The following is a 57,671-nucleotide window of genomic DNA, read 5'->3' as shown; positions in this document are numbered from 1 at the left end:
CAAGATAACGATGGTTTTTCTAAAGTATTGAAAGACGGAGTTAGACAATGGGTTGCTGCTGTAGCAGGTGATGGTACAGGAACAGCAATTGACATTGAAAATCCTCTTATTAGATATTTAGGAGGAACAAACGGACAATTAAATAAAACGATTGATGGTTATGAATATGATTATGCAAGTGCAACACAAGTGTTACCATCAGATGCAACAAATGCTGCATTTATTTCTCCAATAAACGTACACCCTACTATTGCTGCAACAATTTATGCAGGACACGGAGATGTAAAAAAATCTATAGATAGAGGAGCTAATTGGACTGCACTTGGTACAGGTTTAACACATACAGAATTTTTAGATGTTTCTCTTAACAATGCTTCAGTTAGAATATTTGCCATTGGTGAAGTTGCAGAAGTTTCAACATTAAAAAGAAGTGTAGATGACGGAGCAACTTGGTCTACAATAGCAAGCCCAAGCGGAGTAACTATAAACAGTGTATATGGTGTACCTAACACAAATACAGTATATGCAACAGTTAAAAGTTATAGTGCAGGAAACAAAGTCTACAAGAGTTTAAATAACGGAACCACGTGGACAAACATAAGTGGTGATTTGCCAAATATTATTACATTTAAAATAATATTAGATCCTAACAAAACCAACGAAACTATTTATTTAGCAACGGAAATTGGTGTTTATTTTACAGATAACTCATCTACTAATTGGGCTAAATTAGGAACAGGTTTACCAAACGTAAGAATAAGCGATATTGAAATAAGTGCAAATAATGGTAACGTATATGTAGGTACTTTTGGTAGAGGTATGTGGGTGTATAATGATCAAAAATATTTTGATAATATAGATGACTCTAAATGGTTTACAACAAATAACTGGGAAGGTAAAAATTTACCTACTAATGGAGACGATGTTTTAATAAAAGCAGGCGAACAAGTAGTTTTAGATTCTGAAGGTGCAGTTGCAAACTCTGTAGAAATTGCAAATACTGGTTATTTAGATATTTATAAAAATGCTGATTTAACCATTGAAAATAATTTTGATTCTGCAAATAATGGTTTATTTGTGTATTCTGATGCAGCTGATAGTGGAACTTTAATTGTAAAAGGAAATAGCACTGGTAACATTACCTATGTAAGAGGTGGTTTATTAGCTACTCAATGGAGCCTTATTACGCCTCCTGTATCAGGACAAAAAGTAAAAGATTTTGCTTTAAATACTGCTAATGATATTAGAACAAACTCAGATTCTCCTGCTAAATATGCAATTGCAAAATATAATGATTCAAATGCAACTGGTGCTAAATGGGAATATTTTGATGTAAACGTTGGTACTGCTGTAGAATTTGATAAAGGTAATGGATACTCTATTTCTAGAGGAACTGAAGGATCACTTAATTTTAATGGTACCTTAGAAACAAATACTTTAAACGTATCTGCTGCACATGGCAAATGGGTGGCAGTTGGTAACCCTTACACAGCATATTACCCTGCTAATAAAGGTGGTTCTGGAGATTTTGTACAAGATAATATGGCTAAACTAGCTATAGATGCTCCTGCAGTTTATGTTTGGGAAAATAGCCAAGCTAAATATGTTGCTCACTCGGCAGAATCTACCACAACTAAAGTATTAGCTCCGGGTCAAGGATTTTTTATAAAAATGAAGCCGTCTGGAACTGATGAAATGGTTGTTTTTAACAACACCAAAATAGGAACTAAAACAGCTCTTACAGGAGATCATACTTTTAATAAAAGTGCTACAACAACACCTTATATTAAATTATATGTTGCTAAAGGAAACTTAAAAGTAAATACAGATGTTGTGTTTTCTGAAAACGCAACTGTAGGTTTTGATGCTAGTAAAGATATTATCAATTTTAATTCTTCAGAATTTGATTTAACAACTAAGTTGTTAGACAACTCTACAGATACAGATTATACTATTCAGGCAATTCCTAATAACAATTATGAAAACCAAACAATTTCATTAAACCTAAAAGGAAAAGCTAATGAAAAAATTACTTTTTCTGCATTAAATAGTAATTTACCAGAAGGAATGAAGGTTTTCTTAGAAGATAAAGAAACTGGTAGCTCTTATGAGTTAAGCAATACAGAAAACTACACGTTAACATTAAGTACTGATGCTAGTGGTTTTGGACGTTTTTACGTACATTTCTCTACACAAGCATTAAGTGTAATTTCTAATGATGTAACGAAAATTCAGATTTATAATCAGAATAATTTCTTACAAATAAAAGGAGCAAACACTAGAGCTTTAAAAATTGATTTATTTGATATTAATGGTAAAGTTATATTAAATCAAAACCAATCTACAGACAAATACAGTCCTATTAATTTAAATGGTTTTTCTAAAGGAGTGTACCTAGTAAAAGTTACTACCGACGGAAAATCTGTTTCTAAAAAAATAATTATAGACTAACCTCTCAATAATAAACTCATGAATATTAAAAGTGAAAATAAAATAGATAGAAAAGAAGCTTTAAAAAAGATAGGGAAATATGGCAAGTATGCAGCTTTAACAGCTCTAGGTACTTACCTGATTTTAAGTCCTCAAAAAGCACAAGCCTCATCAGCAGCTCCAGAAGATCTTGGAGTAGGATTTTAACACATTCTTAAAACTCGATACTATTTCTAGTATCGAGTTTTTTATTTTAATTCAAACCCAAAAATGAATTTACAGCTTGCAAACTTGTAAAAACTACAATAAAATTATACATCAAAATAAGATTACACGTACCTTTAGGCTATCAATAAAATAATAGATTCATTTTATTTATAATTCTATTTTATACCTAAACAGTTAATGCATACAAAACTTCTTATTTTTAAAACCGTTGCAACCTATTTAAGTTTTACAAAAGCTGCTGAGCAATTATTTATATCGCAGCCTGCTATTTCTAAGTCTATTAGAAATTTAGAAGAAGCCTATAAAACTACCTTGTTTTTAAGAAAAAGAAACTCCATAGAATTAACTAATGAAGGGAAGGCATTTTTAATCTACACCAATAAAATTTTAGAAATTTATGCAGAAATGGAAAATCAATTTTTGCATAAAAATGAAAACCATCCAGATTTAATAAATTTTGGTGTGAGTACCACTTTGGCAAATTATATTATGCCAAAAGTAATTGCAAAATTTAGAACACAATTCCCTAATACTAAGTTTGAAATAACTGCAGGAAATTCTGACGATATTGAAGAACTTATTTTAAACCAGACACTAAATTTCGGAATTATAGAAGGTAAAAACACCAATCGTAAACTACAATTTAGTAAGTTCATGAAAGATGAAATTGTTTTAGTTACAAATGCTAAAAACAACACTTTTAAGAAAGGAATTATTAGTTTAGAAGTCTTACAAGAAATTCCGTTTATTATGCGAGAACTAGGTTCTGGAACCAAAGAAATAGTTGTAGAACATTTAAACAAACACCACATTAAAAAACTAAATACTGTGGTAACACTAAACAGTACAGAGGCTATTAAAAATTACCTTTTAAATTCTGATAATTTTGCTTTTATTTCTATTCATGCTATTTCTGAAGAACTAACAAATAACAAGCTTAAAATAATTGACGTAAAAGACTTATCTATTGAGAGATGGTTTTATTTTGTTTCTAGAACAGGGTATCAATCTAACCTAATGAGTTACTTTGAAAAATACACTTTAAACAACTATAACTTTTAGTTATCTTAAACAATAAATTAGTTTGCTAAATAGTTATTCTTAGTCCCTAGTTTTGTATCGATAAATAAATCTCGATATGAAAACGACATTCCCTAAAATTATCTTTTTCTTAATTATAGTTTTTGCACTATTTAGCCCAATGAATAGCCCAACGGCTTTATTACTTGGTTTTGTATTTGCCATCATTTTTAAAAACCCTTTTAAATCTAAAAGCTATAAAGCCATTCATATTCTTTTAAAAGTAGCAGTAGTAGGTTTGGGGTTTGGAATGCTTCTTAAAGAAACATTAGCTACAAGTAAGCAAGCATTCAGTCTTACCTTTTTCTCTATTTTTTTAACAGTAAGTATGGGGTTACTACTTACAAAACTATTAAAGTTAGATAAAAAATTAGGTCATTTAATTACCTCCGGAACTTCTATTTGTGGCGGAAGTGCAATTGCAGCCATTTCTCCAGTCATTAAAGCAAATAGCAAAACGATAAGTGTTGCTTTAGGTCTTGTTTTTTTATTAAACTCTATAGCCTTGTTTGTTTTCCCTGCAATAGGACATTTTTTGCAGTTATCTCAAGAACAATTTGGAATGTGGTGTGCTATTGCCATACACGACACTAGTTCTGTTGTAGGTGCTGCTTTAAGTTATGGAGATGAAGCGCTAAGAATTGCTACAACTGTAAAACTATCTCGAACACTTTGGATAATTCCTTTAGCTATTTTATCTATGTTTATATTTAAAACAAAAGGAGAGAAAATTTCAATTCCTTATTTTATTTTACTTTTTGTAGTCGCTATTTTTATAAATAGTTATCATTTAATTCCGACAGTAATTACCTCTGAAATTGTTTTTTACTCTAAAAGAACCTTGGTTGTAACCTTGTTTCTTGTAGGTTCTACAATTTCTATAAAAGACCTAAAATCAACAGGAATAAAACCGATTGTATTAGCTGTAAGCTTGTGGATATTTATCTCTATTTTTTCACTAATATACATCACACATTAAAAGTGATAAAATAAAAAAAGATTGTCTAAAAAGATATTTTTTGTCAATCTGAATTTATTTCAGATTCTTATGAAGATTGAACTTCAATAAGTTGAAATACTGAAACGAGTTCAGTATGACAAGATTTAATCTTTTTTAGACAACCTCTTTATTTAGTAAAATATACTATTTAATCATTTAACATGTTTAAATCTGCTATTCCTGTTACTTCTGTAGAAAGCTCACCTAACCACCCCATATTTGCTAGGATTCCTGTTTGAACTTTAATAAAATCGATTCCTGTTAAATTTACAGTATTTCCATCCTTATCTATTGCATCCGAAATATCTAATTTATCGCCTCCTGGAGTATTATCTGCATAACCATATTCAAAAGCGTTACTTTTAATCCAGCTAGGATTACTCATGTCAATATTATCATCTGTTAAAAGAGTCCCTGTAATTGTATAAGAATCTTCTGTAATAAATTCTGGATAAAATTTTGTTGATATCACACCATTATCCCCTTCACTATCTATCCAAGTTACAACTTCTGAATCTTCGTTAGGTCTAGAATAAGTTACACTATAATTTTTTATAGTCCCTTCGAAAGCATCTGCACTACCTTTAATTTCATACCAAGTATCATCTGCAATTCCATTTGCATTTTCATCTTGCATTACCCAAACAACACCGGGTTCTGCAAAACCAGAAAATGCATTTCCATACATCATTATATCAGCAGCATCTTCTGTATTTATAACGGTATGATCAAAAGTATAAGAAACAGCACCTCCCCATGCTCCTAAAGTAACCATTCCTTTTTTACCTTCTAGAGTTTTAGCTCCTTCTTCTGTACCTATTGAAGTATTAATTTTTTGCCCTGGAGCAGGTAAATAATCAATTAAAGTAGTAACATACAAATTACTTTCTTCTGTAATAGGACGAATTACAGCTGCTACTGAAATAACATATTCATGTGTAAATTCTCCTGCATCATTAGACGCAGTGTAAGACAAAACATAATCTCCAGAAGTTTCTGGAACAAAATCATAGGTAGATAAAGTAGAAACAATACTGTCTCCTAAATACCATTCTTCTAAATATTCTGTTTCATTAATTTTTGTAGCAGAAAAATTAATTGTTTCTCCCATTAACATTTCTACACTATTACTTTCTTCTGATAATTCAATTTCTGGTAAAACACTATAAAGGTCTAGTTCTGATGTACAAGATGTTGCCATTATTGCTAAAAAGCAAGGAATAATAAACGCTACACGTAGTTTTAAAGTTTGGATAATTTTCTTCATGTTTTTAATTTAAAATTTGATATTTGGGTTATAATTATTACTAGTTAAATACTACTTTGTTAGGAATATCTCCTGTTTCTACAGACCACTTAAAAGCACCTTCAGATGAAAAACAATACAATGTTCCTGGTGTTACATAATCTTTAGCGTCTGTAATTAGAATGTCTTTCGTTTCTGGATTTATCGTAATTCCATAAGGAATTTTTATAAGATCTTTGTCTTCATCGGAAATAAAAGAATCTGTAAGTATGGTTTCTGTTTTTGTATCTAACCTGTTATAAGAAATGGTGTTTTCTCCTGTTACATAACTAAATTCTGTACTGTAGATATACATAATATCATCAAAAATGGTCATATTACTAACAGCCAAATCAAACGATTCTGTCACCTCATCTATCTCAGTATCTATCACAAAAAGTTTAGAAGGCGTTTCATAATAATCTCCTCTAGAAGAAACATAAATATCTCCTTCACTATCAATTTGCATACGATGAAGATTGATTTCTACCTCTATTCGTTTTGTTTCTTCGAAACTTACAATATCAACCACAGAAACCGTAGATTCATAATTTGGCGGACTATAACCTCCTGAATTTGCCACATAAATTTTATCATTATGTATTACCAATTCTTCGGGCTGCCTACCTACATTAACAGAACGCGTAACACTAAGACTTGTAGTATCAATTTCCATAATTTTTCCGTTTGCAGCGTCCGGATCCCCAATAACACCTAAGTAAGTTGTTAAATACGCTTTTCCGTTGTAAAACTTTATGTACCTGCAATTATCAACATTTATTTGTTTAATTTTTTTTCGAGTATTTACATCTAAAACTTCTACTTTATTAGACGCATTTACAACCACATATAATTTAGAACCATAAATTCCCATATCATTTCCAACATCACCCAAACCACCAACTTCTTCTGGATTTGCTGTTCTAAAAACTTCTTTTTCGTAAATTCCAGTTTCAAAATCCATATAATCTAAAGCTGCTTTATTCATAGACATGTTTCCTTCATTCAATAAATAAAACCCTTTTAAATCAGCTATAGGTTCTGTAGGAATTTCTGGAGTTATGGAGTCATCAAAATTCTCATTGCTGCTACATGCATTGAAAAAAAACACAACAGCTAAAGCTGATGCAATCTGTACACTTAATCTTCTTTTGTTCATAATAAAAAATTTAAAGTAAAACGATAGGATCTCCCTGGCATTGGGAAGTTTTTTACTACCGCATATTGTTGATTAAATACATTGTTTACTGCTACTAAAACTTTTAATTTCTTTTGATTAAACAAAAGTGTTTTACCTAAACTTAAATCATGTGTAAACCACGGATCTAAATAATTAGAACTGATGTTTGCCTTTTGGCTATATCTCTCTCCTGTATAAATAAAACTGTAATTAAATTCTATTTTTCGGTAATCTATCATAGCACTGATACTACCGCTATGAACAGGTATATACGGAATTTGATCTCCGTAATTACTCGCGCCAGCAGTAACGTCTATAGATTCTTGGTACGTATAACTTAAGTTTGTAGTGTATTTAAATTTCTCACCTAGACTCCCACTCGATTTTATATTTGTTTCTATTCCGGTTGTTTCTACTTTGCCTAAATTAAACATAGACCAACGGAATAAATTAGCGCCAGGAATCGCAACAATTTTGTTTTCTATCCAAATTTTATACACATCTGTTTGTACATCAAATGCTGTTTTTTTAAAGTCCGTTTGATAAGAAAACCCCAAATTTACCTGAGTAGCATCTTCCGGGTCTAAAAAAGTATTTCCGATAAACGTATAATACAAATCATTAAAAGTGGGTTGTCTAAAAATCTCCTTATAAAAACTTCTTATCCTAAATTTATTAGATTCAAAAGGTTGCCAATTCAGCATAATTGTAGGTGAATATTTTTGTAAATCTTCTGCAGCTTCATAATACAGAACCGTTTCATCTACGGTTGTACTTAATAAACTTGCTTGAATGTGGATTTTATCAAAATTAAAATCAGCAGCTAAAGCTGATAAAAGCGTGATTCTTTTAGGATATGAAAATCTGTACAAATTCGCATCCATCGTATTCTTTTGTAAGTCTGTTGCCAAGGATAATTTCCAAAAAGGTAAAACCTGAAACGTATTTACCATCGATAGATAATATTCTTCTTGTGTATATCTATTATCTAGCTCACCATCCACTTTTATAATTTCTGGATCTACGTAACGAGAATAATTATGCGCATACTTACCTCTTAACACAAAAAAATAAGAGTCGTTTACATGCTTTGTATATGCACCTTGTAGAAAATTATTTTGATCCCATAAACGTTGCGGACGCTTAAAACGATTGGCAACGATAGCTCCTGGCAATCCACGTTCAGAATCATAGTGATATAATTTCACGTTCCAATTATTCTTAATTCCATTCGAACCATGTAAAGACGCTTCTGCCCTAAAAGATTCGATATCGGCATTATTACGTGTTGCTATTGTATCATAACTTCCGTTTGTATATCTAAACTTATACTTTCCGTTGGCATTGAGATATTCTGTACTAAGGCGAGCACTTAAATGCTCATTAATTTTGAAATCTAAGTTTACAGAAGGATTAACCAGTCCAAAAGAACCCGTTTTTAAACTGACGTTGGTATTGCTATTTTTCCCTTCAGAAAATTGAGGAGTTTTAGACTTTAAATAAATACTATTGGAAGAAGCATACGATTTAGCAGATTGATCTAAATCTGAACGCTGTCCTTGATACAATGAAACAGCTTCCATGTTTTGCACAGAATATTTACCTAAATCTATTTGTCCGTTTTGTGCGTTTCCAAGCTGAACACCATCATAAAAAACTCCGGTATGTTGTGAGCCCATTCCTCTCACATTTATGGTTTTTATTCCTCCAATTCCGCCATAATCTTTTAATTGAACTCCGCTAAAAAAACGAATAGCATCTGCAACACTAGCATTACTTAAACGACTTAAAGTTTTCCCCGTTAAAGTCTGAACAGTAACTGGAGAAAAATGTATTTTAAGCTTCTCTTTATTCGTTATTAAAAAGATTTCCTTAAGCTGAACTGCTTTTGTAGAATCTATTTTTTGGGCATGCAAAAAACTTGAATTAAAAAATCCAATGCTCAATAAAATAACCCCAAAAGAATGTAAAAAAGAATTCCTCATACTTGAATTTCACGTACGAGGATAGAATAAGAGAAGTACTACGTATCTAAAATAATAGATAGGCAGATTCCTAATTCTAGCTTCAATCCTCGAAAGCTTAATGAATTATTAAAAAAATGGCAGGTCTTCTGACTTACTCCTTCCACCCGGTCTTCCCATTCTTTCGAAAAGTGACTATTCGGATTTCAATTTTAGAGCTTACAGCTGCGGGACAGTTCTAGGTTTACACTAGATTCCCATTTTAATATCAAGTTTTTAAACTTGATAACCATTCTTAGTTAAAAAATAAAGTACAAATTTATCTACTTTTCAGGAATAAACAACACGCTTTTATTGTTTATTTCTAAACAACCTCACTATTCCTTAAAACCTAAAAAAAGCACAAATAATTTGAATAAAAAGCATCAATAATGCTACTTTGTTGAAGTAAAAAAAATGACTAATTAGAAAGGCAGAAAATACCCTTTAGAGAATAAAATACTTAAATATAAACTATGATAAAGATCAATAGTTTCAAAATTTAAAAGCCGTATAAATATCTTATAGAAAAAAAACAACTCCAAATAAAATAACTTAATGACTGAAAACACTGTCCCCCAACAATATTAAAATACTCAAAAATTATAATAAATGAAGCTGTAATAAACTCATATATAAAATGGTATCTAAAAAACCACTGTACTTTTCTTTCAATTTATTTTTTGGTTTTCTAAAAAAATAAAAATCTTTAGAGAAACCTGATTACTACTTTTAAAACAAGGTTTCTAAAAAAAGCCTCACGGATTTCCGTAAGGCTCTCAATTAGAACTCTTTCCTTTTCAATAGTTTCTTTTCTAAATACTATTCAAATATATTCCAATAAAACATATAAATTTTACGGGTTTCCGTAAATAGCAGTTTTATATTAAAAAAAGAATTACACTAACCCAAAATCTTTAGCAATAGCAACCAAATGCGTTGGATTACTTGCATTAAAATGTTCCTTTAAAAATTTTAACCTTTTTTCTATAGCACTTATACTAGAGGGAAAACACCCTTTTTTTCTCAGGCTTTTACTTATTTCTTCTTGCAGTGATCCCATAGAAAGTGATGCTATTAAAAAAATATCAAAATCAGTAATCTCTAGAGCTTGCTTTGGATGAACCGTAGTATTTAATTCTGGCGAAATATAAAACTGATTTGTAGTATAAATTCTATGCATAGCATTCCTTAATTCTTTTAATCCGTTTCTATTCTTCCAAACATAGCCATCTATCTTTAGATTCTTATACAAGTGCTGAATTTTATAAGGCTTATCTTCAACAGAGAAAACAATAATCTTTAAATCTGAAAATTCTTTCCTAATTTTATGTATTAACTCTTCTCCTGACTTTAATTCTTGCGGAGTTCCATCATTTTTAAAAGACAAATCAGAAATAATGAGATGGTAAGGAGCATTGTTTAAATAAGCGTTTTTAATTTTAAAATACGCATCATCACAATACGAAACAAAATCTATATCTTTTATTCCTATTTCCTCTAAAGCTATTTTAATTCCGCTATTAATAACATCTAGATCTTCTGCGACCAAAACCTTTTGAAACATTTTTTACTTTTTAAAATGAAAAGTTTTCTTTAAACTCCTCACTAATTCAATATCAAATTTAATTTTTCATTTTATAGTTTTTATACGGGTTTCCATATTTATAAGTACTTTTTTTTTAAGAAAAAGTTAACTATTATAATGAGGACTGTAAACATTCGTTTTTTTCTACGACAGAATTTAAAATAAAAATAATGAGATCTTTACAATTTATTCTATTCCTTTCACTCATTTTTAATAGCTGTATTGAAGATGATATTATCGCAGATAATCAACCAGAAATATTAAGTTTTAACAACTCCATTACAGAACTTGGTATAAAAAACACGCATCTATACAACACAAAATACACTAATAATATAGGAGAAATAACAACTCCTCAAATTAATTGGAACAGCAGCAATGCTAACATTGTATCTGTTTCTAACACCGGCTTACTTACAGCACTATCCATAGGAACATCCGTAATTACAGCTTCTGTAACAACTGAAAGTGGAAGTATTATTACAAACGAAAACAATATAGAAGTTATAGCTGTTGATAAAAAACTAACAATAGATAATGTTATTGAAGAGATAATTATCTCTAAAACACACCAATACACTTCAACTTTTACAAATGAACTTGGAGAGATAGAAGATTTAAAAGTATCTTGGAATAGCTCTCACCCCTCTATTATTACGGTTTCTAACGAAGGCTTAATTACAGCTATTAGTGAAGGTACAGCAACCGTTACAGCAAGTACCACAACAGCAGACGGAAAAACAATTAACACGGAAGATACAGTAGCGGTAGTAACTATAGACGAACGTATAAGTATTAATAACCCAATAGAAGAGTTAAACATAAGCAATACCCACCAATACACCACAACATACACTAACAGTAGTGGAGAAACAGAGAACACTGCTATTACTTGGCAAAGTTCTAACACAAACGTATTAACAGTTTCTAATACCGGCTTAATAACCGCAATTGCACCGGGAGAAGCTGTAATTACAGTAACAGTAAACTCTTCTAATAACACGCTTACAACCCAAGATTCAGTAATTGTTATTGGCAACACCACTCAAGAAAAAACAGGAACTTTAAAAACATCAAGTAGTTATGAACTTAGAGGTGATTTTACTTTAAAAGAAATACCAAACACAAATGATTTAGAGTTAACAATTGACGAAAACTACAAAGCATCAGACAGACTACCTGGTTTATACTTATACTTTACCAATAATATAAATACAGTAGCAAATGCTAAAGAAATACAAAAAGTTACTGTGTTTGAAGGAGCCCACACATATATTATAAAAAATACAGGTATTAATGATTTTACACATTTATTATATTGGTGTAAACCATTTGGTGTAGACGTAGGAAATGGAGAAACTAAATAAAAGAAACATGAAAAAACATACAATTACATTCGTTTTAATAGTATTAGCAAGTAACATTAGTTTTGCACAATGGACTAAAGGAAAAGGAAATGGATATTACAAACTTGCAGGGTGGCAATTACAGTATGATGAGCATTATACAGATACAGGAGCTAAAGACCCTAATAGAACTAGAACTTTGTTTAACACTAGTATCTATGCAGAATATGGGTTAAGTAATAAATTTGATGTTATTGCATACGTACCATTTTTTGCTAGCTCTTCTCAGAATAATCAAATTTCAGGTACTACAGGAGGAACTATTAGCCAAGGGGAAACAGTAAATTCTTTTGGAGATGTAGATTTAGGTATTAGGTATGGTTTATACAAGAAAGGAAATTGGGCTGCTGATATAAAACTAACATTAGGCTTACCAACAGGTGATAATAATGGTGGTAGCGATGGTAGTTTTCAAAATGGAGATGGAGAATTTAATCAAATTCTATCATCATCTCTTGGTTACTCTACATCTTATAAAGACAAACCTATTTACTTAAAATCTTATTTAGGTTACAACAATAGAAGTGAAGGTTTTTCTGATGAATTTAGGACTGGCTTAGAAGCAGGAATCAATTTAATAAACAATAAACTTTGGCTAATTACAAGGTTAAATGTTGTAAAATCTTTTAAAAATGGATCATTAAATGCTACCAATAGTAATGGAAGTATTTTTGCAAACGATATTGAATACAGTAGTTTTGGTTTTGAAACAGCTTACTATATTACTAAAAAACTAGGTATTTCACTAGGCTTCGACTCTGCTTTTTCTGGTAAAATAATAGCCGCAAGCCCTTCTTTCTCTGGAGGAATATTCTTAGATATAAAATAATTTTACATTATAAAGAGTAATTAAAAAAAGCCAAAATATGTATTTATTTTGGTTTTCTTATTTTTAAGCATTAATCCCTTTAAATTTAGTGCAAACAAAAAAGAGGAATCATTTCTGATTCCTCTTTGCTTAGTAGCGGGAACTGGACTCGAACCAGTGACCTTCGGGTTATGAGCCCGACGAGCTACCTACTGCTCTATCCCGCGATATTGTTTCAGAAATAACAACTTAGCTTTTAACTTTCGAATCATAAAATCGACCCGTTATTTCCGGCGGCAAATATACAACTTAATTAGAGAATTGTGCTCTTTTTAAATAAAAAATATAAATATATTTTTTATTTATCCATTTTCAACAAAAAATCAACCTTCAAAAATAAAAATTAAAGTAAAAAAAAAGAGTAATCATTGCTGATTACTCTTTGCTAGTAGCGGGAACTGGACTCGAACCAGTGACCTTCGGGTTATGAGCCCGACGAGCTACCTACTGCTCTATCCCGCGATATTGTTTCAGAAATAACAACTTAGCTTTCAACTTTCGAATCATAAAATCGACCGTTATTTCCGACTGCAAATATACATCTTTATTAAATAACTGACCAAACTTTTTTTTACTTTTTTAAAACATTTTTTAATACACTAAATTCTAATCAAATATAAAAAGGAATTATCTTTGCACTATGACGCATAAAGCAGGTTTTGTAAATATTATCGGAAATCCTAACGTAGGTAAATCAACATTAATGAATGCCCTAGTAGGTGAAAAGCTGTCTATCATAACAGCAAAGGCACAAACAACGAGGCATAGAATCTTAGGAATTGTAAATGAAGACGACTTTCAGATTGTCTTTTCCGATACTCCGGGTATTCTAAAACCTGCCTACGAGTTGCAGTCTTCTATGATGGATTTTGTAAAATCTGCCTTTGAAGATGCAGATGTACTTATCTATATGGTAGAAGTTGGTGAAAAAGAATTAAAAAATGAAGCTTTCTTTAAAAGAATCATCCATAGTGAAATTCCTGTAATCTTATTATTGAATAAAATAGATAAGTCTTCTCAGGAAGAAGTGGAAGAAAAAATTGAATATTGGAAAAATAAAGTTCCGAATGCTGAAGTGTTTGTAATTTCTGCATTAGAGAAATTTAATGTTCCTGCGGTTTTCGATAAAATAAAAGAATTATTACCAGAAGGTCCTGCTTTTTATCCGAAGGATCAATTAACAGATAAACCTGAACGTTTTTTTGTAAATGAAAAAATTAGAGAGAAAATTCTAATGCATTATAAAAAAGAGATTCCGTATTCTGTAGAGGTAGAAACTGAAGAATTTATAGAGGAAGAAAATATTGTGAGAATTCGTTCTATTATTATGGTAGAAAGAGAAACTCAAAAAGGAATTATCATTGGTCATAAAGGATCTGCACTAAAACGTGTTGGTGCAGAAGCTAGAAAAGATTTAGAAAAATTCTTTGAGAAAAAAGTTTTTATAGAACTATATGTAAAGGTTAATAAAAACTGGCGTAGCGATAAAACGCAACTAAAACGTTTTGGCTATAATCAAGGTTAAATAAGAAAGAACTCTATAAAACCTATTCTTAAAATATCATTCCCGTTAATGTTGCTTGTAACAGATAAAAACGGGAATGAAGTTAATATTTATTGCTCAATAATAGTGATTAACAGATTGTGCAATTCTTTCATTTGATTTTTTCCAGTCTCTTTACCTATACTTCCTAAAAAGTATAATAACAACCATATTAAAGGTAGCGCAACCAATATAGCAATAGGAAACACCAAACTCTCTCCTAAACGATATTGCACATAAGCGAACACTCCTACTCCTAAAAACAAGGTAGCTACCACAAAATGGACAAACATAAAAAGTGTCCACACTTGTGGTTTTGGCCCAAATAGTCCTTTTAAGGTAGAAGAGTTCTTATCTACTTTTACAATTTCGAAATGCAATTGTGGCGACCAAAAATGACTTTTTCTCACAGGAATATCAATAAACACATGTTTATCTGCAACATTACTCCTATATATACAAGCATCACTTTTTAGATACGTTGTAATTCTTTCTAGCAATTCTTCAGGATTCTCTTTTAAATCAATAGAAAATCTAGGCCTTAAAAAAAAATCACTATTCCTTTTTTCTTGAATACTCATTAAATTGATATTATTTTTTAAATGTAATTAAAAATTCCATTTTGATAACAATTCAAGCAAAAATCAATAGAAAAACAAGATAAACTTCGTTAGATTTTTTCAGTATTTTAAAGACTTTATTTTTTACATCTTTCTTACAAGCTTAAATTGTATCTTTGCAAAAATTTTCAATAGAGATGAACAGTATTGTTGCCATTGTAGGAAGACCAAATGTAGGAAAGTCAACGCTTTTTAATAGACTGGTACAAAGAAGAGAAGCCATTGTAGATTCTGTAAGCGGAGTTACAAGAGATAGACATTATGGGAAATCTGACTGGAATGGTAAAGAATTTTCAGTAATTGACACTGGTGGATACATTACTGGTTCTGATGATATCTTTGAAGGTGAAATTAGAAAACAAGTAAATCTTGCCATTGATGAAGCAGATTTAATTGTTTTTGTAGTAAATGTAGAAGACGGAATTACACCTATGGATGCGGAGGTTGCTAAACTTTTACGCAAGGTTAAAAAACCAATTTTTACGGTAGTTAATAAAGTTGATAACGCAATGCGTGAACCTGATGCTATAGAGTTTTACAACTTAGGCTTAGGAGAATACTTTACAATTGCTTCTATTAACGGAAGTGGAACTGGAGAATTATTAGATGCATTAGCAGAAAAAATGCCAGAACCAGAAGCAGTAGATTTAGAAGAAGTAGCATTACCAAGGTTTGCTGTAGTTGGGAGACCAAACGCAGGTAAATCATCATTTATAAACGCTTTAATTGGGCAAGATAGAAATATTGTAACTGATATTGCGGGTACAACAAGAGATTCTATTGACACGAAATACAATCGTTTTGGTTTCGATTTTAACTTAGTAGATACTGCTGGTATTCGTAAAAAATCTCGTGTTAAAGAAGATTTAGAATTTTATTCTGTAATGCGTGCTGTACGGACTATTGAATATTCTGATGTTATTGTTTTAGTGGTAGATGCAACTCGTGGTTTTGAAGGTCAGGATCAAAATATATTTTGGTTGGCAGAAAAGAACAGAAAAGGAGTTGTAATCTTAATTAATAAATGGGATTTAATAGAGAAGGAAACCAATACCATGCGAGATTTTGAAGCAATGGTAAGAAAACAAATTGAACCATTTACAGATGTGCCAATTGTATTTATTTCTGCTTTAACTAAACAACGTTTGTTTAAAGCGATTGAAACTGCAGTAGAAGTTTTTCAAAAAAGAAAGACTAAAATACAAACGAGTAAGTTTAATGAAACCATGTTAGATATCATTAAAACTTCTCCGCCTCCTGCAATAAAAGGAAAGTTTGTAAAAATTAAATACTGTATGCAATTGCCTACGCAAACACCGCAATTTGTATTTTTCTGTAACTTACCACAATATGTTAGAGATTCTTACAGACGTTTTCTTGAAAACAAATTAAGAGATATTTACGATTTTTCTGGAGTACCAATTACTATTTATTTTAGACAGAAATAAACCTATTCTGTAACTTTTGTTACTTTTATACGTCTAAGACAATAGTAATATTGTAATTATATATTCTATCTATAAGGCATGAAAATTATTGAATCGAAGTTAGTAGCTGAAACGGATTTACCATTACAACTAAACGTATCTTTTAACAAGATTTTTGACTTGTTTAAAAAGTATGCGGATATAGAGTATGCAAAACATCCATATCATAGTTCTGCTAAAAAAATGGTGCAATTAATTAACAAGCATCCAGAATTAAATGATGGTTTTTCTGATTACTCTTTATTAGATAAGTATAAAGAACAGATAGATTTATTACTAAACCCCTTATTTCCAGAACCTTTATTATTAAACGAAATAAAAGCAGCAAGTATCCCTTTCTCTTTTACTTCTTTTAAATTTACAAATCGTTTTGAAAATATTTTAAAAAATGCAGGTGAAAACTACGAATTAAATGTTCGTAATTTTGAAGAAGATAGTATGTACATTATGGCATGTACATTTATTTTAAGCTTTGTACATGGTTTTAATGTTGATTTAAAAAGACCCTTCTATTTTGATATTCCAGATAATACAACTGGAACAATGAAATATTATAGAACCACCTTTAATGGAGATTTTTCGGATATTACAGCTACAGAAAACGCACCTAAACTAACAGAAAAAGACTTTAAAGAATTACTGAACAACTTCGATAATATAGCCTTATGGAAAGAGAAATTCCCTCCAAATAGTTATATTTTTAAAGGATTCGGACTTATTAGTTTGTTTGATGTTACTTCAGAAGAAATGCTGTCTTCTATTAAAGCAAACTTATTAGAAGGCGGACAAGATTTAATTCCGAAGCTTCAAAGTAACTTAAGAGATTTTTACAGTATTAGAGATTTAAAATTAGGGTATTCTATTTTTGATAACGTAAATACCAAAATTTGTGAAACGCAGGTTAATAAATCCAATAGTTTAATTTTAAACCATGGAATAGAAATAAATTGCGACTCTGGCTACTTTTGCAACACCATTATGCAAAAAGTTTTTAAAGATCATGAAACTTATATCATTTCTGATGTAGCAGATTATGGCGTAAAAACAGGCAACAACCTTTTTTCTAAGAATCTTCAAGAAAACAACATTCAGAGTATCATATTAATTCCTATTAAAGCAACAAATAATGGAGATTTGGCTTTATTAGAAATTGCTTCACCAAGAGCCTATGATTTAAACTCTGTAAATATCAATAAATTAAAAGATATTATTCCTGTTTTTGAAGCTGCTGTTAAAAGAACTTCAGAAGAGCGTCAAAATATCTTAGAAGCTACCATTCAAGAAAATTATACATCCATTCACAGTTCTGTAAAATGGCGTTTTTATGAAGCCGCAGAAAAATACCATACTGCTCGTCAAACCAATACCAACGCAAAATTAGATGAAATTGTATTTAATGATGTGTATCCGTTGTTTGGACAAAGTGATATAAAAGGATCTTCTGTTGCTAGAAATAAAGCAATTCAAGAAGATTTAACCACGCAATTAACCTTAGCAATTACAGTTTTAAAAGATGCTTGTAAAACAGAAAAACTCCCTATTTATAATGAGTTAATGTTTAGGGTTACTTCTTATTTAAATGATGTAAAAGAAGGTTTAAACGCAGGTGATGAAATAAGTATTTTAGACTTTTTAAATAGAGAAATTTACCCTGTTTTTAATCATATCAACAAAATTAGCACAGAACTTTCTCAGAAAGTGAGTGTTTATATGAAACGTTTAGATAAAAATCTAAATGTAGTGTATGAAAAAAGGAAAGAATACGAGAATAGCGTTACACTTTTAAATGATAAACTAGCACAGTTCTTAGACAACAAACAAAAGCAAGCCCAAGAAATGTTTCCTCATTATTTTGAGCGATACAAAACAGATGGTGTAGAGTACAACATGTACATTGGACAGGCTATTACAAAAAAGAAAAAGTTTGATGATCTGTATTTGTACAACCTTCGTTTATGGCAGTTACAGACGACTTATGAAATGGAAAACTTAGCATTTTATGAGCGTAAAAACATGCAACATGATTTACAAGTTGCTTCCTTAATTCTAGTACATAGCAATGCAATGGCTATTAAATTTAGAATGGATGAAAAGCAATTTGATGTAGATGGAGCTTACAATATTAGATACGAAATTATTAAAAAGAGAATTGACAAAGCAAACATAAAAGGAACAAATGAACGTTTAACAGTTCCTGGAAAAATTGCCATTGTATATTCTCAAGATAAAGACGCTATAGAGTACATCAAATACATTAATTACTTGCAATCTAAAAATCAATTAGGAAAAATTGAATTTTTAGAATTGGAAGATTTACAAGGTGCTTCTGGTTTAAAAGCATTGCGTGTGGAAGTTAAATATCAAGAACATTTTGATGAAAACAAAACCATCACTTTTAACGATTTGATAAAAGAAATTGAGGCCTAAATAGCCGTATCTAAACTATAAAAAGAAATTACAAAAGCCAAGACACTTACTATAATGCCAATCATAAAAACGGTATATGTAATTCTTAATATTTTATATTTCCTATTTAAAACGAGTCCAAGAAAATACAAATCTTTGGTTAAAGAGCTATACAAATAATCTCTGTCTTGCATCATTTCTTGAATTCCCCACTCAAAATCAGGTAATTTCATTTGATGAAAATTTCCAAAAAATAGTAAATTCACCTTTTTATTAGCCACATCTTCCTTTGTAAACTTTCCTTCAGTAACATTAGGTCTTGTAGCCAAAATAGATAATATAATAGAGGCTACTGTAAAAAATATAAATATAATTGTTGGTATTATTAAAAAGCTATTTGAAGGTTTATCTAATTTTGGGAGTAAAGTAGATAAGGCCAAAGAAACAATAATGGCATTTACAGAAAGTAAAATATTTGCTTTTGTATCTGCAATATTACTTAATGTCATATGATTTTTTAAAGCCACTCTAAACATGGTTTCTACACCTCTTTCTGGAACTTCAACTTTATTTTTCTTCAACTTTAACGTTTCTTTCTTCTGATTAAACTTCGCTAAATTTTCTTTTATTTTATGTTGATTTTTCAACAACTTAGCTACATTCTTATTTTTTCCTTTACTCCAATTTTTTAAAGCATAATCTGTATGATATTTATGCTCCTTTGTTAAAAAATTAATATTTAGTGCAATCCATTCAGTATCTAAAAATTTCTTATTTTCTATACTTTCCCATTCTTTTCTTAACAACTCCAACTTGTCTATAAAGCTTTTACTTCCTAGATGCGCACAATCTGCATCCATTATAATCTGCTCTAATTGATTATCAGGTTGATTCCCCATTTTAGTCGCTAAAATCAATTTAGAGATTACCGCTATTCTTCCAGCATCAACATTATTTTCATTTAAAAAATTGGTCGCTATTTTTACACTTTCAGATTCATGTTTTTTTGCATCTTTTATAAATCCGGTATCATGAAACAAAGCTGCAAGCTGTAAATTTTCTTTAGAAATTGCATCTATATTTAAATTTTCTGCAAGTTCTGTTGTATAAGCAACCACATCTTGTGTATGTGTTATATTATGATATACATAAACAGCATCTAACTCCTTATTTAATAAATTAAAAACATATTTTTCTGCATCTAAAACTAATGTGTTCATTGTAAAATTATTTTATATATAAATAGGAAGAAATGATCATTTGCTCTACCACTTTATCAATATTGGTCGTAAATTTATGTTTTGCTTTCAACAGCTTACAAATTAACAATTATTTGTAATGTAACAAGTGTTTTTACGTCTAAAAAAACTATTAACATTATAGTACTAATTTAAAAAGAAAAGAAACAAATATGCTTACTTGGAAAGAAATTATCAACTTTAGTGTAAAAGGAAATCCAACTCCAGATAAAAGAGTTGAAAAGTCCGAAAAAGAATGGAGGGCTCAATTAACTGCAGAACAATTTAGAATTACAAGACAAAAAGGTACAGAAAGACCACATACAGGAGCTTTGTGTAGTATTTATGATGAAGGCCGATACAACTGTGTTTGTTGCAATACTCCTTTATTTGATTCTACCATAAAATTCGATTCTAGTTCTGGTTGGCCAAGTTTTACGCAACCTATTAAAGAAAATGCCATTAAATATCATAAAGATGTTTCTTTTGGTATGGTTCGGGTTGAAGTGATGTGCAATACTTGCGATGGTCATTTAGGTCACGTTTTTCCTGATGGACCGGAACCAAGCGGATTGCGTTATTGTATTAACTCTGAATCGATGGTTATTGATAAAAAATAATTTAATTTTAAAAACAGTCTAATGTCATTCCGAACGAGGAACGAGGAGGAATCTTATTATTTATTTAGAGATTACCTCGTCATTCTTCCTCGTAATGACAAAGAAAACATAAATGAATAAAAATTTACAAGTTGCTACTTTAGGAGGTGGCTGTTTTTGGTGTACAGAAGCTGTATTTCAAGAAGTAAAAGGTGTAGAAGAAGTAGTTTCTGGTTATGCAGGTGGCAATGTTCCTGGAGAACCAACTTACAGAGAAATTTGCTCTGGCTTAACAGGTCATGCAGAAGTAATTCAAATAACGTACGATGCAAATGTAATTTCGTATGAAGATGTTTTAGTCATTTTTATGACAACGCACGATCCTACAACCTTAAATCAACAAGGAGCAGATAGAGGAACTCAATATAGGTCTGTGGTTTTTTATCATGATGAAAATCAACAAAAAATTGCTTCAGAAGTTTTAAAACAGATTCAAGATTATTATAATGATAAGATAGTAACTGAGTTAAGTGCTTTACCTATTTTTTATAAAGCAACAGAAGAACATCAAAATTATTATAGAGAAAATACACAACAAGGGTATTGTAGTTTTGTTATTGAGCCAAAATTAGCTAAATTGAGAAAATTACATGCAGATAAATTAAACTAATAAAATAGGTTTTAGGTTGTGGCTAATCTAAAATCTATTTATAATCCACAAAAAAATGACTGAGATTTTACTATACGGCGCAGATTGGTGTCCAGATTGCAGAAGAGCAAAAACGTATTTAAAAGAAAACAACATAGAGTTTACTTTTGTGGATGTAGATTTAGATAAGGAAGCAACTGCAAAAGTAGAAGCTATTAACAACGGAAAACGTATTATTCCTACACTTATAATTAGAGGAAAATCATACACAAACCCTAACAACGTAGAATTAGCTTCAGTTTTAGGAATCAACGAAGTTGGTAACGTTCAGTTATTTGGTGCAGATTGGTGTCCAGATTGTAGAAGAGCAAAAAGCTTTTTAACAGATAATGGTATCAATTTCGATTTTGTGGATGTAGACAAATACAATTGGGCAACTAAAAAAGTAGAAGAAATTAACAACGGAAAACGCATTATTCCTACCGTTTTAATTGATGATGTTCCTTATACAAACCCAGATAACGTAAAATTAACTAAGCTTCTTTCTATCAATGTAGAAAAAGAACATAAAGTTTTTGACACCATTATTATTGGTGGTGGTGCTGCAGGTTTAACAACATCTATTTATGCGCAAAGAGATCGCTTTGATACGTTAATTTTAGAAAAATCCACCATAGGTGGAAATGCCTTTTTAACAGAAAAAATTGAAAACTATCCTGGTTTTACTTCTATTTCTGGTCCTAAATTAATGGAAAAGATGGAAGATCAAGCCAAGACATACGGCGCTGTTATTAAAACAGGTGAAGAAGTTATTGGTATAGAGAAAAAGGATAATTTATTTTCGATAGAGACAAAAGGAACTACCTATTTAGGTAAATCGGTTGTTTTATCAACAGGTTCTACGTATAGAAAATTAGGCATCCCAAATGAAGAAGAATTAATTGGATCTGGAATCCATTTTTGTGCAACTTGTGATGGTGCTTTTTATAGAGACAAAGATATTATTGTAATTGGTGGTGGAAATTCTGCTTTAGAAGAAGGTATCTTTTTAGCTGGTTTTTGTAAAAGCGTAAAAATAGTAAACCGATCAGAAAACTTTTCTGCATCTGAAACCTATGTAGAAAAACTAAAGAGTATTGATAATATTTCTACCTATATGAATAAAACTTCTTTAGAATTTATTTCTGATGAAAAAGAATTATTTAAAGCTTTAAAAGTAAAAGACAATGCTACCAACGAAGAATCTTTATTAGAAGCAGATGGTGTATTTATTTTTATTGGATTGATTCCAAATACACAATCTTTTAAAGGAATTGTAGATTTAGACAAAAGAGGTTTTATACAAACCACAGCATTAGCACAAACTTCTGTTGATGGAATTTTTGCTGCCGGAGATTGTAGAGAAGGTGCAATTGCTCAAGTAGCCGCTGCCACCGGAGAAGGCGTTTTAGCAAGTTACGGAATTAGAAGTTTTTTAAAATAAAATGATTAAATTATTTGGCACAGAAAGCTGCCATAAAACCCAATATTATAAAACATTTTTAGAAACGCGTAATTTAAATTACGCGTTTTTAGATGTTAAAAAGAATGAACTTTTTGCAGAAGAATTACGTAACTTGTATGAAAATAGAAAATTAAACTTTCCTACAATTACTATTAATGATAAAAAATTAAGAAATCCTTCTGATAAAGATTTGATTAAATGGATTGACACATTATGATGAAACTAAATATAAAAGACACTTTTACTTCAGAACTGCCTTCAGATTCTAATTTAGAAAACTCAAGAAGACAAGTAGAAAACGCTGCTTTTTCTTATGCAAATCCAAAGAAAACAGCAAAACCAGAAGTACTACACGTTTCACAAGAAATGGCTACTGAATTGGGTATTTCTGAGGAAGAAACAAAATCAGAATTCTTTAAAAATATTGTTACTGGAAACGAGATTTATCCGAATACAAAACCCTTTGCAATGTGTTATGGCGGACATCAATTTGGCAATTGGGCAGGACAATTAGGCGACGGAAGAGCTATTAATTTATTTGAAGTTGAACATCAAAGTAAGAACTGGAAAGTACAGTTAAAGGGTGCTGGGGAAACTCCGTATTCTAGAACTGCAGATGGTTTGGCGGTTTTACGTTCATCCGTAAGAGAATATTTATGTGCAGAAGCTATGTTTTATTTAAACGTACCAACCACAAGGTCTTTGTCTTTAAGTTTGTCTGGTGATACTGTTTTACGTGATGTTTTATACGATGGAAATCCAGCGTATGAAAAAGGTGCCATTGTTTCTAGAATTTCGCCAAGTTTTTTACGTTTTGGAAGCTTCGAGATTTTTGCAGCTAGAAAAGACACAGAGAATTTAACGAAGTTAGTTGATTACACTATCAAACATCATTTTCCGCATTTAGGAGCTCCATCAAAAGAAAGTTATATCAACTTTTTTAAGGAAGTTTCTGAGCGTACTTTAAAAATGATTATCGATTGGCAACGTGTTGGTTTTGTACACGGAGTAATGAATACGGACAACATGTCTATCTTAGGTTTAACCATAGATTTTGGTCCTTATGGTTGGTTAGAAGGCTTTGATTTTGGCTGGACACCAAATACAACCGACAGTCAACACAAACGTTACCGTTACGGAAATCAACCAAATATTGGTTTGTGGAACTTGTATCAACTAGCAAATGCTTTGTATCCGATCATTGAAGAAGTAGATCCTTTAAATGCAATTTTAGAGCAATATAAAATCGATTTTGAAGTACAATCTTTACAGATGATGAAATCGAAGTTAGGTTTGGTTTCTTCGGATGATGACGATTTAAATTTGATACAAGAATTAGAAGATAATTTACAATTGGTAGAAACAGACATGACTATTTTCTTTAGAAATTTAAGTCGTTTTGTTGATGAAACAACTGCCTTTAAATTAATCGAAGCTGCTTTTTATGATGTAGAAAATATTTCTGACGAAGTAAAAAATAGATGGAATACTTGGTTTAAAAAATATGCTAATAGACTGGCTATAGAACGAATTTCATCAGAAGAAAGAAAAGAACAAATGAATTTGGTAAATCCTAAATATGTGCTTAGAAACTATATGTCTCAAATGGCAATTGACGAAGCAGATAATGGAAATTACACTTTAATTGATGAATTGTTTCAACTATTAAAAAAACCATATGCAGAACAACCAAAAAGCGAAAAATGGTTTGCAAAAAGACCAGAATGGGCACGGAATAAAGTAGGTTGCTCTATGTTATCTTGTAGCTCATAAAACTATATACAATTAAGACCTCACAGGTTTTAAAAACCTGTGAGGTCTCTTAAAATAATACAAATATGAAATTAGGATTAGGAACCGCCGCTTTAGGAAGACCACAATACATTAATGTTCGTACAGAAAATTGTGACAACTCCAACTTAGCAGCCTTTAGAAAACAAAGTTTTGCAGTTTTAGAAGAAGCGTATAATTTAGGAATTCGTTATTTTGATACTGCTCCTGGTTATGGTTTGGCAGAAGAATTAGTCTTAGAATGGGTGCAAACGAAAAACGACAACACTATTGAAATCGCCACAAAATGGGGTTATACCTATACCGCCAATTTTGACGCGAACGCAACGGTTCATGAAGTAAAGGAACATAGTTTGTCTAAATTAAATGAGCAATGGATTTTTTCTAAACAACTCCTGCCCTATTTGAAAGTGTATCAAATTCATTCTGCAACTTTAGAAACTGGGGTTTTAGAAAACAAGGACGTTTTAGAGCGATTGGCTTTCTTAAAAAAAGAACACAATCTAAAAATAGGATTGACCACCACAGGAACCAACCAGGTTGAAGTAATTAAAAAAGCACTGAATGTTTTGGTTGATGGAAAACAAGTATTTGATTTATTTCAGGTGACTTATAATTTTTTAGACCAAAGTTTACAAGAAGTTTTAGAAGAATTAGTTCATCAAAATAAATCGATTGTCATTAAAGAGGCTTTGGCAAATGGAAGAGTTTTTAAGAATGAAAGCTATCCTCATTACGCTAAAATGTATGCAACTTTAGAAAACTTAGCTAAAAAACACCAAGTTGGTGTTGATGCTATTTCTCTAAAATATTGCGAGCAAACAATTCCGGAAAGTATTGTTTTAAGCGGAGCAAGTTCAACAGAACAACTAAAAGAAAATCTAAAACTGAATTCTTTTACCTTGTCTGCTGATGAAATTGAAACACTAGACGCTTTAAAAGTTGCTCCTGAACCATATTGGACAGAACGCAAGCAATTGGCATGGAATTAACCAAAGTTGCTTTTGGTGGTGGTTGTCATTGGTGTACAGAAGCTGTTTTTCAAACCTTAATTGGTGTAGAAAAAGTGGAACAAGGTTGGGTTGCATCGACTGAAAATAATAATACATTTTCTGAAGCAGTTATTGTGTATTTTAATACTGATAAAATCAATTTAAAAACATTGATTGAAATTCATTTATTAACGCATAAAAGTACGAGTGATCATTCCATGAGAACAAAATACCGTTCTGCGGTTTATTATTTTTCCAATCAACAAAAAGAAGATAGCTTAAAAATAATTGAAGAATTACAAATCAGTTTTAAAGATAAAATTATTACAAAAGTATTAACGTTTAAAGAGTTTAAACCGAATACTGCTGAATTTCAAAATTATTACCAATCAAATCCTGATAAACCTTTTTGTCAGAATTACATCAACCCTAAGTTGACATTTTTATTACAGCAATTCTCGGAAAAGATAGACAAACGTAAAGTTGCTCATCTTATTTCGACTACCTAAAAAACAGAAGCATGAACACTATTAGATTAGAAATTGAAAATAAAAAAGGCTTAAAATTACAAGCATATTTAGAATTACCTGCAAATGAAAAACCGAATCAATTTGCCATTTTTGCACATTGTTTTTCTTGCAACAGTAATTTTAATGCCGTAAAAAATATCAGTCGTTCTTTGTCTAATCATGGTTTTGGCGTTTTACGTTTCGATTTTACAGGACTAGGAAGAAGTGAAGGCGAATTTGCTGAAAGTCACTTTTCTGCCAACGTAGAAGATTTGTTAGCGGTAAATGCTTTTTTAGAAAAAAACTACAAAGCACCATCATTATTAGTTGGTCATTCTTTGGGTGGAGCGGCAGTTATTGTAGCGGCTTCAAAATTAGAAAACATAAAAGCGGTTGCCACTGTTGGCGCTCCTGCAACTGTTGGGCATGTAACTCACTTATTTTCTCATGGAACAGCAGAAATTCCAGAAAAAGGAGATATCGAAGTAAAAATTGGAGGTCGTCCTTTTAAAATAAATCAAGATTTTGTAAACGATTTCAGCAAAACAGATTTACCTAAAATCATTAAAAATTTACGCAAACCAATCTTGGTAATGCACGCTCCTTTTGATACCGTCGTTGGTATAGAAAATGCAGAAAAAATTTATCACAATGCCATGCATCCAAAGAGTTTTGTTAGTTTAGATGGTGCAGATCATTTATTATCAAAATCAAAAGATAGTATTTATGTTGGTAATATGATTGGTACTTGGGTAGAACGTTATTTTGAGTCTGAAGAGAACAATATGATTTCTACCGAAGGTGAACAATTGGTAGGACATCTAAACTTATTAGAAGACAATTTTACAACTTCTATTCAGACTAAAAAACATGCTTTTATTGCTGATGAACCTGCAAATATTGGTGGTGATGATTTTGGTCCTTCTCCGTATGATTTTTTAAGTGCAGGTTTAGCTGCTTGTACAGTAATGACTTTAAAAATGTATGCAGAACGTAAAAAATGGGATTTACAAGAAGTCTTTGTATATATTACCTATTCTAAAAAACATAGCGACGATTTAGGTATTGCTGTAGATAAACCAACCAGATTTGATCATTTAAATAAAAAATTAAAGTTTGTTGGGAATCTAGATGAAAAACAAATACTACGTCTAAAAGAAATTGCAGCTAAATGCCCTGTTCACAAAACATTACAAAGCGAAGTTATTATTGAAACAGAAATCGTTTAATTTTAATGCTTAGAACATCAATCTTACTTAAAACATAAAAAACTTTTTTCAATTTGGTTTATTAAAACATGAAATCGTTAAGTTTTAGCAAAAGAGTCAAAAATTTATGATATTAGGACAATTTGAATAAACTTAGCAAGTTACATTTGCATAACTAAAATTGTCCGTTATAGTGTCTAAAAAAATAAAGAATAAAAAATATCGCTTTTTAAGAAGATTCTTACGAGTTTTTTTAGGACTAATCATTCTTGTTGGTTTTTTAATACTTTTTATTAGAAGCCCTTGGGGACAAAGTGTTATTGTTGATAAGGCAGTAAACTATGTTACCGATAAAACAAATACTAAAATTACTGTAGACAAGCTATTTTTAACTTTTAAAGGTGGTTTGCAATTAGAAGGTTTGTATGTAGAAGACACCAAAGGAGACACATTGGTATATTCTAAATCTTTAGAAGCAAACCTACCTCTTTGGGGAATGATTAAAGGAGGTACCGTTGGTGTAGACAATTTAGAATGGAATGGTTTACGTGCCAATATTATAAGAAAAGACAGTCTTTCTGGGTATAACTTTCAGTTTTTAATAGATGCATTTGCATCAGAAGAACCAACTCCTGTTGTTGAAGAAACAACTTCGGAGCCTGTAGATATTGTTCTTGGAAATATTGATTTATCAAGTATTAATGTTGTTTTTAAAGATGATGTAATAGGAATTGACAGTCATTTTAAAATTGGAAATCTAACTGCCAATATGGATAAAATTGATTTGCAAAAAATGATTTTTAATGCTGATGAAATTTCACTTTCTGATACTAATATTAAACTGATTCAAAAAACTGTAGCACCAGACACCTCAACTACAGAAAGTATTTTACCCTTTTTATCTGCAAATAAAATAGCCTTAAAAAATGTAAAAGCGTATTATAAAAACCCTGGTGGCCAATTAATTTCTAACATAAATATTGATGAATTTTATACAGAAATTCCTGAAATTGATTTATCAAAAAACAAAATTAATCTTACCACTTTACAGCTTAAAAACGCTGATATTCTTTTAAAAACAGCTTCAACGAATTCAACTGTTACAGAAACAACTACAAATAGTAATACCGCTTTTGTTTGGCCAGATTTTGATGTGCAGATAGATGATATTAATCTAGAAAACAACAAGATTCAGTATTTTGTAAATGATGAAAAAATTGTTAAAAACACTTTTAATCCGAATGCGATTGTTGTAGAAAATTTGACACTAAAGGTTTCTGATATTTTCTTGAAAGACAAAAAAGCAGGTTTACAATTACAGACTTTTAATTTTAAAGAAAAATCTGGATTCAACTTAACCGAGTTTGCATTAAATACAAAACTTAGTGATAAAGAATTTGAAGTTTCAGATATAAATATTCAGGTTGATAAAAACAGAATCTCTGGTTTTGCAAAAGCAAATTATAATTCAATTTCTCAACTAATTTCATCACCAGAAAAAACTAACATTCAATTAAAAATACCTTCGTTTAGTCTTTGGTTAGAAACCCTTTTTAAGTTTCAACCAACATTAAAAGAAAATGAATACGTTAATAAATTAAGTAAAAAAAGCCTTACCGGAACATTGAATCTTAATGGTACTTTGGCTGATGTAAATATTAATAACACGAATGTTAATTGGGGAAACTCTACAAAAATATCTTTAGACGGAAACTTTAAAAATGTTACTGATACAGATAAATTACAACTGAACATTTCTAACTTTAAAGCAAAGACAAAACGAAATGATCTTTTACAAATTGTAGACGAAAAAGAATTTGGCATTCATTTACCCGAAGATATTTTGATTACAAGTAACGTAGATGGTACTTTAAATAACATAGCAACAACTACAAAAATAAACACAACACAAGGTCTTGCAACTATTAAAGGAAGCTTTAAAAACGAAGCAAAAATTAGTTATGATATAGATCTAAATATTGATAAATATAATATTGGTTCACTTTTAATAAACCCTAATTTTGGTCAATTAAGTGTTACCTTAAACTCTTCTGGGAATGGTAAAAATCTTGAAGATTTAGACGCCAAATTATCAACAAATATTTCTAAATTTCAATTAGAAAATTACACTATTACAGATTTAAATATCAATGGAATTTTAAAAAATAGCAAAGGTAAAATTACATCAACTTATAAAGACAAAAATCTAAATGTAGACTTAAACGGAATTGTAGATTTAGATTCTATAAATACAAAAGCAACTTTAAATCTAAACCTAATTGGCGTAGACTTACAAGCGCTTGGTTTAATGGAACGTAATGTAAAATCTGCTATGGAACTTTCTTTAGATTTTACAGGGAATTTAGAAAAATACGCCGTAAAAAGTAATATAAAAAACGGAGTTGTTGTATATAATAATCAAACTTATTTATTAGGTTCTTTATCCGCTAACGCGTTTGTAGACAAAGACACCACAGCTGTTTCTATCAACAATAAAATGATAGATTTAAACTTAGAATCAAACACAGATCCGCAAACATTTAGCACAGCATTGCAACGTCATGTTTCTAGTTATTTTTATAAGGATAGTATTGTTTTAGACACCATCACAAACCCTGTAAATTTAATTTTAAAAGGTAAAATTTCTCAAACACCACTTTTAAACGAGGTTTTTCTAGTCAATTTAAAAGATTTAGACACCGTAAATATTGATGTAGATTTTAAAGAGAAAAAACAACTCTTAACAGCTAATATTACAGCACCACACATTAACTTTAGTAATAATGAATTAGACAGTTTGTCTTTTTCTATGAATACAAATAAAGAAGATTTCAATTTTAATTTAGGTTTTAAAAACATAACAGCAGGTCCTTTAAATGTGCCAAAAACCATTATCAAAGGAAACCAGAAAGACAAAGAATTATCGCTTAATTTTTTAAGTTTTTACGAAGGAGAAAAATTAATGAATATAAACTCTCTTATTACAAAAGAGAACAATCAATTAAAATTTACAATAAAAAATGATAGCTTATTATTAAATAGTAATAATTGGAAAATACCTAAAACCAATGCTATTCTTTTTGAGAATGATAAATTATCATTTTCCGATTTTAAAATCAGTTTTGAAAATCAATTTATAGAAATTACAGATAAAGTTTCTAATATTTCTAAAGATCATATTGCTCTAAATTATGAGAATTTTAAAATTGATGAAATTTTTAATTATTTAAGTCCAGAAAAGGAGATTACAACAGGAGTTTTAAATGGAAAATTTATTCTAGAACAACCTTTTGGAAACACTGGTATTATTGCCGATTTAAGCATTAGTCAATTACAAGTATTAAAAACAAACTTTGGTAAATTAAGTATTGATGCAAAATCTTTAGAAAACGGAAAATATGATTTTAATGCATCTTTAAAAGAAGGCGATGTAGATTTAGACATTAAAGGAGATTATTTAGCAGAAAATAATGATGCCAATCTAAATTTAGATTTGCTAATTAATTCTTTTAAAATGAAAACCTTAAATACACTTTCTTTAGGAGAAATTAAAGAAACTTCGGGTAGTTTTTCTGGAGAATTTAAAATAACAGGTCAAACTTCTGAACCTGTTTATAAAGGAAATTTACATTTTACAAATGCAGCTTTTAATGTTGCCAAGCTAAACGCTAAATTTAAGTTACAAGACGAAACTTTAAATATTGATAACAGCGGTTTAAGCATGTCTAACTTTACCATTTTAGATGCAGAAAACAATTCGCTTGTATTTTCTGGTGCTATAAAAACCAAGAGCTTTATAAACCCTACATTTAATTTAGATATTAAAGCAAAGAATTTTAGCGTGCTAAATGCTACAAGAAGAGACAACGAAACTCTTTACGGAAAAGTTTCTTTTAATGCAGATGCAAAACTAACTGGAGACTTACAAATTCCTAAATTAGACACTAAATTAGTAGTAGGTTCAGACACAGATATTACTTACGTTTTACCTGCTAGTTACACAAATATAGAAGAAAGAGATGGTATTGTTTCTTTTGTAAATAGAGAAAACCCAGACGCTATTTTAACGCAACAAGAAGAAGAAACTGCAACAATTACAGGTTTTGATGTAAAGGCACTTTTAAAAATTGATAAACAAGCTGCAGTAACCGTTATTATTGATGAAGAAACTGGTGATAATTTTAATGTTTCTGGTGATGGAGATTTCATCTTGCTAATGAACCCAAATGGAGATTTATCTTTAACTGGTGCTTTTGAAGTTTCTAAGGGACAATATGAACTAAATTTATACAATGTTGTAGACAGAAAATTTGTTTTAGTTCCTGGTAGTCGTATTTCTTGGGCAGGAGATCCTCTTGATGCAAAGTTAGACATACAAACAATGTATACTTTAAAAACATCTGCTTCAGATTTAATGGCATCTCAAATTTCTGGCGAAGATTCATCTGTACAAAACAAATACAAACAAGTACTGCCTTTTAATGTGTATTTAAATATTGCAGGCGAATTGTTACAACCAAAAATATCTTTTAATTTAGACATGCCAGAAGATCACCAAGGAGCTATTAGCGGTCAGGTTTACGATCGTGTGCAACAGATTAATCAACAAGAAGAGCAATTAAATAAACAAGTTTTTTCTTTATTAGTTTTAAGTAGGTTTTATCCAGATTCTGGCAGCGACGGAAGTTCTGGTGGTTTTGCTTCTATTGCAAAAAACAATTTAAATGATGCCGTTTCTGGGCAATTAAATTCTTTTTCTGATAAACTTTTAGGAAACTCTGGTATTCAATTAGATTTTGGTTTAAACAGTTTTACAGATTACCAAGGCGATACACCAACCGATAGAACTCAATTAGATATTGCTGCACAGAAAAAGTTATTTAACGATCGTTTAACCGTAAGAGTTGGTAGCGAAGTAGACATACAAGGAAGTAGCCAAACGGGGGAAGAATCTCCTTTAATTGGTAACGTAAGTTTAGAGTATAGAATTACAGAAGACGGCAGATATAGTTTAAAAGGTTTTAGAAAAAATGAATTTGAAAATGTAATTGACGGACAAACTATTGTTAGCGGAATTGCATTAATTTTCACCAAAGAATTTAATGAATTTCAGCAACTTTGGGATTCTATTTTACGTTCTAAAAAAGATAAGAAAAACGTAAAAACCAAAGAGGATAAAGAGGATAAAGAGGATAATAAAGTTGAAAATTCTGATAATAAAAAGTAAATAAATGTTGAAAAAAATCTATAAAAAACACCTTTTTTTAATAGTCCTATTCGTGTTTATGTACGCTTGTGGTATCAAAAAACACATTCCAGAAAACAAACGTTTGTATACTGGTGCTACCATAGAAATAGAAGCAGATTCTATTGTAGAAAAAGTAACAGAACTAAAAACAGATTTGTCTTCTGTATTGAGTAAACAACCCAATACAAAGTTTCTTGCTATGCATCTTGGTTTGTATTATTACTATAAAAATCAGCAAGAAAAAACCAATTTCTTAAACAAATGGCTGTACAGGAAAATAGGACAAAAACCTGTTTATCAATCAGATATAAATGAATTAGAAAACAAAAAAATCCTAATCAATAAATTGGAAAATTATGGTTTTTTCTATAGCAGCGTTAGTTCTAACTTTAAAGAAGAAGATAAAGAAGCTTCTATAACATATAATTTAAAAATACCTGCTCCTTATAAAATAGCAACCTACAAAATAGACAGTATGGTTTCGCCTATTTATAAAGATGTAAAAGAATTAACTAAAACAAGTATCATTAAAGAAGATACGCGTTTCGATTTGGGTATTTTAAAATTAGAAAGAGCACGATTAGATACAGAATTAAAGCAAAAAGGATATTATAATTTTAATTCAGATTTTTTACTTTTTGAAGCTGACACAAATAGACGTAACACAAAAAAGTTCGATTTATTTTTAAAACTAAAAGCAAAGGTTCCAAAAAAATCTACGGTTCCATATAAAATTAATAAAATCAATATTTATCCGAATTATAATTTAAATGATTCTACAGAAGTAAAGAATATTCGTTTTAAAGAAAAAACATATCATCAAGATACCGTGTTTTTCGAGCCTAAATATTTAGACGATTTTATCACCCTAAAAGAAGATGATTTTTATAACCCATTAACGTCTAAAAACACTGCTAGAAGACTTTCTTCAATTGGTACATATAAGTTTGTAAACATTCAATATAAAGAAATTAAAGACGCACTTACAGATACTATTGGTAGTTTAGAAGCCAATATTTTTTTATCACCTTTAACAAAACGCGCCATACGTGCAGAATTGCAAGCGGTTACAAAATCTAATAATTTTGCAGGTCCAGAATTAGCAATAACGTATAGTAATAGAAATTTATTTAAAGGAGGAGAAACGTTAAGTATTAGTACAAATATTGGTTACGAAACACAAATATCTAGCAGTAATAATTCTGGTTTAACCAGTTTAGAATTAGGTTTAAAAGGAGAACTTAGTTTTCCTAGAGTTATTTCTCCATTTGCTATCAATAAAGATTTTTTCGATTATTCTATTCCGAAAACAAAAACAAGTTTAAGCGCCACATATTTAAATAGAAGTCAACTGTATACACTTTTATCGGGTACTGCCCTTTTTGGGTATACATGGAATGCTAATAAATATATTACGTATGAGTTCAATCCTATTTCTGTAAATTATACACGTTTATCTAATACTACAGATGAGTTTCAAGAAATTTTAGACAACAATTCTTATTTAGAAAGTAGTTTTGATCAGCAATTTATTAGCGGACTTACCTTTTCTTTTACCTATAATGAAATGTTGAGTTCCACTAAAAAACATCAACTTTACTTGCAATCTACCTTAGACGTTGCAGGTAATTCTATTAGTTTGTTTGATAAAGAAACAGATGAAGCCAATGAGTTTTTAGGTTTAGAATATGCACAATACGCTAAAGCGGATGTTGATTTTAGGTATCATTATAATTTTGGTAACAAGAATGAACAAACAATTGCTACCAGATTATTTGCTGGTTATGGTTATGCTTATGGTAATTCTGAGGTTATTCCGTTTGTAAAACAATATTATTCTGGTGGACCTTATAGTGTAAGAGCATTTAGCATAAGATCTTTAGGACCGGGAACTTATGACGGAAATAATACAGACGATGATAGTTCTTATTTTGATAAAACAGGTAACGTACGTTTAGAAGCCAATTTAGAATATCGTTTTCCAATTGTTTCTATTCTTAAAGGTGCCGTTTTTGTAGATGCAGGAAATGTTTGGAATACTGTTTCTAATTCAGATTTTAATGATGAAGACGGTAATGTTACAGATAAGTTTACGTCAAATTTTATAAATGAATTAGGTATGGGAGCTGGTTTTGGTTTGCGAATAGATGTACAAGGTTTTGTAATTCGTTTTGATTTGGCTGCTCCTTTTCATGATCCTTCTTTAGAAGAAGATAAACGATGGGATTTTAGAGCAGACGAACCTGTTTTTAACTTTGCAATTGGTTATTCTTTTTAAGTTGATAATGTTTTTACAAAGACAAAAATGCTCCATATTTTTAGTATACTTAAAAAAAGAAGCAACAAAAGTTTTATATTTAAACCTAAATTATAGTATTTATTAATGAATCACGAACTTAAAGAAATTATAAATCAGGCGGTCATCAACCAACAAAAAGGTTTGAAAAATGTATTGGCAACCGTAGTACATTTAGAAGGTTCTTCTTACAGAAAACCAGGTGTACGCATGTTAATTTCTGAAGATCTGAGTTCTGTTGGAGCCGTGAGTGGTGGTTGTGTAGAAAAGGAAATTAAACACAGAGCTAAAAGTGTTTTTTCTGATAACAAACCAAAAGTCATTACATACGATGGGAGGTATAAATTAGGCTGCGAAGGTGTTTTATATGTTCTAATAGAACCTTTTTTTATTACGGATGAATTTCTTACTCATTTTTCGAAAGCAAATTCAGATAGAGAAACCATACATATTGCAAGTTACTTTACCGATGAAAATGAAGCTTTTGGTAATTTTGGTTCTATAATTACTTTTCACAATAAAAAACAATTTACGTTTTCTGAAGGATTTAATCATCAGTATAAAAAAGACCTTATAATTTTCTCTCAAATAGTACAACCTAGTTTTAGGTTGATTATAATTGGAGGCGAACACGACGCTGTTAAACTCTGTAAAGTAGCCGCAACATTAGGTTGGGAAATTGATGTGATAACCTGTAATAAGGATTCTAAAGAATTAAAAGATTTTCCGGGAGCAAATTCGGTAAACGGTGACTCTGCAGAAACCATTCAATTTACAAGTATTGAAGAAAATACGGCTATTGTAATTATGAATCATAGTTATGTACAAGATTTAAAATACGTTATAAAACTGTCTGAATATACACCAAAATATATTGGTATTTTAGGTGCACCAAACAGAAGAGAACGATTGTTTAACGAGCTTTTTGAATTTGTACCAGATATTTCTGATGAATTTTTAGAAACTATTTATACACCTGCAGGTTTGCATATTGGTGCAGAAACTCCAGAAGAAATTGCCGTTTCTATTGTTGCGGAAATACTCTCTATAATTAGAAAAAAAGAGCCTTTTTCTTTAAGGAAACTGGCGGGAAAAATTCATACCTAAATTTATGGAAAACATTGCTATTTTAGTTTTGGCTGCAGGCAAATCATCTAGAATGAATAGCATAAAACAGTTAGAAAAAGTAAATCATAAAACACTTTTAGAACTCACTTTAGAAAAAATAGAACGTATTTCTACATCAAATATTTTTTGTGTTTTAGGCGCAAATTCGGATAAAATTAAATCAGAAATAAGTTCTAAAAACGTTCAATTTATTGAGAACACCAATTTTGAAGACGGATTAAGTTCAAGCATCGTTTCTGGCATTCAGTATTTTAAGGATAAAGATTTCCATTATGAAGGTCTTTTTATCTTATTAGCGGATCAACCAGCCATTGATGTTGCTTATATTGAAGATATGCTTCATTTATTTAAACAAAATAAAGATAAAATCATTGCCTCTAACTATGGTAAAAAATTAGGTGTTCCTGCGATTTTTCCTAAAAAGTATTTTTCTAATTTATTTCTGATAAAAGGAGACAAAGGCGCAAAAGAATTCATCAACAATAAGAAAAACGAAGTTCTTTTTTCTACAATAAAAACAAACTTCTTAGACATAGATACCAGAGAAGACTTGCAACGATATAAAAACTCAATTTTAAAATAGTTATTTTAGCACTTATGAAACTACTCAGATACTCCATATTCTTTTTACTTTTTTTATGCATTTCTGCCTGCGCAACCATAAAAAAACAAATAGCAGACAACCAATCTAGCGTGATTAAAAAGGATAGTTCTAAAATTGAACACACTTTTTATTTAATTGGAGACGCAGGAAACTCTACATTAGAAGAAGATTCACCTGCTTTAAAATATTTAAAAAAGCATATTGAAAATGCATCAGAAGAAGCTACTTTACTTTTTTTAGGTGATAATGTCTATGAAACTGGGATACCAGATAAAGATTCTAAAAAATATCCTTTGGCAAAAAGAAGAATTGAAGCGCAAACAAATGTTGCAAAACAATTTAAAGGAAATTCTATATTTATTCCAGGAAATCACGATTGGTATCATGGTTTAGATGGATTAAAAAGAGAAGAAAAACTAGTTGAAAAGGCATTAGGGAAATCAGCTTTTTTACCGAATAATGGTTGTCCATTAGAAAAAGTTAAAATTTCTGAAGACATTGTTTTAATTATTGTTGATACGCATTGGTATGTAACAAACTGGGACAATCACCCAACCATAAATGATGAATGTGAAATTAAAACAAGAGAAAAATTCTTTGATGAATTTGAAGGACTCATCAAAAAGGCAAGAGGAAAAACAACGATTGTGGCATTACACCATCCAATGTTTACAAACGGTTCTCATGGCGGACACTATTCTTTTAAAAGCCACATGAGCCCTTTACCTGTTTTAGGTTCTCTTAAAAATTTAATTAGAGAAACAACCGGACTTACAAATACCGATATTCAGAATAAAAAATATAACGAGCTTAGAAAACGTGTTATCACACTCTCTCAAGAAAATGATAAAACAATTTTTGTTTCTGGACACGACCACAACCTACAATATATTGTAGAAGATAATTTACCGCAAATAATAAGTGGTTCTGGTTCTAAAACAATGGCTACAAAATTAACCGGAAACGCAAAATTCACCTATGGAGCGCAAGGTTTTGCTAAGTTAGATGTTTATGAAGATGGTTCGTCTAACGTTGCTTTTTATACCGTAAAAGATAACAAAGTTGTGTACGCCACAGAAGTTTTACCAGCGAATGAAAACACCAACTTTGCTCCGTTTACGAATACTAATATAACAGAAAAAAAAGCATCTATTTACACCAAAGAGGAAGTTGAAAAAAGTGGTATTTATCGTTTTTTATGGGGAGAACGTTATAGAAAATATTTTGGTACAGAAGTAATTGCACCGACGGTAGATTTAGACACTCTTTTTGGCGGATTAAAGCCTGTTAGAAAAGGTGGCGGACATCAATCTAAATCATTAAGACTTGAAGATTCAGAAGGTAGAGAATACGTAATGCGTGCCTTACGTAAAAATGCGGTACAATATTTACAGGCAGTCGCTTTTAAAGACCAATATATAGAGGGTCAATTTAATAATACCGCCACAGAAGGTTTGTTAAGTGATGTTTTTACAGGTTCGCATCCGTATGCACCATTTACTATTGGTAAATTGTCTGATGCCATTGGTGTTTATCACACAAACCCTGTTTTATACTACGTTCCTAAACAAGATAAGTTGGGTAATTTTAATGATGAATTTGGTGGTGAATTATACATGATTGAAGAAAGAGCTGCTTCTGGTCATGGAGACAAAGAAAGTTTTGGGTTTGCAGATGAAATAATTAGTACCGATGATTTATTAAAGAAATTAAGTAAAAATGAACATCATATTTTAGACGAAAATGCATATATAAAAGCACGTTTATTCGACATGTTAATTGGAGATTGGGACAGACACCAAGACCAATGGAGATGGGCTATTTTTAAAGAAGGTGAACAGACCATTTACAGACCAGTTCCTAGAGATAGAGATCAAGCTTTTGCTGTTTTTGGTGATGGTTTTTTATTAAATATTACCACAAAATTAATACCTGCATTGCGTGCAATGCAATCATATAAGGAAGATATCAGCAGCCCAAAATGGTTTAATTTATCTCCGTATCCTTTAGACATGGCATTAATTACAACGGCAACTAAAAACGATTGGGATGCACAAGTAAAGTTAATAACCACCAACCTTACAGATGCAGTAATAGAAGATGCTTTTACTAATTTCCCAGACGAAGTAAGAGATCACACTGTATTAGAAATAAAAACAAAACTACAAGGAAGAAGAAAGAATTTACAAAAAATTTCTGATGCTTATTTTCAACATTTAAATAAATTTCAAGTTATAAAAGGTACTCATAAAGATGATTGGTTTGATATTGAAAGAATCCCTAACGGAGGTACAAAAATAACTGGATATAGAATTATAAAAGGCGAAAAAGGAACCATTTTTCATGAACGAACTTACAAGAAATCTGACACCAAAGAAATCTGGATTTATGGTTTAGATGATGATGATACTTTTGTTGTAAAAGGCGAAGCTAAAAACTTAATAAAAGTTAGGATTATTGGCGGTCAAAACAACGATGTTTATAATATTTTAAACGGTAAAAAAGTAAAAATATATGATTTTAAATCTAAGAAAAATACGTTTGTAACAAACAAAGGGAATAAAAAGTTAACCGATAATTACGAAACGAACGTGTACGATTACACGAAGCTTAAAAACAATCAGTTTATTATATCTCCAACCATTGGTTTTAATGCAGACGACGGTGTTAAATTGGGTGTTTCTAATGTATATACTTCTTTTGGTTTTGAGAGAAACCCATTTACTTCTCAACATACCTTAAATGCGGCCTACTATTTTGCAACTAGTGGTTTTGAATTTGATTATTCTAGTGAATTTGCAAACGTTATAAAAAACTGGAACCTCGGTGTAAAAGCACGTTTTACAAGTCCTAATTTTGCTATGAATTATTTTGGTTTAGGGAATAACTCTATAAACCTAAATGCACCTCATGAAATTAAAGACGAAGAATACAACAGACTTAGAATAAAAGAATTAAGTGCAGGTACTTTTATACAGTGGAAAGGAGACTTGGATGGAACAATAAAAGTAGGTGTAAATTTTCAGAATTTTAAAGTAGAACAAACATCTAACAGGTTTATAAGTGATACTTTCGCATCAAATAATGCCATTTTTAACAATCAACAATTTATAAATACAGAAGCTGGTTATCAGTTTGAAAACGCAGACAATACTGCTTTTCCAACAATGGGAATGAAAACATCCTTAAAAGTAGGATATACCTCTAACCTTAAAAACAGCAACCACTTTGGATATTTAATACCAGCTATTTCTTTTGATTATAAATTGGTTTCTAGCGGAAAACTAGTACTTGCATCCAAAGTAAAAGGACATTATAATTTTGGCGATTCTTATGAGTTGTATCAAGCAGCAAGTATTGGTGGAAATGATGGTTTAAGAGCGTATAGAAACGAACGTTTTACAGGGAAAAATTCAGTGTATCAATCTACAGACCTTCGTTTACTTTTAAGCAAAGTTAAAACAAGTATTGTGCCTCTAAACATTGGTATTTATGGAGGTTTTGATTACGGAACTGTTTGGGGACAACAAAACACCACGTTTAACAACACTAAATTTAACACTTCTGCTGGAGGTGGTATTTTCTTTAACGCAGCAAATATGTTGGTTGCAAATGTAGCTGTATTTAATGGGGATGATGGCGTAAGAGCAACTGTTAATTTAGGATTCAACTTTTAATAACTATGGATAAAATAGCATTAATTTCAGGAGCATTTTTTGGAATGTCAGCCGTAATTTTTGGTGCGTTTGGTGCGCACCTTTTAAAGAAAAAACTAAACACAGACCAACTACAAAGTTTTGAAACAGGTGTTAAATACCAAATGTATCATGCCATTGTATTACTTGTTTTGGGTTTTCAGTTAAACCACCAAATTACAATAGACAACTACATTATTAACTTTTTTATAATTGGAATTATTTTATTTTCATTTTCTATTTATGGTTTAGTAATTTCTTCTGCCAATAATAAAAAACTAAAATTTTTAGGACCAATTACACCGTTAGGAGGACTATGTTTAGTTTTAGGTTGGGGGTTGTTAATTTATAAGTTTCTAACTTTATAAAAAAATGAGGCTGACTAAAAAGGATTAAATCTTGTGAATCTGAAATAAATTCAGATTCACAAAAAACTTACTTTTTAAACAACCTCATTTTTTAGAATTCTTACAGCAACAATTAAAACATTATTAAGAGTAAGAATATGAGAGTATACAATAAAAAGACCATTAGCTCTAACTTGTAATATTTTATATATTTCATTTTAAATTATTTTAGATAATGTTAATTTATAATAACATTTTTATTGTAAATAATTACTTCACAACTCTCCATACGAGCGTTAAGGAACTTTTAATCATTTATCAACTAATACTGATACCTTCTTATTTATTCACCTCTCTTTTCTCTTGCTCTTTTAATAGTTGCAATAGCTACACTATCTTTTGATGTTAAAGTATTCGTTTGTTTTAATTTCATAACTGAAACATAGTCGTTAAATTTCTGATCTATATCTACCGTTCTTAAGTACCTAGATGCAGGCGTATTGATATGAACCGATGCTGCTTCTATTTTTGCTTTCATTCTTGCAAAAAAACCACCTCTATTATTTTTCTTAGTTTCTTTTACTTCAGGACGATCCTTAACCATAACATATACTTTAGTGATATTATTTACCGTAGGATTCCCTACTTTTGGTAGACGTTCTAATACAAAAAATAAATCGTCTATTGCCATGTAACCTTTTTTTGTTTGCTGATGCTTTATATAAATTACGTTTGGGTAACTATCTGATGTAACACAATCACTTAATTCTGTTTCGCTAAAATCTCCGTAAGTTTCAGTAATAGATTTCGCATTAAAACCTACAGGTTGCCCTCTAGGTAGTTTAATAACTGTTATGTTTACAGCTGGTGCTGACTCTGTAAAATTATACGTTCCGTCTCCATTGGCTTCTAATCCACAAAAACCTTCGTATATCGCTGTTTCTCCATTGACTTGTAAAGCTTCATATAAACTTTGTTGCCCCTGTGCTATCGTTGCCACAAAAAGTAAAATAACTGATACTATTATTATATTTTTCATTTTGTATTATTTTTATGAGTCAATTTTTAGATTACAACTTGCGATACGGTAAACGTTGTTTAATTTAAAACGATACCACTTACAGTTACAGTCATAGTTTTATAAGTACTCTTTCTTAATGTTTTTGTACTTTCTGCTGTTTTAGGTATCCCTTCTACTTGAAAAATATAATCTCCTCTTTCTGTTATAAAACTTAAATCTGAACCATAAAAAATATTTGTATATCCAGAACCTCCGGTTGTATGAATATCTACTCTACCTAATTCATTAAAATCTGTATCACGTACAACCATTTCTAGTTTAAGACCTGATGAATAATTAGGGCTAAAAGGATATCCTATAGCAATTTTAGCCGATTTGCTTATACTACTAGGAATACTATAATCTGAATCGGATACTTTAAAAAATAAATCATATAAGTATTCTGAATGATCAGTATCATACACATAATATACTTTTTCACCTTCACTAAATAGGTTCTCTATTTTTATTTCGGTATTACTATCTTCTTCTAAAATATAAGCTTGATAAGTATCTGGAACAGCATCAAATTCTGTCATATCAAATTTTAAAATAGCTTCTCCTTCATCATTCGTTTCATCAAAAGTTAAAGCTGCGCTATATTCATTATCAAGGTAATCTCCTTTTAATACAATAGTATAATTGTATGCAGTATTGTAATTTTCAACTTTAATAATAGGTTTAAAATTATTATTCATAGACTCTCCTATCTGAATATTCGAGTATCCATTATCACTAGAACTTGTAATTGACTGAAAATTTGCAGCAGTAATACTTTGTACTTTAATAGACATATCATCTTCATTACTTGAACAAGAAATAAATACCATTGTAATGGCTATTAATACTAATTTTGATACTCTAATTAATTGTGTTTTTTTTAAAATTTTTCATTATAAAGTGTTTTATTTTTATATATGCAAATCTATTAGTAAACAAGTATTTACCTCATTCAAAAAACATCTATTTGAGTCAAAAATCAACTATTTACATCAAAAAACATCCTTTTAAATCATTTGCTTTTTTTATCTAAAAAACAAGTAAATATATTTTGTAATGAACTCTAAAAGCGGTCAATATTTATAATACTTAACGATGATTTTTTTAATTAGTAGGCTGTATTTTTCTAGTTATTATAAAAGAAATTTCATCATTCAAAACGATATTAATCTTGATTATAAAATATCAATTACCTGCTCTTTTAGAGGTTATTAAATAAGTTCCATCAAACTTTATAAAGGAATAGATTACTAGTAGCTACTAAAAGGACTTAAGACCACTCCACTAAAAGCCACAGAACTCCCTCAATTAACTATTTTTAAGTGTTTTGTATATTAAAAGATCGTTTTTTTTTTAAATTTATACGTAATCTAATTTTCTAATTCAAATCTTCATGTAATCGTTTTATCTAAACAAAAAATCAACTTTCTTTATCAGATTCTATTAATTTATGATAAAACTGCTACCACAACTTGACTTTGCTCTATAAAAAGAAGTTTTTAAAACACCATCGTTAGCATCATATTTCTAAGTAAAACTAAAAGAATAATTTACTCTTGTTTCGCTATTTGTAATTATACGTATCTCTTTTTTATTTTTTGAGATTCATCTATTATTAGGTTTTGTTTTAATAAAACCTCGCAAGCAATGTACTTGCGAGATTAAAAAACACTCTAACTAAATTTCTACTTTTTTATAAACTTTTTTTGTAGAAACAGTTCCGTTTTCGTCTTCTATTTTAATTAAATAAAGACCACTTTTTAAGTTTGATGTTGTTATCTTTTTAGAAGTAGTTTCTAAAACTTTATTTCCTAAAACAGAATATACTATTGCACGTTTTAAATTGCTATCCATTTTAATATTTAAATTTGAAACAGTTGGGTTCGGATAAATGGTTACTTCATTTAAAAATGTATTAAAGTTATCATTTATACCTAAAACACTTGATCCAAACTCATAAACACCCATATCTACTGTGGTGTCAAAAATACGTTGGTTACCTAGTAAATCTTTAGTAATACTTGTTGGTATTTTAGTGTTATCTCCTGTATTTATTGCAGGAGAACCTGTTTGTAAGGTAAAATTACTATTTGCTGCATTTACAAACAATGGGTTGCTATAACTTATACTTGCTTTATGTGTGATAGCATTACCTATAAAATTACGTTCGTCTATTGAATTATAAATGGCTAAAGAGTTTGGTAAAGATTCGTTAAGGGCATTTACCGAGTTTACCACGTTGCCTGTAGTTGTTAGATCTTTATTACCCCAAAAAATAGAATTAGAAATTGTTGCATTAATAGCACCATCACTCGGACCACTTTTAGAAATTGCTAAAGTAGAGCCTTTACCTGCGATAAATGTTGTAGTATTTTCAATATTATTTACATAAGTATTATTTACAATATTTACATTTACATCTGCATTAGCACCAATACTTCTTATCCAAGCAACACTAGCTCCATAACCTTTATTACTATCACTTAAGTCTGCTGCAACATTAGAGTCAAATAAAGTATTTGTAATGGTTACATCTACATTTGTATCAATTTTTGCATGCATATAAATCCCAGATCCTTCTCTAGACATATTATTTATAAACTGACAATTTTCAATTACTAAAGATGCTCTTTGACCCGTTGGGTTATTTAGTTCAAATTCAGCTAAAAGTCCTGCATTTGTATTTCTACTTACATTATCTTTAATAATACAGTTTTTAAGTGTAAGATTATATATTGACTTCTCTTTTATAATAGCACCACCAGTTTCTGTTGCACTTACATTTGTATGTGCATCACTTATAGTTAAACCATCTAACAATAAATTTTCTCCAGCTGCTGTAATATTTACAATATGATAACTATTATCTCCATTACGTGTAGAATTACCATAATTAGAAGGAAAATCGGTTACATTTACATCATTATCATTTAAATCTCCTGATAAAATAGTTGCATTTGCTCCTAAAACTCTATCTTCTATAGAATTTTCTGTACCTGCAAAACCTCCATAAATACTTACATTTTCTTTTAAAATATCAAAAGTTGCTTCACGATTACTTGCTGATGCTTTATAAGTACCTTTAGCTATCCAAATTTTAGAATCTTCATTTACAGCAGTTAAAGCATCTTGCAAATCTGTATATGCATTTGCCCAAGAAGATCCATCATTAGATCCTGATGCCGTATAATCTACATATATTATTGGTCTCTGCGATGAGATTAGCTGTGTAAAATTTATATAATTAGAATAATCAGATGTTGTTGCACTTGCACAATTTGTTTTTACATAAACATCGTATTCATTACCGTTTGTTAAGCCACTTAACACCGTACTTGTTGTAGTAATACCAGTTATTGTTGTTCCTGTACTTACATCATCGCCAGCATTTACATAAGTAACATCGTAAGAAAGTGCTCCATACACACCATTCCAACTTATAGTTGTTGTCGTTTCATCATCTATTGTTTTAAAAACATTACTTGGAGCTACACAATTTGGGGTTAAATTAGCATCTGTATATTTATAAATACCTTGTAATGAACTACCAACAGATGCAACGTAAATGTCTTGCCCGTCTATATCTATTCCTCTTGGACTTTCTATAGGTTGACCAATATAATATACGCTACCAGCACCAGACTTATGTATTTTACGTATCTGACCATTAGTTAAGTTTGAAGTAAAATATAAGTAATCATCTACAAAATGAATTCCCCAAGGCGCAGGCAACCCACTCTTTACTATTTGTGCAGCTGGTGTAGTTGCTGATAAATCAATTTTATAGATCTTTCCAGTACTCAAATTGTTAAATACAAAATATAAGGTAGAACCATCTAAAGTAACATCTGTAATATTTTGATGAGCAACAGGTAGTGATGCTACAAATACACTAGAGTTTATCCCTGTAACTTTACGTAATTCATGTTGCGAAGAGTTAGAAGGATTACTACCTGTATAATACAACTCGTTATTATAATGAAATACTGTAGATATGGTACTTGTTACATTAATCTGCTGAATAGGTATTGTAGGTATAACTCCTGATACATTAACCCCTTTAATACCTGTAAAAGGCATAAAAAGATAATTTCCTTCCCTCCAAAGATTATAGCCGTTAGTAGATGAACTAATATTTGAAACTAGTTCATAACTCGTAGAAACCTCACTCTTATTATATCTTATTAAAGATGAATTATTCAGAGTATAAACATAATCATCTATTACCTGTATTCCTACTGGCCCGTTAATACCCGATGCTATTCTTGTTTGTGCATAACTTAAGGTAGTTATTAAAGTAAATATTAAAAGTATTTGTGTTTTCATAATATATTATTTTATTAAAATGTTTACCACAAAACTATTGCTAAACAAGTATTTACATCATTCAAAATTCTTCTATTCTAATCACAAAGTAACTATTTGAGTCAAATACTAACCATTTGAGTCAAAAGGTTATTTACAGCTACTTAATTACTTCAAAAAAGATATATTTACAAAAAAAAGTATTTATAAAGCATCTAATGCTTGTTACTTTTTTTATCTAAAACCAATATTTTTTCGTTTTTTATGAAAGAGAAATATGAAAGTTTACTTAATTTAGGAATCCAAAAAAGGTATACAAACAGCCTTAACAAAAGAATACGTTTATTAAATACCTTTTGTGTAATTTGGGGAATTGTAGTTTTAATTTTTGTTAGTTTAGAACTCATTGTAAGTATCGTTCTAGAGGTTATCAATCACAAAACTATTACGTTCGCTTTTATTGATATTAGATTTTTCTTTACGCACTTTTTTATACTCATTTCTCTCATACTAATCCTTTTTCTTAATAAAAACCTTCACTTTAAATGGGGTCGTTTCTACTTTTTAAGTGTTTTTGTTATTGCTAATTCATATGCTTCGCTAATTATTTCTCCGGGCCATTATGTAGAGTATTATTTTGTTTTATTATCTCCTATTGTGAGCACTCTTTACACTAAAAAAAGTTCATCATACCTTGCATTAATAATTGGCTTTCTAATCTTTTTAACACCTTATTACATATACGTTGTTTACCCAACAGAATATGTAGATCGTTTAATTATCTTAGAGTCTGCTTGTATTTTTCTTGTAGTACACCTTTTGGTAAACTATTTTAAATCGAATAATTTAGTATATGAAAAGCTTTTAGCACTAGAAAGAGATAAAGTACTTTCTGATAAATTCATCTTAGAAAAACAAGAAGCAGAATTGCGAGAATTGAGTGAGTTTAAATCGCATTTCTTTGTAAATCTATCTCATGAAATACGCACACCTTTAACACTTATTCAGGGCTACACAAATCAATTAACCTTTAAAGAATCAGACAAAGAAAATAAAGAAAAAACAACCGTTATTAAAGAACAGTGCCAACAAATGCAAGATATTATTAATAGTATTATGGATTTGAGTAAAATGGAAAGTGATCAATTCGAACTCATTAGAATTCCTGTTGATGTAAATTCTTTTCTAGAAAAATATTTTACTAATTTTCAAAGTCTTTTTGCTAAAAAAAACATTGATTTCACCTTTAATAACAACACGCTAAAAACAAATATTCTAATAGATAAAAACCTATTTTCTAAAGCAATTAGCAATTTACTTAGCAATGCTTTAAAGTTTACGCCTATTAACGGGAGCGTTGCTATAAACACCACTTTTAATAATGATGATGGCATTACAATTAATGTTATAGATTCTGGTATTGGCATCCATAAAGAAGAAAGAGAAAATGTATTTAAACGCTTTTATCAAGTAAAAAATGATATTACAAAAAGCCAAGGTAGTGGCATTGGATTGGCTTTTACTAAAAGTATTGTAAATGCACATCATTTTTCTATCGATGTAAAAAGTAGTATTGGTAAAGGATCTTGTTTTTCTATTTCAATTCCTAAAAACTATGTAAGTTCTGCAATTCATCAACCTAAAGTAAAACCACAGAATACTTTTAAATCTAATGAACAAACAAAACCAACATCTATAAACAAAAAACAAAACATACTTGTAGTAGATGATCATGAACAAATGAGAATTTACTTAAAAAAAGTTTTAAAAAATTATAACGTTACAGAAGCAGAAGACGGTAAAGATGCGCTCTCTATTCTTCAAAATAATAGTTTCGATCTAATTCTAACAGATTATATGATGCCTGTAATGGATGGAGAAACTTTGGTTAAAGAATTAAAAAAGCAACAGAACAAAACACCTATTATAGTACTTACAGCAAGAACAGACCAACAAGGTAAATTATCTATGTTACGTCTTGGTATAGATGGTTATTTGCACAAACCTTTTATGGAAGAAGAGCTTTTAATTAATATTAAAAACGGTATAGCACTTTATAAAAATGTTAAAGATTTTGATAAGGAAACATCTCCAGAAGAATTGAAAAACCTCAACGAGTATGCAGATAAATTTAATACAAAAATTACGACTTATATTAACCAAAACATAAACTCACCACTACTTTCTGTTGATGCTATTGCAGAATACATGGCAGTTTCTAGAAGTACCTTAAACCGTAAAGTTAAAAGTATTTTAGGCCAAACTGTAAACCAATTAATACAAGAAGCACGTTTAGAAAAAGCACGAAATTTAAGAGCCGAAAATCCATTAGCCTCTAAAAAACAAATAGCAGAAGCTGTTGGTATTACAAACACTACCTATTTATTTGATAAATTAAAAGAGCGTTACGGAATTTAAAAATAAAACTATATTTTAAGTTTATAAAAATTACCGCCAACACCATCTGATTTTTCATCCGTAATTAGCAAAGTATTATTGTCTTTAAAAGTAATTCCTTCTTTTTGAGAATAAGAATTTAATGGAATTTTGGTTAATTTTCCTGATAAAAAATCATCGTTTTTATAATCCGTAAAAATTAAAACAGCAGCTGGAGACAATAATGCTACTTTGCTTCCATCATCAGAAATATCTGCAGAAGTAATCCAACATTCCTTGTCGTTACAATTATTAAATTCAGAAATAAATACTGCTTCATGTTTTCCTTCTTTAGCAGGAACCTTGTATAAAGAGGTTTTACCATACTGTCCTTCTACCCTACTTTTAGTAAACACATAAAATGAATTATTATAATAGAAAAAAGATTCTGCATCAAAAAATAGTTTTTTCTTTTTAGGTGGAAACTTCTTTTGTTCCGGATAAGAAAACTTAATTTTCTCTACTTTTATTTTTTTAGAACTTGTTAAATCCTCATGATTTACCTTTAAAATAACAAGGTTTTCTCTTTCACTATCATTGTTTCCAAAATCACCAATGTAAAGATTACCTTCTTCGTCGGATGCAAGGTCTTCCCAATCGTGGTTTTTTTCTTTTATAGTAAGCTCTTCAACAATATTTCCGGTAGCAGAAACACCGTAAATTTTAGGTTTATTTCCACTATCGTTTTGCATCCAAATTAAATCTGAATTGGCAACTACTTCTGCTCCAGAAACCTCTTCTAAGTCTTTTGATAATTCTGATATAAGTTTTAAACTACCAAAATTATGACAACTTAATAAAGACAGAAAACTAAAAATTACAGTTATTACTTTCATTAACAATACTATTTATTTTAATATTAAAACCCTTCAGCTTTTTTATTCTGAAGGGTTTATAATTTATTTTTTTATAATTAGATTTTCTTCCAACAAGAAAGATTAAAATGGAATTTACCAGCCACCAGAAGCGCCACCTCCACCAAAACTACCTCCGCCGAAACCGCCTCCAAAGCCGCCTCCACCGAAGCTTCCGCCTCCAGATGAACTTCCAAAACCACCGCCAAAACTTCCACTACCTCTACCGGCGTTACTTAAAATAATAGTTTCTAAAATAGCTCCTGCAATAGACCCGCTTCTAAAACCTCTACCACCACTACCATTATTTTTATTCCCTCTAGAAATTAAAATAAAAATGATGATTACTATAATGATAAAAACAATAATTCCAGGATCAAAACCTTCTGCGTCTTTTTGTCTACTTCCTTTAAACTCTCCGTTTAAGGTTCTAAAAATATAATCAGACCCTTTGTCTAAACCACTATAATAATCTCCTCTTTTAAACTCAGGAATAATGACTCTTTCAATAATTCTTTTTGCCTGAAAATCGGTTAAAAGATGTTCTGTACCTTTACCAGCTTGAATGGCAATTTTTCTGTCGTTTAATGCCAACAACATTAAAACACCATTGTCTTTTTTTGCATCACCTATTCCCCATTTCTCTCCCCAATTAGCGGCTAAATAATTAATATTTTCACCTTCGGTGGATGGAATAATAGCTACTACAATTTGCGTAGAAGTAGTATCTGAATAACGAACCAGCTTACCTTCTAAACTTGTTTTTTGACTCTCCGTTAATAAACTAGTATAATCATAAACACTGGTTTGAAACTCTGGAATTTCTGGTATTTGATAGCCTTGAGAAAAAGCACTTAACGTGAATAAAAACGCAATAAAAAAAGTAATTTTTCTAAAAAACACTGCTAACTGAATACTATTTACTGAATACTGTTTACTGTATATCATCCTTTAGAAATCTCATTAGAAAGTTCATCTACATCATCAATTTGCCAAGGAAAATGTGTTCTTAACTCTTTTCCTGCCTTTAAGATTCCGTCAACAATTCCTTGTTTAAAGTTACCTTGCTTAAAATGATTTTGCATTACATCTTTGGTGGTATCCCAAAAATCTTTTGGCACTACATTGTTAATTCCTTTATCACCATAAATAACAAATTTCTTGTCTTTTACAGCAACATAAATTAACACTGCATTATCATCTTTAGTGTTGTTCATTTTTAGCAAATGAAAAACTTCTAACGCTCGTTCATCATGATTCTTCTCTGTAGAAGCCTCTATGTGAACTCGTATTTCGCCAGAAGTTTTTTTCTCTGCAATTCTAATAGCAGAAATAATTTCTTGTTCTTCTTCTGGAGACAGAAAAGCTTCTACTTTAGACATATTATTAGTTTTTATTGTTGAAATTAAACTCTACATCTGGTGCATTTTCAGATCCTGCATCTGCTTTATAACGATCCATTTCGTCAAAGTTAAACATTCCTGCTAACACAGAATTTGGAAACACTTTTATGTGTTTGTTATAATTATTTACACCTTCATTAAAACGATCTCTAGCAACATTAATTCTGTTTTCTGTACCTTCTAACTGACTTTGTAATTCTAAAAAGTTTTGATTCGCTTTTAATTCTGGATAACGTTCTACAGAAACTAATAATTTAGATAACGCACCTGTTAAGCCAGATTGCGCTTGTTGAAATTGCGCCATGTTGTCTGCTGTTAAATCTCCTGCATTTATATTTACAGAGGTTGCTTTTGCTCTTGCTTCAATTACTTCTGTTAAAGTAGTTCTTTCAAAATCTGCTGCTCCTTGTACTGTTTTAATCAAATTCCCTATTAAATCATTTCTACGTTGGTAAGAACTCTCTACATTAGACCAAGTTGTTTTTGCATCTTCTTGTAAAATAACAGCTTCATTATTAAAGTTTTTACCCCAATTGTATACTCCGAAAACAACAACAAGGATTACTATTACTGGTATTAACCATTTTTTCATAATTTCTAAATTTTAATTTTTTGATTGATTGATTTTTGTACTACAAAACTACTTAATATTCTTCAGGTTGTAAAAGAATATTAGCTTCTATCCTATTAAGTTAGACATGGAAACTAAAAAAATGTTACAATTGATTTTTAATTTTAATCAATTCTGCTTTCACCCCTTCTAATCTGGTAATAATTTCAAGGTTGTGAACTATTCCTTCTGGATTTTTCTTAAGTTTCTGTTTAGCGCCATCTAAGGTAAATCCTCGTTCTTTTACAAGATTAAATATTAACTTAAAGTTTTTAATATCTTCTTGTGTAAACAAACGATTTCCTTTCGCATTTTTTTTGGGTTTAATAATATCAAATTCTTTTTCCCAAAAACGAACTAATGAAGTATTTACGTCAAATGCTTTGGCAACTTCACCTATTTTATAATATCTTTTCTCGGGTAAATCTACGTGCATTTTTTTTTGTGTAATTGTGTAATTGTGTAATTGTGTAATTGTGTAATTGTGTAATTGTGTAATTGTGAGCATATCTAAACGATTCAACAATTAAACAGTTACACAACTTTGTTAATCATAAGACTGCCCTTCTTCTTCTGCAGCTTTTTGCATTGCTGCAAACTCTTCTGGAGTTAAATCTCCATAATAAAAATTAATAGGATTTACGGCTACATCATTTTTATGAACTTCATAATGTAAATGTGCCGATACTGATCTACCTGTATTACCTACATATCCAATTAAGTCTCCACGTTTTACCTTGTCACCTTTCTTGGCTTTTATTTTACTCATATGGGCATAAATAGTTTTATATCCATATCCATGATCTATATATACCACGTTTCCAAAAGTGGCACTTCTTTGTGCTCTAATTACATCTCCATTACCAGAAGCAAAAATTGGCGTTCCTACAGGAGCTGTAAAGTCCATTCCTTTATGGAATTTTCTAATTTTTAATATTGGATGATATCTCCATTTATAACCAGAAGCCATTCTTGTTAAATCTGCTAGTTTTACGGGTAAAATAGCAGGAATTGAAGCTAACATTTTCTCCTTTTCTTTTGCTAAATTTACAATTTCATCTAAAGATTTAGACTGCACAACCAATTGTTTAGAAAGTATATCTATGTCTTTAGTTACTTTTGCAATCATGGTAGAATTATCGAAACCATCTAAATACTTGTATCTATTTACACCTCCAAAACCAGCTTTTCTTTGCTCGTCTGATATAGGATTTGCTTCAAAATACGTTCTATAAATATTGTTATCTCTTTCTTGTAATTGCGCTAAAATAGACGAACTTTCTTGCATTTTTTTAGAAAGTAACTCGTAATGTAACTTTAAATTTTCTAGTTCTCTTTTTTGAGCTCGCTCTCTAGGAGACATTATAAACTGGCTAAACACAATAAAACCAATAAATGCAGATAATACTAAAGCTAAAACTCCAATAACAGTTTTCTTATAATATTCACCCTTTTTTACAGCAATTTTCCTGTAAGAAAGTGTGTCCGCATCGTAATAATATTTTACTTTTGCCATATTGCTAAATAGACTATTTTTGTGCTTTTATATTGAGTTTCATTTTTAATAACTCACAAATTTACAAAATGTTTTACAACTGCTTTTTATTCGCAGTTTTTTTTAAAAATAATTTAACATAATCCAACTTGTTGGAAACTTCTTTTTTTATGAAATCTCAAGATATTCGCGCTACTTTTTTAAACTTTTTCAAAGAAAAAGCTCACTTAATTGTTCCTTCTGCACCAATGGTAACTAAGGACGATCCAACTTTAATGTTTGTAAATTCTGGAATGGCGCCTTTTAAAGAATATTTCTTAGGTAACGGAGTTCCAAAAAACAGCAGGATATCCGATTCTCAAAAATGTTTACGTGTTTCTGGTAAACACAACGATTTAGAAGAAGTTGGTTACGATACCTATCATCACACATTATTCGAAATGTTAGGAAACTGGTCTTTTGGCGATTACTTTAAAAAAGAAGCAATTGCTTGGGCTTGGGAGTTATTAACAGAAGTTTATAAAATTGATAAAGACATTTTATACGTTACTGTTTTTGAAGGTTCTGATGATGCAGATAACCTAAAAATGGATACAGAAGCTTTTGATATCTGGAAACAATTTATTGCTGAAGATAGAATCTTAAAAGGAAACAAAAAAGATAATTTCTGGGAAATGGGTGAGCAAGGACCTTGCGGACCGTGTTCTGAAATTCATGTTGATATCCGCTCTGCGGAAGAAAAAGCAAAAGTAGATGGACGAACTTTAATTAATGAAGATCATCCACAAGTGGTAGAAATATGGAACTTAGTTTTTATGCAATTCAACAGAAAAGCAAACGGAACTTTAGTTGATTTACCAAACAAACATATTGATACTGGGATGGGGTTTGAACGTTTGTGCATGGTAATGCAAGACGTAAAATCTAATTACGATACAGATGTTTTTACACCAATTATTAGAGAAATTGAAATGATTACCGATGTAAAATATGGTAAAAATCTAGAGCAAGATATTGCGATTAGAGTTATTTCAGACCACGTAAGAGCCGTTGCTTTCTCTATTGCAGACGGGCAATTACCAAGCAATACTGGTGCTGGCTACGTTATTAGAAGAATTTTAAGACGTGCTGTTCGTTACGGTTTTACATTCTTAGACAAAAAAGAGCCTTTTATTTATAGATTAGTAGATGTTTTAAGCAATAAAATGGGAGAAGCTTTCCCAGAATTAAAAGCACAAAAACAATTAATAGAAAATGTGATTAAGGAAGAAGAAACTTCTTTTTTAAGAACATTAGATCAAGGTTTATTATTATTAGATAGAATTATAGAAAGTACTTCTGGTAAAGAAGTTTCTGGTGATAAAGCTTTTGAATTATATGACACTTATGGTTTCCCTATCGATTTAACTTCTTTAATTCTTTCTGAAAAAGGATTGACTTTAGATGAAAAAGGATTTGAAGAAGAACTACAAAAACAAAAAAGTAGATCTAGAGCTGCCAGTGAAATGTCTACAGAAGATTGGACTATTTTAGTTGATGACCCTATAGAAGAATTTATTGGTTACGATGCTTTAGAAGCAAACGTAAAAGTTACACGATACAGAAAAGTAACCTCTAAGAAAGATGGTGAAATGTATCAATTAGTTTTCAACTTAACTCCTTTTTATCCAGAAGGTGGTGGACAAGTGGGAGACAAAGGATATTTAGAAACCACACAAGGAGATGTTGTTTATATTTTAGACACTAAAAAAGAGAATAATGTTATTATTCACTTCACTAAGAATCTTCCAAAAAATATTACAGAAAATTTTAAAGCAGTTGTAGATCAAAAACAACGTTCTAAAACAGAATGTAACCATACAGCTACGCATTTACTACACCAAGCGTTAAGAGAAGTTTTAGGAACACATGTAGAGCAAAAAGGTTCTGCTGTGCACTCTAAATATTTACGTTTCGATTTTTCTCACTTTTCTAAATTAACGGTTGATGAATTACGTGAGGTAGAAAATTTTGTAAATAGAAGAATTGCAGGTAAACTTCCATTAGAAGAAAGCAGAAACATTACTATGGAGCAAGCAATTGCAGATGGTGCAATGGCTTTATTTGGCGAAAAATATGGAGATACAGTAAGAGCTATAAAATTCGGAAAATCTATAGAGCTTTGTGGTGGAACACACGTAAAAAACACCAGCGATATTTGGCATTTCAAAATTAAATCTGAAGGTGCTGTTGCTTCTGGTATCAGAAGAATAGAAGCGATTACAAACGACGCTGTAAAAGATTTTTATTCTGAAAACAACAAGGCTTTATTCGAAATTAAAGACCTTTTAAACAATACAAAAGAACCTGTAAAAGCAGTACAGAAGTTACAAGATGAAAATGCTTCTTTACAGAAACAGATAGAGCAATTATTAAAAGATAAAGCTCAGAATTTATCTGGTGAGTTAAAAAATCAATTACAAGAGATTAACGGCGTTCAGTTTTTAGCTACAAAAGTAGATTTAGACCAAAACGGAATTAAAAATCTAGCTTTTTCTTTAGGAAAAGAACATCAGAATTTATTTTTATTATTTGCTTCATCAGCTGCAAAAGACAAAGCGATGTTAACTTGTTATATTTCTAAAGAATTGGCAAATGAACGTGGTTACGATGCAGGTAAAGTAGTAAGAGAATTAGGAAAACTAATACACGGTGGTGGTGGTGGACAAAATTTCTTTGCAACTGCAGGTGGTAAAAACCCTGGTGGAATTCCGAAAGCACTGGATAGAGCTATAGATTATTTAGGATAGGACCTAAAGTTAATTTTGTTTTGAAATATAAGTTTATTAAATATGATACGTTTTTATAATATTTTCATACTGTTTACTTTATTGTTACTATCATGTAATAGTGATGAAGACAAAGATATAATATCTGATATTAACGATTTATCTGTAGAAATAATATCACCTATCAATAAACAAGCTTTTTCACCAAACAGTATAATAGAGTTTAAAGGACAGATATCATCACCTAATTTAAAAGATTTTTCAACTTTAAAAGCAATTTGGGTTAGTGATATTTATGGAACTTTAAATGAAAGTACTATTGATGAAAATGGAGAAACAAAATTCTCTACATCTAACTTATCTAAAAACATACATTTTATTAGATTGAATATCTATAATGAAATAGACGAAATTGTGTATGATGAAATAATCGTTTATAATTCTATTTGGCTTTATCCAGTTACTGATAAAAAAAACACTTCTAGTATATCTTGGAGCAAAACAGAAGATCTTTCTTTTGATAGTTATGATGTTTATAGATCTCCTTATAAAAACAATATCAACAATAAAAAAGATGATTTAATTTATAGTACAACAAATATTAACGATACTACTTTTATTGATTCTAATGCTTATTTAGCAACAAAATATTATTATAAAGTTTTCTTGAAAAGAACTACCAAATCTCCCATTTATGTTGGCAGTAATATTGATTCTATTACTTTAGGAAATTTTAAAAAATTAGATTACCCAATTTCTAAAATAATAAAAGATCCAAATAGGAATTATGCTTATGGAATTGTAAACATAGATAATATTTATAGTACAAATTCTACTGGATATGGATTGTCTTTTATAAATGTTGAAAACAAAGAGGTTAAAAGAATATTAACAAATTATAGATTTACGGATATAGACATAGATCCATCTGGAAATTATTTATACTTGTGTTCTAGGAGCAATGTAATTCAAAAAGTAAACTTAAACACAAGACAACTTGAGTCTAGTTTTTCTTTATTAAGACCTGCTCACAAAATAGAAATAGGAATCAATAATAAGCTTTATTATCACATTACACCTCCAACTAGCGGTTCTACAGAATTTAGAATTTATGATCTAACAAATAACACAGATATTTATTACAAAACAACAATTCCTGCTGCCTATTCAAGTTTTTCTCATGGCGATTTTGAATTAGATAATAATCAGAATATATATCATGGTGAAAGCAATACCTCAAGTTCTTTTTTAACTAAAATAGGAACAACTAATGACACTTTTTCTATAGTTGAACAAATAAGTAGTGGTTCTTATCAAAGAGCTGGAGTAACGTTGAATAACAATAAAATTTATTGGAATAATTACTTATTTGATAGTAATTTAAAGAGAATTGGTGTTTTTAAAGATGAAGGTAATGATGTTGACATACAAACTGTTTCTCCAAATGGTAACTTAGCTTTGGGTTCGGCTCGTTTATATGATACAAATAATTTTAATATCATGAAAAAAATAGCTATCAACTATGATATTGCTACTTTTACAAAAGATAACCAAATTTTATTTGTGAAAAATGAAAATAAAATCTCTAACGTTAATACATCAACTTTATTTTTTTATGATTTTTAGAGCAATTTATAAATTTAATAATTACTTTAAATACTCAGAATTAAATTTATAAATAGCTCTATCATATTTCATATAAATTTCATCATTTAAATAAAAATATCCAGCACCGCTATACCTTTCTCCATTAGTAATGTAGTTTTTCCAAATATCATTATTTGAATCATATTCAAACATAGATTGAT

General features: G+C 30.2%; 42 protein-coding genes, 2 tRNA genes and 1 riboswitch (2 of these 45 only partly in view). Of the genes, 26 read left to right on the top strand and 18 right to left on the bottom strand.

Features of this window, described 5'->3' with window-relative positions:
* The 4 genes from GQS57_RS07195 to GQS57_RS07180 form a co-directional block, all read left to right on the top strand.
* A protein-coding gene (locus GQS57_RS07195) for a T9SS type A sorting domain-containing protein (RefSeq protein ID WP_165731887.1) crosses the window boundary here: on the top strand, positions 1 to 2,451 show its 3' portion. 1,539 nt of this gene lie to the left of the window's left edge; the window shows 2,451 of its 3,990 coding nt (coding positions 1,540–3,990); its start codon lies off the left edge, out of view; the stop codon is at positions 2,449 to 2,451.
* An 18-nt stretch (positions 2,452 to 2,469) separates the two neighbouring features.
* Complete coding sequence (locus GQS57_RS07190; RefSeq protein WP_165731886.1) at positions 2,470 to 2,637, top strand: hypothetical protein; 168 nt, start codon at positions 2,470 to 2,472, stop codon at positions 2,635 to 2,637.
* Between the two features lie 198 nt (positions 2,638 to 2,835).
* Positions 2,836 to 3,720, top strand: a complete 885-nt coding sequence (locus GQS57_RS07185) for a LysR family transcriptional regulator (RefSeq protein ID WP_165731885.1) — start codon at positions 2,836 to 2,838, stop codon at positions 3,718 to 3,720.
* Between the two features lie 76 nt (positions 3,721 to 3,796).
* Positions 3,797 to 4,717, top strand: coding sequence for a YeiH family protein (locus GQS57_RS07180; RefSeq protein ID WP_165731884.1), 921 nt, complete (start codon positions 3,797 to 3,799; stop codon positions 4,715 to 4,717).
* Positions 4,718 to 4,886: 169 nt separating this feature from the next.
* Here the strand turns inward: GQS57_RS07180 and GQS57_RS07175 are convergent, their stop codons facing one another.
* The 4 genes from GQS57_RS07175 to GQS57_RS07160 all read right to left on the bottom strand — a co-directional run bounded on the left by GQS57_RS07175 (position 4,887) and on the right by GQS57_RS07160 (position 10,773).
* On the bottom strand, positions 4,887 to 6,005 hold the full coding sequence (locus GQS57_RS07175) for a cell surface protein (protein ID WP_165731883.1): 1,119 nt from the start codon (positions 6,003 to 6,005) through the stop codon (positions 4,887 to 4,889).
* Positions 6,006 to 6,045: 40 nt separating this feature from the next.
* The gene (locus GQS57_RS07170; protein ID WP_205860227.1) at positions 6,046 to 7,182 is read right to left on the bottom strand and encodes a YncE family protein; all 1,137 of its coding nucleotides are present in this window, start codon (positions 7,180 to 7,182) and stop codon (positions 6,046 to 6,048) included.
* Positions 7,179 to 9,119 (bottom strand): TonB-dependent receptor, encoded by a 1,941-nt coding sequence (locus GQS57_RS07165; protein WP_205860226.1) that lies wholly within the window; start codon positions 9,117 to 9,119, stop codon positions 7,179 to 7,181. Before GQS57_RS07165 ends, GQS57_RS07170 begins: the two co-directional genes overlap by 4 nt.
* 169 nt (positions 9,120 to 9,288) lie before the next feature.
* Positions 9,289 to 9,476: riboswitch (cobalamin riboswitch) on the bottom strand.
* Between the two features lie 628 nt (positions 9,477 to 10,104).
* Complete coding sequence (locus tag GQS57_RS07160; RefSeq protein WP_165731881.1) at positions 10,105 to 10,773, bottom strand: response regulator; 669 nt, start codon at positions 10,771 to 10,773, stop codon at positions 10,105 to 10,107.
* Positions 10,774 to 10,964: 191 nt separating this feature from the next.
* Between GQS57_RS07160 and GQS57_RS07155 the strand changes: the two genes are divergently transcribed.
* On the top strand, positions 10,965 to 12,161 hold the full coding sequence (locus GQS57_RS07155; RefSeq protein ID WP_165731880.1) for an Ig-like domain-containing protein: 1,197 nt from the start codon (positions 10,965 to 10,967) through the stop codon (positions 12,159 to 12,161).
* A 7-nt stretch (positions 12,162 to 12,168) separates the two neighbouring features.
* Positions 12,169 to 13,029, top strand: coding sequence for a hypothetical protein (locus tag GQS57_RS07150; RefSeq protein ID WP_165731879.1), 861 nt, complete (start codon positions 12,169 to 12,171; stop codon positions 13,027 to 13,029).
* 133 nt (positions 13,030 to 13,162) lie between these two features.
* Here GQS57_RS07150 and GQS57_RS07145 read toward each other — a convergent pair.
* Both GQS57_RS07145 and GQS57_RS07140 read right to left on the bottom strand, forming a co-directional pair.
* Positions 13,163 to 13,235: transfer RNA gene (locus GQS57_RS07145), tRNA-Met, on the bottom strand.
* A 222-nt stretch (positions 13,236 to 13,457) separates the two neighbouring features.
* Positions 13,458 to 13,530: transfer RNA gene (locus GQS57_RS07140), tRNA-Met, on the bottom strand.
* A 178-nt stretch (positions 13,531 to 13,708) separates the two neighbouring features.
* Here GQS57_RS07140 and era point away from each other — a divergent pair.
* Positions 13,709 to 14,593 carry a GTPase Era gene (era, locus tag GQS57_RS07135; protein ID WP_165731878.1) on the top strand — a complete coding sequence of 295 codons (885 nt, stop codon included), beginning with the start codon at positions 13,709 to 13,711 and terminating at the stop codon, positions 14,591 to 14,593.
* 89 nt (positions 14,594 to 14,682) lie between these two features.
* Here the strand turns inward: era and GQS57_RS07130 are convergent, their stop codons facing one another.
* Entirely contained in the window at positions 14,683 to 15,192 is a 510-nt protein-coding gene (locus GQS57_RS07130) for a GTP-binding protein (protein WP_165731877.1), read from the bottom strand.
* A gap of 176 nt (positions 15,193 to 15,368) precedes the next feature.
* On the opposite strand from GQS57_RS07130, the gene der reads away from it, so the two are divergent.
* Together der and GQS57_RS07120 are read left to right on the top strand one after the other, a co-directional pair.
* Positions 15,369 to 16,679, top strand: coding sequence for a ribosome biogenesis GTPase Der (der, locus tag GQS57_RS07125; RefSeq protein WP_165732034.1), 1,311 nt, complete (start codon positions 15,369 to 15,371; stop codon positions 16,677 to 16,679).
* Between the two features lie 78 nt (positions 16,680 to 16,757).
* Complete coding sequence (locus GQS57_RS07120) at positions 16,758 to 19,145, top strand: GAF domain-containing protein (protein ID WP_165731876.1); 2,388 nt, start codon at positions 16,758 to 16,760, stop codon at positions 19,143 to 19,145.
* Here GQS57_RS07120 and GQS57_RS07115 read toward each other — a convergent pair.
* Positions 19,142 to 20,344: a Pycsar system effector family protein gene (locus GQS57_RS07115; protein WP_165731875.1), complete on the bottom strand. Its 1,203-nt coding sequence runs from the start codon at positions 20,342 to 20,344 to the stop codon at positions 19,142 to 19,144. The genes GQS57_RS07120 and GQS57_RS07115 overlap by 4 nt on opposite strands.
* A 191-nt stretch (positions 20,345 to 20,535) precedes the next feature.
* Here GQS57_RS07115 and msrB point away from each other — a divergent pair, with 191 nt between their 5' ends.
* From msrB to GQS57_RS07045, 14 genes are all read left to right on the top strand, one after another.
* Positions 20,536 to 20,982, top strand: coding sequence for a peptide-methionine (R)-S-oxide reductase MsrB (gene msrB / locus GQS57_RS07110; RefSeq protein WP_165731874.1), 447 nt, complete (start codon positions 20,536 to 20,538; stop codon positions 20,980 to 20,982).
* A 112-nt stretch (positions 20,983 to 21,094) separates the two neighbouring features.
* A complete protein-coding gene (gene msrA, locus GQS57_RS07105; RefSeq protein ID WP_165731873.1) occupies positions 21,095 to 21,631 on the top strand; it encodes a peptide-methionine (S)-S-oxide reductase MsrA in 537 nt (178 codons plus the stop codon).
* A gap of 55 nt (positions 21,632 to 21,686) precedes the next feature.
* Positions 21,687 to 23,093, top strand: coding sequence for an FAD-dependent oxidoreductase (locus GQS57_RS07100; protein WP_165731872.1), 1,407 nt, complete (start codon positions 21,687 to 21,689; stop codon positions 23,091 to 23,093).
* A 1-nt stretch (position 23,094) separates the two neighbouring features.
* The gene (locus GQS57_RS07095; RefSeq protein WP_165731871.1) at positions 23,095 to 23,331 is read left to right on the top strand and encodes a glutaredoxin domain-containing protein; all 237 of its coding nucleotides are present in this window, start codon (positions 23,095 to 23,097) and stop codon (positions 23,329 to 23,331) included.
* On the top strand, positions 23,331 to 24,887 hold the full coding sequence (locus tag GQS57_RS07090; protein ID WP_165732032.1) for a YdiU family protein: 1,557 nt from the start codon (positions 23,331 to 23,333) through the stop codon (positions 24,885 to 24,887). The genes GQS57_RS07095 and GQS57_RS07090 overlap by 1 nt, the downstream gene beginning before the upstream one ends.
* Positions 24,888 to 24,952: 65 nt before the next feature.
* Positions 24,953 to 25,897, top strand: a complete 945-nt coding sequence (locus GQS57_RS07085) for an aldo/keto reductase (RefSeq protein WP_165731870.1) — start codon at positions 24,953 to 24,955, stop codon at positions 25,895 to 25,897.
* Positions 25,888 to 26,406, top strand: a complete 519-nt coding sequence (locus tag GQS57_RS07080; RefSeq protein WP_165731869.1) for a peptide-methionine (S)-S-oxide reductase — start codon at positions 25,888 to 25,890, stop codon at positions 26,404 to 26,406. Before GQS57_RS07085 ends, GQS57_RS07080 begins: the two co-directional genes overlap by 10 nt.
* Positions 26,407 to 26,417: 11 nt before the next feature.
* Complete coding sequence (locus GQS57_RS07075; RefSeq protein WP_165731868.1) at positions 26,418 to 27,635, top strand: bifunctional alpha/beta hydrolase/OsmC family protein; 1,218 nt, start codon at positions 26,418 to 26,420, stop codon at positions 27,633 to 27,635.
* 172 nt (positions 27,636 to 27,807) lie between these two features.
* On the top strand, positions 27,808 to 32,841 hold the full coding sequence (locus GQS57_RS07070) for a translocation/assembly module TamB domain-containing protein (protein WP_368855180.1): 5,034 nt from the start codon (positions 27,808 to 27,810) through the stop codon (positions 32,839 to 32,841).
* Positions 32,842 to 32,845: 4 nt separating this feature from the next.
* Positions 32,846 to 35,140 carry a BamA/TamA family outer membrane protein gene (locus tag GQS57_RS07065; RefSeq protein WP_165731867.1) on the top strand — a complete coding sequence of 765 codons (2,295 nt, stop codon included), beginning with the start codon at positions 32,846 to 32,848 and terminating at the stop codon, positions 35,138 to 35,140.
* Between the two features lie 105 nt (positions 35,141 to 35,245).
* Entirely contained in the window at positions 35,246 to 36,265 is a 1,020-nt protein-coding gene (locus GQS57_RS07060) for an XdhC family protein (protein WP_165731866.1), read from the top strand.
* A gap of 4 nt (positions 36,266 to 36,269) precedes the next feature.
* Complete coding sequence (locus GQS57_RS07055) at positions 36,270 to 36,869, top strand: NTP transferase domain-containing protein (protein WP_165731865.1); 600 nt, start codon at positions 36,270 to 36,272, stop codon at positions 36,867 to 36,869.
* Between the two features lie 14 nt (positions 36,870 to 36,883).
* The gene (locus GQS57_RS07050; RefSeq protein ID WP_165731864.1) at positions 36,884 to 40,567 is read left to right on the top strand and encodes a metallophosphoesterase; all 3,684 of its coding nucleotides are present in this window, start codon (positions 36,884 to 36,886) and stop codon (positions 40,565 to 40,567) included.
* Positions 40,568 to 40,572: 5 nt separating this feature from the next.
* Positions 40,573 to 40,953 carry a DUF423 domain-containing protein gene (locus GQS57_RS07045; protein WP_165731863.1) on the top strand — a complete coding sequence of 127 codons (381 nt, stop codon included), beginning with the start codon at positions 40,573 to 40,575 and terminating at the stop codon, positions 40,951 to 40,953.
* A 322-nt stretch (positions 40,954 to 41,275) separates the two neighbouring features.
* Here the strand turns inward: GQS57_RS07045 and GQS57_RS07040 are convergent, their stop codons facing one another.
* The 3 genes from GQS57_RS07040 to GQS57_RS07030 form a co-directional block, all read right to left on the bottom strand.
* Positions 41,276 to 41,971 carry a hypothetical protein gene (locus tag GQS57_RS07040; protein WP_165731862.1) on the bottom strand — a complete coding sequence of 232 codons (696 nt, stop codon included), beginning with the start codon at positions 41,969 to 41,971 and terminating at the stop codon, positions 41,276 to 41,278.
* 59 nt (positions 41,972 to 42,030) lie between these two features.
* The gene (locus GQS57_RS07035; RefSeq protein ID WP_165731861.1) at positions 42,031 to 42,822 is read right to left on the bottom strand and encodes a hypothetical protein; all 792 of its coding nucleotides are present in this window, start codon (positions 42,820 to 42,822) and stop codon (positions 42,031 to 42,033) included.
* A gap of 847 nt (positions 42,823 to 43,669) precedes the next feature.
* Positions 43,670 to 46,318, bottom strand: a complete 2,649-nt coding sequence (locus GQS57_RS07030; RefSeq protein ID WP_165731860.1) for a T9SS type A sorting domain-containing protein — start codon at positions 46,316 to 46,318, stop codon at positions 43,670 to 43,672.
* A 243-nt stretch (positions 46,319 to 46,561) separates the two neighbouring features.
* Here GQS57_RS07030 and GQS57_RS07025 point away from each other — a divergent pair, with 243 nt between their 5' ends.
* Complete coding sequence (locus GQS57_RS07025) at positions 46,562 to 48,715, top strand: response regulator (protein ID WP_165731859.1); 2,154 nt, start codon at positions 46,562 to 46,564, stop codon at positions 48,713 to 48,715.
* A gap of 8 nt (positions 48,716 to 48,723) precedes the next feature.
* Here GQS57_RS07025 and GQS57_RS07020 read toward each other — a convergent pair whose 3' ends face one another.
* The 6 genes from GQS57_RS07020 to GQS57_RS06995 all read right to left on the bottom strand — a co-directional run bounded on the left by GQS57_RS07020 (position 48,724) and on the right by GQS57_RS06995 (position 53,116).
* Positions 48,724 to 49,569 (bottom strand): hypothetical protein, encoded by an 846-nt coding sequence (locus GQS57_RS07020; protein ID WP_240915442.1) that lies wholly within the window; start codon positions 49,567 to 49,569, stop codon positions 48,724 to 48,726.
* Between the two features lie 114 nt (positions 49,570 to 49,683).
* Positions 49,684 to 50,535: a YgcG family protein gene (locus GQS57_RS07015; protein ID WP_165731858.1), complete on the bottom strand. Its 852-nt coding sequence runs from the start codon at positions 50,533 to 50,535 to the stop codon at positions 49,684 to 49,686.
* Positions 50,532 to 50,969 carry a TPM domain-containing protein gene (locus tag GQS57_RS07010; RefSeq protein ID WP_165731857.1) on the bottom strand — a complete coding sequence of 146 codons (438 nt, stop codon included), beginning with the start codon at positions 50,967 to 50,969 and terminating at the stop codon, positions 50,532 to 50,534. Before GQS57_RS07010 ends, GQS57_RS07015 begins: the two co-directional genes overlap by 4 nt.
* Before the next feature lie 4 nt (positions 50,970 to 50,973).
* Positions 50,974 to 51,582, bottom strand: a complete 609-nt coding sequence (locus tag GQS57_RS07005) for a LemA family protein (protein ID WP_165731856.1) — start codon at positions 51,580 to 51,582, stop codon at positions 50,974 to 50,976.
* Between the two features lie 124 nt (positions 51,583 to 51,706).
* A complete protein-coding gene (locus GQS57_RS07000; protein ID WP_165732026.1) occupies positions 51,707 to 52,036 on the bottom strand; it encodes a MerR family transcriptional regulator in 330 nt (109 codons plus the stop codon).
* A 111-nt stretch (positions 52,037 to 52,147) separates the two neighbouring features.
* Positions 52,148 to 53,116, bottom strand: coding sequence for a M23 family metallopeptidase (locus tag GQS57_RS06995; protein ID WP_165731855.1), 969 nt, complete (start codon positions 53,114 to 53,116; stop codon positions 52,148 to 52,150).
* Positions 53,117 to 53,265: 149 nt separating this feature from the next.
* Here GQS57_RS06995 and alaS point away from each other — a divergent pair, with 149 nt between their 5' ends.
* Positions 53,266 to 55,884 carry an alanine--tRNA ligase gene (gene alaS / locus GQS57_RS06990; RefSeq protein WP_165731854.1) on the top strand — a complete coding sequence of 873 codons (2,619 nt, stop codon included), beginning with the start codon at positions 53,266 to 53,268 and terminating at the stop codon, positions 55,882 to 55,884.
* Positions 55,885 to 55,926: 42 nt separating this feature from the next.
* Positions 55,927 to 57,489, top strand: a complete 1,563-nt coding sequence (locus GQS57_RS06985) for a YncE family protein (RefSeq protein ID WP_165731853.1) — start codon at positions 55,927 to 55,929, stop codon at positions 57,487 to 57,489.
* A 21-nt stretch (positions 57,490 to 57,510) separates the two neighbouring features.
* On the opposite strand, the gene GQS57_RS06980 is transcribed toward GQS57_RS06985, so the two are convergent.
* Positions 57,511 to 57,671, bottom strand: partial view of a hypothetical protein gene (locus GQS57_RS06980; RefSeq protein WP_165731852.1) — the end only. It continues 1,873 nt past the right edge of the window; only the last 161 of its 2,034 coding nucleotides appear in the window; the start codon falls outside the window, past its right edge; it ends in the stop codon at positions 57,511 to 57,513.

This window comes from Polaribacter sp. 20A6, from assembly GCF_011378915.1.
GTDB lineage: Bacteria > Bacteroidota > Bacteroidia > Flavobacteriales > Flavobacteriaceae > Polaribacter > Polaribacter sejongensis.
The sequence above is the reverse complement of the archived record's forward strand: the minus strand, read 5'-3'. Positions and strand labels throughout refer to the sequence as shown.

Bases quoted from the DNA above. Each gene is read 5' to 3' on its own strand.
- GQS57_RS07150 (WP_165731879.1), top strand. From the start codon at position 12,169: ATGAAAAAACATACAATTACATTCGTTTTAATAGTATTAGCAAGTAAC.
- GQS57_RS07120 (WP_165731876.1), top strand. From the start codon at position 16,758: ATGAAAATTATTGAATCGAAGTTAGTAGCTGAAACGGATTTACCATTA.
- GQS57_RS07160 (WP_165731881.1), bottom strand. From the start codon at position 10,773: ATGTTTCAAAAGGTTTTGGTCGCAGAAGATCTAGATGTTATTAATAGC.
- GQS57_RS07185 (WP_165731885.1), top strand. From the start codon at position 2,836: ATGCATACAAAACTTCTTATTTTTAAAACCGTTGCAACCTATTTAAGT.
- GQS57_RS07005 (WP_165731856.1), bottom strand. From the start codon at position 51,582: ATGAAAAAATGGTTAATACCAGTAATAGTAATCCTTGTTGTTGTTTTC.
- GQS57_RS06985 (WP_165731853.1), top strand. From the start codon at position 55,927: ATGATACGTTTTTATAATATTTTCATACTGTTTACTTTATTGTTACTA.
- GQS57_RS07170 (WP_205860227.1), bottom strand. From the start codon at position 7,182: ATGAACAAAAGAAGATTAAGTGTACAGATTGCATCAGCTTTAGCTGTT.
- msrB (WP_165731874.1), top strand. From the start codon at position 20,536: ATGCTTACTTGGAAAGAAATTATCAACTTTAGTGTAAAAGGAAATCCA.
- msrA (WP_165731873.1), top strand. From the start codon at position 21,095: ATGAATAAAAATTTACAAGTTGCTACTTTAGGAGGTGGCTGTTTTTGG.
- GQS57_RS07055 (WP_165731865.1), top strand. From the start codon at position 36,270: ATGGAAAACATTGCTATTTTAGTTTTGGCTGCAGGCAAATCATCTAGA.
- GQS57_RS07100 (WP_165731872.1), top strand. From the start codon at position 21,687: ATGACTGAGATTTTACTATACGGCGCAGATTGGTGTCCAGATTGCAGA.
- GQS57_RS07050 (WP_165731864.1), top strand. From the start codon at position 36,884: ATGAAACTACTCAGATACTCCATATTCTTTTTACTTTTTTTATGCATT.
- GQS57_RS07025 (WP_165731859.1), top strand. From the start codon at position 46,562: ATGAAAGAGAAATATGAAAGTTTACTTAATTTAGGAATCCAAAAAAGG.
- GQS57_RS07075 (WP_165731868.1), top strand. From the start codon at position 26,418: ATGAACACTATTAGATTAGAAATTGAAAATAAAAAAGGCTTAAAATTA.
- GQS57_RS07000 (WP_165732026.1), bottom strand. From the start codon at position 52,036: ATGCACGTAGATTTACCCGAGAAAAGATATTATAAAATAGGTGAAGTT.
- GQS57_RS06995 (WP_165731855.1), bottom strand. From the start codon at position 53,116: ATGGCAAAAGTAAAATATTATTACGATGCGGACACACTTTCTTACAGG.
- GQS57_RS07190 (WP_165731886.1), top strand. From the start codon at position 2,470: ATGAATATTAAAAGTGAAAATAAAATAGATAGAAAAGAAGCTTTAAAA.
- GQS57_RS07045 (WP_165731863.1), top strand. From the start codon at position 40,573: ATGGATAAAATAGCATTAATTTCAGGAGCATTTTTTGGAATGTCAGCC.
- GQS57_RS07035 (WP_165731861.1), bottom strand. From the start codon at position 42,822: ATGGTATTTATTTCTTGTTCAAGTAATGAAGATGATATGTCTATTAAA.
- GQS57_RS07040 (WP_165731862.1), bottom strand. From the start codon at position 41,971: ATGAAAAATATAATAATAGTATCAGTTATTTTACTTTTTGTGGCAACG.
- der (WP_165732034.1), top strand. From the start codon at position 15,369: ATGAACAGTATTGTTGCCATTGTAGGAAGACCAAATGTAGGAAAGTCA.
- GQS57_RS07020 (WP_240915442.1), bottom strand. From the start codon at position 49,569: ATGAAAGTAATAACTGTAATTTTTAGTTTTCTGTCTTTATTAAGTTGT.
- GQS57_RS07095 (WP_165731871.1), top strand. From the start codon at position 23,095: ATGATTAAATTATTTGGCACAGAAAGCTGCCATAAAACCCAATATTAT.
- GQS57_RS07155 (WP_165731880.1), top strand. From the start codon at position 10,965: ATGAGATCTTTACAATTTATTCTATTCCTTTCACTCATTTTTAATAGC.
- alaS (WP_165731854.1), top strand. From the start codon at position 53,266: ATGAAATCTCAAGATATTCGCGCTACTTTTTTAAACTTTTTCAAAGAA.
- GQS57_RS07180 (WP_165731884.1), top strand. From the start codon at position 3,797: ATGAAAACGACATTCCCTAAAATTATCTTTTTCTTAATTATAGTTTTT.
- GQS57_RS07080 (WP_165731869.1), top strand. From the start codon at position 25,888: ATGGAATTAACCAAAGTTGCTTTTGGTGGTGGTTGTCATTGGTGTACA.
- GQS57_RS07090 (WP_165732032.1), top strand. From the start codon at position 23,331: ATGAAACTAAATATAAAAGACACTTTTACTTCAGAACTGCCTTCAGAT.
- GQS57_RS07015 (WP_165731858.1), bottom strand. From the start codon at position 50,535: ATGATATACAGTAAACAGTATTCAGTAAATAGTATTCAGTTAGCAGTG.
- GQS57_RS07065 (WP_165731867.1), top strand. From the start codon at position 32,846: ATGTTGAAAAAAATCTATAAAAAACACCTTTTTTTAATAGTCCTATTC.
- era (WP_165731878.1), top strand. From the start codon at position 13,709: ATGACGCATAAAGCAGGTTTTGTAAATATTATCGGAAATCCTAACGTA.
- GQS57_RS07060 (WP_165731866.1), top strand. From the start codon at position 35,246: ATGAATCACGAACTTAAAGAAATTATAAATCAGGCGGTCATCAACCAA.
- GQS57_RS07010 (WP_165731857.1), bottom strand. From the start codon at position 50,969: ATGTCTAAAGTAGAAGCTTTTCTGTCTCCAGAAGAAGAACAAGAAATT.
- GQS57_RS07130 (WP_165731877.1), bottom strand. From the start codon at position 15,192: ATGAGTATTCAAGAAAAAAGGAATAGTGATTTTTTTTTAAGGCCTAGA.
- GQS57_RS07175 (WP_165731883.1), bottom strand. From the start codon at position 6,005: ATGAAGAAAATTATCCAAACTTTAAAACTACGTGTAGCGTTTATTATT.
- GQS57_RS07085 (WP_165731870.1), top strand. From the start codon at position 24,953: ATGAAATTAGGATTAGGAACCGCCGCTTTAGGAAGACCACAATACATT.
- GQS57_RS07030 (WP_165731860.1), bottom strand. From the start codon at position 46,318: ATGAAAACACAAATACTTTTAATATTTACTTTAATAACTACCTTAAGT.
- GQS57_RS07115 (WP_165731875.1), bottom strand. From the start codon at position 20,344: ATGAACACATTAGTTTTAGATGCAGAAAAATATGTTTTTAATTTATTA.